The following is a 57118-nucleotide window of genomic DNA, read 5'->3' as shown; positions in this document are numbered from 1 at the left end:
GGTGCGCGGTACAGGCACGGGATCGGCACGGCGCGGGCATGGGCGGCGAAGGGTTCGGGCGAGGGCAGGGCGGTGGTCACTTCGGCCAGGGACGCCGAGTTACCGTGGTAGTTGTAGTCGCTGATGATGATCCCGGTACCGCCGCTGGCGTAACGCGCCAGGCGCAGCGCCAGTTCATTGGCCTCGGTGCCGGTGCAGGTAAACATCGCGGTGTCCAGCGGCTGGGCGAAGGTGGCGGTCAGGCGCTCGGCGTAACGCACCACTTGCTCGTCCAGATAGCGGGTGTGGATGTTCAGGGTGCTCGCCTGGCGATGCATCGCCTCGACCACGCGCGGGTTGCAGTGACCGACGCAAGGCACGTTGTTGTAGACGTCCAGGTAGCGGCGACCGTCGATGTCGTACAGCCAAACGCCTTCGCCACGAACAAGATGCAGCGGTTTGTCGTAGAACAGCGGCGATGCGCTGCCCAGTACGCGGTGGCGGCGTTGCAGGAGAGTGTCAGGCATGGTCTGGAACCTCGATTGCGGTGCTGCGGCGAGTGCGCAGCAGGAAGTTGAAAATGCACAGCACGAAGGTCGCGCCGAGGGCGATCAGCATCTTGAGATCGAGCTGGAAGCAGGCGGCGATCACCACCAGCGTCAGGGCCAGGCCCAGCCAGGCCACCAGCTTGCCGCCGATCAGGCTGAACGGGCGTGGCAGGTCGGGCTGGCTGCTCTTGATGCGCAGGTAGGCGCCGAAAATGAACAGGTAGCAAACATTGAGCAGCAGCACGACCGCGAGCATCACGGTGGCCGGATCGACCTCGGACAAAGGCAGGCCGATGGCGCCGATCAGCAACAGCGCCGGGTAAGGCGTGCCGCGCTTGCCGGTCTTGCCCAGCCACTGCGGGAACAGGCCGTCGCGGGCCATGGCGAACAGCTGCCGGGACGCGGCGTAGACCAGGGAGAAGAAGGTGGCGATCAGGCCGAACACGCCGCCGCAGCCGATGACCTTGGCCAGCCAGGAGTTTTCACCGAAGGCGCTGTTGCTGGACATCGCCGCGTACAGCGGATCGCCCGCCGAACCCACCAGCTCGACGCCACCGGCACCCGGTGCGCAGACCAGTACCACCAACGCCGTAACGAGCAGGGTGCCGACCGCCGCGAGAATGCCGCGGGGCATGGTGCGGCCAGGGTTGTGCGCTTCTTCCGCCGCCGAGCCGGTCTGCTCGACCGTAATGAACAGCCAGATGGCGAACGGCACACAGGCGAAGATCCCGCCCAGGCTGACCGGGGTGCTGACATTGGCCGGCAACACCAGCAGGTTGGCGAGTTCCACGTGGGGTGCCATGGCGACACCGAAGGTCAGCAGCGCGACGACCGCGATGATGCCGGCAATGAACGTCAGGCCCATGGCCTCGCCGACGCCGCGCAGGTGAATCCCGATGATCACCGCGAAAAGGGCGATCTTCACCGGCCAGCCGCCGATGCCGAAGATCGACTCGGTGTAGGCGCAGATGAAGGTCGCGGCGGCGCCGGTGCCGATGGTCAACGCTAGCGCGCAAGCGACACCGACCAGGTAACCCACGAACGGCCCGAAGGCGGTTTGCGCGTAGACGAACACGCCGCCCGCGCTGGGCAGGGCGGTGGACAGCTCCGCCACACACAACGCCAGGCCACCACACAGCAGCGCCATCAACAGCGTGGCAATCAGCATGTTCAACCAGCCACCGGCCGCCAACCCGAAGTTCCAGCCGGAAAACTGCCCGGCCACCACCAACGCAATTCCGAGGCCGGCAATCTTTGGCCAGCCCAGCGCACTTTTCTTGAGCACAGAAGTCTCCCGCGGCCAGAAGGCCGATTTATTGTTTTAGTGAGAAATGGAGGGGGTAGAGCGTTGCTTGCGCTTCGATACTACGCGCGGGGTGTGTGGCGGCATGTTTGCGTGCATGCCATGTGGTTGATTGTGGGTGCCAGATTGGGTGAATTCAGCAAGGACCCTGCGGGAGCGGGCTTGCCCGCGAGGGCGGAGTGTCAGGCGACATCGATGTTGAATCTAATGGCCTCATCGCGGGCAAGCCCGCTCCCACAGGGATCTTCGGTGAACACAGGATTTGTGTACGGCCGAGATCCATTGTGGGAGCTTGCTCGCGATGGCGGCATTTCAGGCGACATCAATCTTAAATGCGAAAACTCCCCACCAACTGATTCAACCGCGCCGCCTGCTGCTCAAGCTCGGTGCATGCGCGCAGGGTCGATTGCAGGTTTTCCACGCCTTGCTGGTTGAGGGTGTTGATCTGGGTGATGTCGACGTTCAGGGCTTCGACCACGGCGGTCTGTTCTTCGGTGGCGGCGGCGACGGACTGGTTGACGTTGTCGATCTCGCCGATGCGCTGGGTCACGCTGCCCAGGCGGGTGCCGGCGAGGTTGGCGATGTTGACGCTTTCCTCGCTGTGCTGCTGGCTTTCGGTCATGGTGGTCACCGAATCCCGGGCGCCGACTTGCAGTTCCTCGATCATTTGCTGGATCTCCAGCGCCGAGGTCTGGGTGCGTCCGGCCAGGCTGCGCACTTCATCGGCGACCACCGCAAAGCCACGCCCGGCTTCGCCGGCCCGCGCCGCTTCGATCGCCGCGTTGAGCGCCAGCAGGTTGGTCTGCTGGGAGATGCCCTTGATCACTTCGAGGATCTGCCCGATGTTCACGGTCTTGTCGTTGAGCACCTCGATGTTGGCGCAGGACTCGCTGATCTTGCCCGACAACTCGTTCATCACCTCGATCGTGCGCTGCACAACTTGACGCCCATCCTCCGCCTGCTGCCGGGCGTTGGACGCCTGGTGCGAAGCGTCGCTGGCGTTGTGCGCGATCTCCTGCGCCGCCGCCCCCAGCTGATTGATCGCCGCCGCCACGCTGTTGGTGCGACTCGATTGATCGTCGAAATTGCTCAGCGACGAATTGGACGCCTCCAGCACCCGACGGGCGCCCTCGTTAACGCCGAGCGCCGCCGACGACACTTCGCGAATCGACTGATGAATGCGCTCGACAAAGCGGTTGAACGCCGTCGCCAGCTGGCCGATTTCATCCCGCGACTGCACTTGCAGGCGCCGCGTCAGGTCGCCTTCGCCGAGGGAAATGTCTTCCATGACCCGCGTCAGCACCTGCAACGGCCGGGTGATGCGTTGCGCCGTGTACCAGATCAGCAGCAGGCCGAGCAGGGCCGAGCCACCGCCGAGCAGCAGGGCCAGCGCGGTGCTTTTCGCGCCCTGGGCATCGAGTTCGTTCTGCAGGGTGGTGACCGGCGCCAGCAGTACCTCTTGCGGCACGCCCACCAGCACACCCCAGGGCGCGGCGCCGGCAATGGGTGCCAGGGGTTCGAGGACCTTGATCTGCTGCGGGTCGACAAACACTTTCGGCTGACCCTGGCGCAGAGCGTCCATCACGTCCGCGTTGTCCATCGGCGAACCCAGGCGACTGACGTCCTGGCTGTTGGCCGAGATCACCCCGCGAGGGCTGACGATGCTGATCTGCCCGTGGCCGTCGAACAGCTCGCGGGCACTGGCTTCACTGTTGTTCTGCAGGACGGCGAGGTTGATGTCGAGGCCTACCACGGCAATGACTTTGCCGTTTTCCAGCAGGGGGAAGGCGACGCTGGTGACCAGCTTGCGGCTGCCGGACGCTTCGTCGAAGTAGGGCTCCAGCACGCAAGCCTGACGGGTGTCGCGGGCGCAGGTGTAGAAGGCGTTGTACGGCGCGCCGCTCGGCCCTGGCTCGGTGTTGGCCAGCAGGCCTTCGTCGCCGATCACCGCTTGCAGTTCACCGGGTTTGCTTTGCACCCAGTACAACGAGAAGCGGCCTTTCTCGTTGCTGCCAAGCTCTGCCTTGTCGGCGAAACTGCTGTCCTGGCCGTCGAGCGCATCAGGTTCAAAAATGACGTAAAGCCCGAGCAGGTCGGGCTTGTCTTTGAGGGCCTGTTGAAGCTGGCTACTCAGCTCCTGGCGCAGTTGTGGGCGGGTCAATGTGCCCTGATGCTGAAGTTGTCGCAGATAGAGCAGGTATCGCGATAACCCCTGGCCGAATTCATGGGTCTGCATGAAGGTGCGCTGCACCTGCATGGCCTGCACCTTGCCCAGCGCCTGCATGTGTTCCTTGGCCGCATCGGCGAGCATTTCACTGCTGGCCTGGTCCACCTGCTGGCTGCTTTGCCGGGTCTGGTACAGCGACAACCCCATCAGCAGGCCCACCACCAGCAACAGGCAGAGGCCGGCGAGCAGGGCGATCTTGCTCTGGATCGTGTGAAATCGTTTGTGCATAGGAAATACCTTTTTCCCTGAAGCCGTAACACCCGGCCCCCTGTAGCAGCTGGCGAAGCTTGCGTGCGACTGCGCAGCAGTCGCAAAACCTGTGCACTGGATCTGCCTGACAGACCGCAGTGCCTGAATTTACGACTGCTTCGCAGCCGGACGCAGGCTGCGCCAGCTGCTACAAAGGGCAGGGCGTGCTCTGTTTGAGGTTAGAAAGTGGACGCGAAAATCACTTGGCTGTAGACGTTCCTGTCGTTGTTGCCCAGCTGGGTGCCGCCCTGTTCGGCGCTCTTGTCCGGCTGGAAAATGCCGATCAGCGGCATGATGCTCAGGTGGTCGTTGACGTGCCATTCGGCATAGATATCGGTTTCATGACCGTCGTTGTTGCCCAGGTTGCGGTCGATGGTGTCGAAGTTGAAGTACATCGCGCCGACAGTCAGGTTCTCCAGTGGCGAGACGGTGAACTTCAGTTGCTGGATGCGCGCGTTGCTGTTGAACGGGCCGGCATAGTTGCCCGCCACTTCGCCCTGGAACCAGGTACCGAAACCACGGCTGAAACCGTAGAACAGGGTGTCGTAGTTTTCCGAGAAGCGGCTGTAGCGATAGCTGGCGTACGGTGTCCAGAGCGCGTCGGAGAAGGTCCAGCCGGCTTCCAGATACCAACCGTCTTCGCTGGAGGTATGAGGTTTGTCCTGCTTGGCGTATTCGCCGGAGAGAAACAGGTCCTTGACCCCGGCGTTGCCGGTGGCGCGCAGGCTCCAGGTCTTCATGCCGTCGCGTTCGAGCTGGATCGGCGAGGCGTATTGTTCGTCGATGTCGGTGGTGTCGATGTAGGTCAGGCCCACGGTGCCGGCCTCGGACACGTGCTCCAGGGTGCCGACATACATTTCGGTCATGGCCTGGGCGCGGTTGTTGGATTTGAGCCACATCAGGTCGCCACGCCAGCCTTCCTTGCCACCGATGCGCAGCACGGCGGTCTCGTCGAACGCCTTGCGCGCGGCCAGCCAGTAGGCACCGCCACGGTTGAACTCGCCATCGGCCAGACCCTTGCCCATGTTCAGCGCGTCACCGTCGATCAGGAAGCCGTCGCCGACCACGATGTTCTGGCGGCCGAAGGACAGGTCGATACCGTCCGCACCCAGTACCGGGAACAGATCGGCCGAGCGCCAGCCCAGATAGGCGTCTTCGAACTTGGTGGTGCGTTCCGAGCCATCGCTGAACCCGGCGGCATCGCCGTCACCCCAGGTGCCGGAGCTCAGCAGGTTGGCGGCGCCATAGGTGGTGCCGGCGCCACTGAAACCCTTGTCGAAGGCCAGGCCGTACTTGATGTAACCCTCGCGCCACGACGACGAACCTTCATCGAGACGACCCGACAGGGCGTAGTTTTCCTGGCTGTGGAAAATGCCGAAAACCGCTTCCAGTGTGGCGTTCAGGTGCGTGTCGCTGTCTGAGTACAGTTCATAGGCTCCGGCCTGCCCGGCACTGATCATCAGCGCGAGCGTGGAAAGGCGGAGCAGGGGAGACTTGAGCATGGCATGACATCCGTTCTTGTTCTAAGGCGCAGGGTTGCGGTCTTTTTAGATACTAAGGGCCGCGTTTTTTTTGGCCTTTTGCCTGTTTGCCAATTAGTTGGTTGTGCATGCCAGATTGCATGGCAGGGTGATGGCACCTCCGCGTTTTCTGCGAATGACGTTTTGTGCAGGCGCTGCCGAAGGCTGCGATCTTTTGATCTTGCTTTTAAAAATCAAAATCAAAAGATCGCAGCCTTCGGCAGCTCCTACAGGGGGGCGGTGGTGTTTGCGGGATTGCCGTTCGTCGGCAGTTTCGTGGGGCAGCGTGCAGGGTTTTGGGGTGGTGAAGGAAAGCTCCTACTGCGTCCTGCAGTGGCCAGATATGTGAAATGGCACGTGTCGTAAATCCGGTTAATTAGAGCTTCCTGTTCTTCTGTGAGAACTCTCCGTTAATGGTGGGCGAAGTTTCCGGAAAGAAGAATCAAGATCACGGGAGTCATCCCTGTTGATGGCAATCAATGAACTGAAAGATCCAACTTTGTCGAAAGAGGAAGTTGACGAGATTTTAGTGTTCTACGGCTTAAAATCAGACGAAGACCTGTAGGAGCGAGCTTGCTCGCTCCTACAGGAATGATGCAAGCGCAACGATCTGGCAGCCCCGCCAACACAACTGGCACGCAGGGCAAACCCTGTGCTTCGCCGAGCGCCGACAATCCCTTCCAACCTGCCGGGGCTCCGTTGCCTTGGCACTTTCAGTGTTGGCGTTCGTCTGCAAGACGGGCGCGTGGATTTTCAAGGTCGTTCCTTATGTTTACCGCCCTGCGTTTTTCCCTTTTTGGTTTGTTGTCCTTCACCCTGGCCCAGGCGGCGGTCGCTGCTGATTGCGCGCCGGTGCAGGCGCGTGGCGAACAGGTATTCGCCAATGAATGCGGCGTCTGCCATTCGGTGTCCAAAGGTGCGGTCGGGATGATGGGGCCGAATCTTTCGGGCGTGGTCGGACGCAAGTCCGGTTCGCTGGAAGGCTTCAACTACTCCCAGGCCATGCGCAGCAAGAACATCGACTGGCAGGCCGAGAACATCGATCAGCTGATCACTCAACCCCAGGCCTTCGTGCCGGGCACCTACATGCCTTACATGGGGCTGGCCTCCGCCGACGATCGTCAGGCGGTCGTGTGCTACCTCAAAGAACAACACTAAGCGGCCGGATATCTGGCTTATCAAACCCTGTAGGAACTGGCTTGCTTGAGCCTTGCATCGCCCTTGAGGGCGCTATCGCGAGCAAGCTCGCTCCCACTTTTGAATGAAGGTGATTTATGAGCAACGTTGAAATTCTGCCGCAGGTGGCTGCCTTCCTCGAACGCCGTCATGGCTGCTTTATCGATGGTCAATGGGTGTTCGCCGAAGGCGAGAGCATTGCCGTGGTCAACCCGGCCACTGGCCAGACCCTGTGCGAAACCATGGACGCGCCACTGGCAATCGTCGAGCAAGCCGTGCAGTCGTCGCACAAGGCTTTCAAGTCCGGTGTCTGGTCTGCGCTGCGTCCGGCCGATCGTGAACGCATCCTGCTCAACTTCACCCGCCTGGTAGAAGAGCACGCCGAAGAACTGGCACAACTGGAAACCCTGAGCCAGGGCAAGTCGATCAACATGGCCCGCGCGCTGGACCTGAACGCCACCGTCGAGTTCATGCGCTACATGTCCGGCTGGGCGACCAAGATCGAAGGCCAGACCTTCGACGTGTCGATCCCGCTGCCGCCAGGCGCCAAATTCACCGCCTTCACCAAGCGTGAACCGGTGGGCGTGGTGGTCGGTATCGTGCCGTGGAACTTCCCGCTGCTGATCGCCGCCTGGAAGCTGATGCCGGCATTGGCCACCGGTTGCACCGTGATCATCAAGCCGGCAATGGAAACCCCGCTGACTGCCATGCGTCTGGCCGAGCTGGCGCTGGAAGCCGGTATTCCGGCGGGTGTGTTCAACGTGGTCACCGGTGGTGGCGCCAACGTGGGCGGCGTGCTGACTTCGCATCCTTTGGTGAGCAAGGTGTCGTTCACCGGCTCCACCGCCGTGGGCAAGAGCGTGGGTGTGGCGTGCATGGAAAACATGACGCGCTTCTCCCTGGAGCTGGGCGGCAAGAACCCGATGATCGTGCTCGCCGATGCCGACATCGAAAAAGCCGTGCAGGGTGCGATCCTCGGCGGTCTGCTGAACAACGGCCAGGTGTGCGCTGCGGCCTCGCGTTTCTACGTGCACCGTTCGATCCACGACAAGTTCGTCGAGGCCCTGGCCGCGGCCGTCTCGGCGATGCCGATCGGCGCGGGCATGAACTGTGACGCGGCGATCAACCCGCTGGTGTCGCGCAAGCAGCAGCAAAGCGTGCTCAAGCACATCGAACTGGCTCGCCGCGAAGGCGCGCGGGTGGTGACCGGTGGCGAGTTGCTCGAAGGCGACGGCTTCTTCGTCCAGCCGACCATCCTGGCCGACATCGACCACGGCATGGCCGTGGCCCGCGAAGAAGTGTTCGGCCCGGTGCTGGGTGTGATGCCGTTCGATGACGAAGACGCCGTGATCGCGCTGGCCAACGACAACCGCTACGGCCTGGCCGCCAGCCTGTGGACTAACGACCTGAGCAAGGCGATGAACCTGGTGCCACGCATCGAAGCCGGCACGGTCTGGGTCAATGCCCACGTCCTGCTCGACCCGGCCATGCCGTTCGGTGGCGTCAAGCAATCGGGCATGGGCCGCGAGTTCGGTCGTGCGGTGATCGAGGCTTACACCGAGTTGAAGTCGGTTTGTATTGCGCATTGATCCAGTGATATCCGCCGAACCTGAGTTCGGCGATTTCCTGTAGCAGCTGCCGAAGGCTGCGTCCGGCTGCGAAGCAGTCGTAGAACCTGAGTGCGAGGTCTTACTGATACACCGCGTGCACAGGTTTCGCGACTGCTTCGCCGCCGGACGCAGGCTGCGCCAGCTGCTACAGGGTTATGTGGTGGCCCGCTAGGACGCAGGCGGTTTCGCCAGCTCTATCCCGGCGGTCCCCAGCCGCTTGAGAATTTCGAACAGCAGCTCGCTCTTGATCGCACCGACCGTGCGCGGGCTGTTGACGTAGCCGGTGACGGTCAAGGTGAGGCCTTCGGGTTTCAGCTGGCTGAAGCGCACGAACGGCGCCGGTTTGTCGAGAATCGATTCGTGTTCGATGTAGGTGTCGTACAGCAGGTTGCGCACTTGTTCCGGGTCGATGTCCAGCGGGAACATCAGCTCCAGTGTCGCCACCCCCTGGGCGCTGCCGCCGAGAGTGACGTTGCGCAGGTTCTGCGAGATCAGCTGCGAGTTGGGCACGATGACGATCGAGCGGTCGGCCAGCTGGATTTCCGTGGCCCGTACGTTGATCCGGCGGATGTCGCCTTCGACCCCGCTGATGCTGATCAGGTCTCCCACTTTCACCGGGCGCTCGGTCAGCAGGATCAGGCCGGAGACGAAGTTCTTGACGATTTCCTGCAGGCCGAAACCGATCCCCACCGACAAGGCGCTGACGATCCAGGCCAGGTTGGTCCATTGCACTCCCAGCGATGACAGGGTGAGCAGAAACACCAACACGTAGCCGATATTGGAAAACAGTGTGCTGAGGGAGGCACACATGCCGGGGTCCATTTCGGTTTTCGGCAGGAATTCGTTATCCAGCCAGCGGCGCAGCGTGCGGGTCAGGTAGATGCCGATGAACAGCGCCAGCACGGCATGCAGCAGGTTGGCCGGGACAATGTTCAGTTTGCGCAGTCCGTCGCCGCCGAGTATCGCCAGGGTATTGGTCGCCAGTTGGCCCAGCGTCGACCCAACCCCGCCCACCACCAATGAGATAAAGGCGATCAGTACCAGCGCGGCCCGTCCGATTCCGGACAGAACGATGGAAATCTGCTCCAGGCGCGGATCGCCGATTCCCAACAACTGTTTAAGAGCCTTGCCGCTGGAGTGCTTGGGTGAGAACAGGTACTCGCAGCCGTCGTTGAACAACTGGAACAGCAAGTAGAAGCCGGAAAAAATGATGAACAGCCAGACCAGTTCGTAAGTGATGAAGCGCGACAGGGAGATGTAGCCGAGCAACAAAGCCAGCAGGGAAACCACCACCGCAATGCTGGCGAAGGCATAAATCACCCCGGCCAGCGTCCGGCCCGCTTCGGGGGTTTCCCCGGCCACGACCAGCGCGCGGCGTGTTCTGTTGATGTGCAACAGCAGGGATCCGATCATCACTGAAATGACCAGTGCCACGAATCCCCGCACCGAGATCACCACTGCGGAGCTCATGTTGGTGACATTGGTCATTTGCGCCATCGCCACCAGAATCAGCAGGGTCCAGGCCAGGCGAATGGGGAAGGGTTTGATCGCCAGCGCCACCGGATTGGAAATGGCCGGCAGTCTCCACGAAGGATGTTTGGTCGACAGCAAGGCGCGGCTCAGGCCGGTGATCAGCACGCAGGTGTAGACGATTTTTTCGAAATCCTGGGAAAACCCTGCCAGTTGTGGCGTCAGCGGCAATAGCCGGGTGAGGGCATAAAACAGCAGTTGCAAGGCAAACCAGGCCGCCAGCACGGTGGCGAATACCGACGATAGCGCCAGGGCGCTGCGCCGCAATCGGCCTTCGGGCATGCGATGAATGCACAGCCATGTCAGTCCCTGGTCGGTCAGCCTGTGGCCGAAAAACCACAGGGCGAGGGCCAGCGCGAGCAGTACGCTGGTGTAGAAACGTTCGCCCGGTTGCCAGGCGGCATCGAGGGTGGCGCTAACCTGTCGCAGGAAATCACTCAGGCGCTGGCGGTCTTCGGCCGGAGGATTGAGCAGCGGTGCCCAGAACCATGGGTTGAGAATGCTATGGGTCTGCTGGGTCACTTCGGTTTCCAGCAGGCCGCGACGGATGGCGGCAATTTGCGTCAGCAGTTCGGTGGCGCTGGCCTTGAGCGCTGCCAACGCATTGAGCTTGCTGTCTACCTGGTTTTTTTGCCCGGTGAGGTCAGCCCTTTGCCGGGTAATGTCGGGCTTCTCAAGCCCGGCTTCATCAATCGGTGGCGGTCCCAGCACGCTCAACTGCGATTGCAATTGGGTCTGCACGGGATGCAGTAGTGCCGACAGCCGGGTGATTTCCTGGATCAACGCCTGAAGCAGATCCTGCGGGGCCTCCAGCTGACTGTAATTGCTGGCCTGGGACACCTGCTGCTTGAGGTTGCCGAGCCGCTGTTGCAGCTCCTGAAGCTCGCTGTCGGAAATGCTCGCGGAAATCGCCGTTGCACTGGCGGCAGGTGCGTCGGAGAGTGCCGCCACCGCCAGCATGGCGCCGCTGGCCCCGAACAGCGCGAAAGCCGCGACGATCATCCACTTCAATGTATGGCGCATAGGCGTGCCCGGCTGGTTGTTTGTCACCCAGCGTATGAGGTTAGGTCATGACGGGCTTTGTTGAGGGATTATTGGTCGATTGGGGGGTAAAAGAGGCAGCTTGCCGTAGGAAAAAGGCACTTCCATTTGACGAAACTTCCTAATCGTTCGGACGGCCCTGCTGGAGTGGTCGCGACGCTGTTAGCGTCCGCCGCATTATTTCCGCGCGCCATTCCCGGAAGAAGGTTTCTCAAATGAATGCACACTTGCCCCCCTCGTATGCCAACGAAATCCCTCCTGAGCCTCTCCACCGTCTTGATGTCTCGCCATCCATCGAGGGGGAGCAGTGCCAATGACCGCAGGCAATCACAATGGCTGCGATTTTTTCATCTATTCCCCCGACCGTCGCGCCGGGAAGAACAGCTCGAAACAGGTCACCCCATCGGCACTGCTGACGCTGTACTGCCCGTTATGCAGCTGCATGATCGTCGCCACGATCGACAGACCCAGGCCGTTGGACTGCGTCGAACGCTCGCGGGACGGGTCGACGCGGTAGAAGCGTTCGAACAGCCGGGGCAGATGCTCGGCGGGGATGGTCTGGCCGTGGTTGCTGACCTGTAGCCGGATGCCGTCGGCCGAGGGGGTGGCGAGAATCTGCAATGGGGTATCGGGCGCTCCGTACTTGATCGCGTTGGCGCACAGATTGGCCATGGCCCGGCGCAACAGCATCGGTTCGGCCCAGATCTGTCCGCTGCCCCGGGCATCGATATGGATGCCGGCTTCCGCCGCGAGCCCCTCGAAATAATCGGCCATGCGCTCCATTTCCTCGGCCGCGTCCAGCTCCTGGCGTTGGCTCAAGGCGCTGACGGGGTCGGTGCGGGCCAGGAACAGCATGTTGTCGAGCATCCTCGCCAGGCGCTCCAGCTCCTCGACGTTGGAGGCGAGCAGCTGTTGATAGGCCTCGATGCTGCGGTTCTGCTGCAAGGCGACCTGGGTTTCGCCCAGCAGGTTGTTGATCGGCGTGCGCAGTTCATGGGCCATGTCGGTCGACACCTGGCCCAATTGCACGAAGCCCTTGCCCAGGCGATCGAGCATGGCATTGAAGGCGTCGATCATCGGCAGCAGCTCTCGGGGTGCGCCTTGGCTGTCGAGGCGTTCGTTGAGATTGCCGACGTCGATGCCTTGCGCATGCCGGGCCAGACGGCGCACGGGCAATAGACCGCGATCGACCAGCACATAACCGGACAACGCCAGCAGGACCGCCGCTACGCTGGCGAACAGGTAAACGTTGAACCGGTAACGGGCGAGCACGGCGGTGCGCTCGGTCATCAGGCGCCCGGTGACCACTTCCAGGCTGCCCTGGTCGTCGGATTCGATAACGGCCGCCAACGCGGAAAAGGGTACACCGTCGACACTGGGCAAGTGCTGCACGTCGCCAAGGCCCAGCGGGTGATCCATGGGCATGGGGGCCAGGGCCGGCATGTGAAGGTTGCCCGGATTGACCACCAACAATGGCGGTTGCCCCGGTACGCCGATACTCAGCAGCGCTTCGCGGTTACCCAGCATGTTCTGGAATAGCGCCGGTTTGCTGCGGATCAGCTCCAGGGTGTTGCTGTCGTTGAGAAAGGTGCGCAGCTGATCGATGCGCGTCACCAGCGCCGCGTCGTCGCGGCGGATCAACTCGTGTTCCAGGTCGTGATAGAGCGCCACGCCGAGTGCCGTCAGCGAGACAAACGCCAGAAACGCGAACACCAGCGCCAGGCGCAGCGTCAGGGAGTGGTGCAACCGCGACAGGGTGCTCATGGTTGCGTATCGAAGCGGTAGCCGATGCCGCGCACGCTGTGGATCAGCTTGAGCGCGAACGGGTCGTCGATCTTCAGCCGCAGGCGGCGCACCGCGACATCCACCACGTTGGTGTCACTGTCGAAATTCATGTCCCAGACCCGTGACGCGATCATCGAACGCGACAGCACCTCGCCTTGATGGTTGGCGAACAGTTGCAGCAGGGCGAACTCCTTGTTGGTCAGGGTGATACGCAAGCCTGCGCGGGTGACGCGGCGTTTGAGCACGTCGATTTGCAGGTCTTCGATTTGTAGTTGCTCTTCTTCGCGGGTGGGACCACGGCGGGTCAGGGTCCGCAGGCGCGCCACCAGTTCGGCGAAGGAAAACGGCTTGATCAGGTAATCGTCTGCACCCAGTTCCAGTCCCTTGACGCGGTCGGCGATGTCATCGCGGGCGGTGAGGAACAGCACCGGGGTATCGGCTTCCTTGCGCAGGCGGCGCAAGACTTCCCAGCCATCCATTTTCGGCATCATCACGTCCAGCACGATCACGTCGAAGTCATGCTCCAGCGCCAGGTGCAGGCCGTCGACCCCGTCGCGAGCCAGGCTCACGGTATAGCCCAGCTCTTGCAAGCCATTGAGCAGGTAGTTGCCGGCCTTGGGTTCGTCTTCGACTACGAGGATGTTCATGGGATTTACCGGGTTCAGGGTCTACACGCTTGATGGATGGGCAGGCGGGCTACGGCGGCCTGCCCGTGCCGCCAGTGTAGCCCGATCACCCGGCGATACACCGGGATGACGATCAATGCTCATTGGTGCAACCGCTGCCTTGCACCAGGTAGTCCAGCTCATGCTGACGACCCTGGTGATCGAGGTAGTTCAACTGGGCGGGAATGATGCCGCATTGCTGGGAAATGTCGGTTTCGCCGACGACTTTGGCCACGTCCAGGTGAACGAAGGCGCCGTCCTTGTCGTGGATGACAGGCGCGCTGCTTTGGGTGTCGGCAAACGCCGAGCCGGTGGCGAGGAGGGCGGCAAAGGCGAGGAGATACAGTTTCATGATGAGTCTCTCTGTTGAGGTGTCGGGCTGTCGGCGAGGTGCCTGGCAGTGAGTTCAGGTTACTCAGGCAATCCGGACAGCCGACCAACAAGTCGATTACAAAGTTGTCATTAATGGACGCCGGTTACGGCTGGCGACCGGCGGCAGCGAGGATCAGGTCAGCAATCTCTTCGGAGTGGGAGACCAGCGACAAGTGGCTCGACGGCAGCTCGATCGTGGTCGCGCCCATGCGCTTGGCGAGGAAGCGTTCGAGGTCCGGGTTGATGGTCTGGTCCAGGCTGGACACGGCGTACCACGAAGGTTTGGTGTGCCAGGCGGCTGCCGTGGTGCGGTCGCTGAACAGGGTCTTGGCGATCGGTTGTTGCTCGGCGAACAATTGCATGGCCTTGTCATGGGGCACGTCGCTGGCGAAATACTTGAGGAAGGCGTCCTGCTTGAGACTGACAAACCCGTCGTGTTCTTCGGTGCCCGCGCGCACCGGCATGGTCGGGTATTTGGCCGAGAGGGCGACGAAGTCTTCCCCGGCATCCGGCGCGCGCGCGGCCACATACACCAGCGAACTGACCTTCGGATCGACCCCGGCTTCACTGACCACGGTACCGGCGTAGGAGTGGCCGACCAGTACCGTCGGGCCGTCTTGCTGATCGAGTACCCGCTTGGTGGCGGCCACATCGTCGGCCACCGAAGTCAGCGGGTTTTGCACGGCCGTGACATGCAGACCGGCTGCCTGCAAGCGAGCGATCACGTCCGACCAGCTGGAGCCATCGGCCCAGGAACCGTGCACCAGCACGACATTGTTGGCCTTGACCGGCGCGGTCGTTGTGGCGGCCATGGCCGAACCTGTGCCAAACATCATCAGGCTGGCGGCGATCAGGCAGAGTTTGCTCAATGGTTTCATGGTGTCGACCCTTGTCTTCATCAGTGGGAGGAGTGTCAGTCCGGGGTGGGTGACTGATGGGCTCACTGTAGGGAGGGAGGGGGTGGGTTTCGCTGACATATCAATGACAAGTTTGTCATTTAGGCGCGGTTGTATTTGGTCTTTCTTTGGGCGGCGCTGTATCGGTTGTCCTTGGTGATGCCTGACGACACACCCGAGAGTGTAGTGAGCGCGGTTGCGACGCTGGGAGGAGCCCACGCCCTGAGTCAAACTCAGCCGGAGGAGGTGGCGACGCGGATTTTGCAGGAAGCTCACGCTGCATTTACAGGAGGCGTGATGATGACCAGCGCAATTGTGACTGGCTTCATTGTGCTGTTTGCGTTCGTTGCATACCGTTATTTGCGAGTACGAGAACCTATCGAGAATCGCTGAAATGCCATCGGCAAGCAGCATCCCTCGCTCAGGTATAAGCCAACAAACGCCCACAAAAGATCACGCTGACCCAAATCACCATGGAAAACACCGCCTGCAATCTGGCCGTGCCCGGCGCCGGGGTGTCGGTGTTCCAGGCGGCCACGGAGCGGTACACACCCACATGAAACAGCAGCGCATTCAACCCTGCCGTGGCGATCAGGCATAGCTTGAGGATGAAGATGTCGTTGGAGGCGAAGTCGTGAGGGTGGGCGGTGAACATCATCAGCCCGGCCGGTACGATCAACAGCAGGGCCGCGATGGCCCAGGTCAGCAGATGGCGGGCGAGGGCGGTGACTTGTATGTTGCGCGATAGCCCCAGCACCCGCAGATCGAACATCAGCACCGCGCCGACCAGTATCGTAAAGCCGACGATGTGCATCACCTCCACCAGCGGGTACAGCCACAGGTCACCGCGCATGGCTTGCCCCAGCGGCGAATCGTTGAGCCAGTCCATCCAGTTCGGCGAGGCCTGCATCAGCGCAGCTCGGTGGTTTTGTCGCCGATGGTGATGCGCTCCGCGCGCATCTCATCGGGCTTGTTGCGGTTTGGGTAACCTGCCACGGTCGCTTGGGTGCCGACCGCCAGCATTTCCTTGGTCAGCCCGCGATTTTCCATGCGCGATGGAGGCGCGAGGACCACGTTCCAGGTCTTGTCTGCGGTTTTCAGGGTCACGGAGCCGTGGGGATGGGAGTAGCCGGAGGCTTCAATGGTGCCGCTCAGGTTCAAGGGTTTGCCTGTGTCGTATTCGCTCCAGCCGTGATGAGCGAATACCGCTGTGGCCACCAGCAGCAATGACACTCCGATGCCTTTGTGCGCAAGGTGCATGGCACGTTCTCCTGTTTAAATCGTTGAAGGAAGTCCAACGACTCGTTTATCGCTGTTTTTCAGCGTAGTCGGCGGGTCTGGCGGCCTTACACCGCCGGACCAAAGGAATGTTTCCATCTGTGACGCAGTATTGAAGGGGCCTGGTGGACGCGGGATTGAAAGAACTTCAATAAACCCGGGCATGTCCTACGCTTATGCGCAGGCCGATGCCTGTCGAGCAGGGTCAGCCGCCGGTCGACGGGATGATGCACCCATAACAACAACGTACCAGGGAGATGCGCCATGTCTGCTTTGCTTAGCCGCTTCAATCGTTACCTCGCTGTAGGCCTCACCGCCGCCGCACTCACCACCCCCGCGCTCGCTCTGGACACCGTCAAGTTCATGGCCCCCGGCTCCGTCGGTGGCGGTTATGACCAGACCGCGCGGGTCCTGGGCAAGGCGCTGATCGAGGCCAATGTGGCCAAGTCCACCACCTTCGAAAACAAGGGCGGCGCAGGCGGAACCCTGGGGCTGGCGCAGTTCGCCAACAGCACCAAGGGCGATCCGAATGCACTGTTGGTGGTCGGCGCGATCATGGTCGCGGGCATCGAACAGAACAAACCGCAAATTACCCTTAAGGACGTGACGCCCATTGCCCGGCTGTTCACTGAATACAACGTGATTGCCGTGCGCAAGGACTCGCCGTACAAGACCCTCGATGACCTGGTCAAGGACTTCAAGGCCAAGCCCACCAGCGTCACCTTTGGCGGAGGCTCCAAGGGCTCGATCGATCACATCGGCATCGCCGAGCTGGCGGGCAAACTGGATGTGCCGGTCAACAAGGTCAATTACATCGCCACCGGTGGCGGCGGCGAAATCGTGGCGCAGACCCTGGGTGGCCAGATCAAGGTGCTCACCGGGGGCTATGCCGAGCTGGGTCAATACATCAAGAACGGCCAGATCCGCGTGTTGGCCATCGGTGCGCCCGAGCGTGTTCCGGGGATCGATGCCCCGACTCTCAAGGAAAGCGGCTACGACGTGATCATCGGCAACTGGCGTGGCGTGTACGGTGCCGCCGGCCTCACCCCCGAGCAGCGCAAGGAGGTGACCGACGCGGTGGTGGCCGCCAGCAACAGCAAGGTCTGGCAGGACAACATTCAAACCAATGCCTGGACGCCGAGCGTGCTGACGGGCGATGACTTCGGCAAATTCGTCGACGAAGAGCATGTGCGCTTGCGGGCGATGCTGGTCAAGGTCGGGCTGCTTTGAGATGAGCGGTGCGCGCGCAATCGTGCCGACGCAACTGGCGATCGGCCTTGGTTTGATTGCCCTCAGCGTGGTGTTGGCCGTGGGTGCCTGGCGCTTTCCACCGGAAATGGGCTTCGTGATTCTGCCGGCGTACGTCTATCCCTACCTCGTCGCCGGGTTTCTTGGCGTGGTGGGGGTATTGCTGGGGTATCAGGCGCTCACCGGTGGTTTTCGCGAACTGGACAGTGGCAACGGCACGCTGCCTGATGGCAAAGCCGGCGCAGCCTGGGTGACGGGCGGGCTGGTGGGCGTGGCGTTGCTGATCAACCTGATCGGTTTTGTACTGGCCGCCGGGCTGCTGTTCGCCTGTTCCGCCCGGGGTTTCGGCAGTCGTCATCCGTTGCGTGACCTGGCCATCGGCATCGCCCTGACCCTGCCGATCTACTGGCTGTTCAACGCCGGGCTGGGGGTTTCCCTGCCGCCGCTGGTCAATGCCTGGATCTGATCCGGGCTCAAGGAGATCGACAGCGTGGACATTCTCTCAAGCCTGCTGATGGGCTTTTCCGCGGCGCTGACACCTATCAACCTGATGTGGGGTTTTATCGGTTGCCTGCTCGGCACCGCCATCGGCGTCCTGCCCGGCATCGGGCCGGCGCTGACGGTGGCCCTGCTGCTGCCGATCACCGCCAAGGTCGACCCCACCGGGGCCTTGATCATGTTCGCCGGGATTTACTACGGCGCGCAGTTCGGCGGCTCTACCACTTCGATTTTGCTCAACACCCCCGGTGAGTCGTCCTCCATGGTCACGGCTCTGGAAGGCAACCGGATGGCCCGCAACGGACGCGCCGGACCTGCGTTGGCAACGGCGGCCATCGGCTCTTTCGTGGCCGGGACCATAGCGACCATTTTGCTGACCCTGTTCGCGCCGGTCGTGGCCAGGCTGGCGCTCAACTTCGGCCCGGCGGAGTACTTCGCGATCCTGGTGCTGTCCTTCACCACGGTGTCGGCGGTGCTGGGGGCGTCCATGCTGCGCGGGTTCGCATCGCTGGGGATCGGCTTGATCATTGGCCTGATCGGCCTGGACTCGACCTCGGGGATTGCCCGCTACACCCTGGGTGTTCCCGAGTTGGTGGACGGCATTGAAGTGGTGCTGGTGGCGGTGGGGCTGTTTGCCGTCGGCGAAGCGCTTTACAGCCTGCTTTATCAACAGGAACAGGCTGAAGGTCGGCATCGCCTGACGTCATTGTGGATGACCCGCGCCGATTGGAAACGCTCGGTTCCGGCCTGGTTGCGCGGCACGCTGATCGGTTTTCCGTTCGGTTCGATTCCGGCCGGTGGCGCGGAAATCCCGACCTTTCTGTCTTATTCCACCGAGCGCAAGCTCAGCAAATACCCGAAAGAGTTTTCCGCCAATAAAGGCGAGGGCGCCATTGAAGGTGTCGCCGGTCCGGAAGCGGCCAATAACGCGAGTGCGACCGGCTCACTGGTGCCCTTGCTGACCCTGGGCATACCGACATCGGCCACCGCGGCGATTCTGTTGGCGGCGTTCCAGAACTACAACCTGCAACCGGGGCCGCTGTTGTTTGAAACCTCCGCCGATCTGGTCTGGACGCTGGTGGCCTCGCTGTACATCGGCAACGTCATCCTGCTGGTGCTGAACCTGCCGCTGGTGGGGTTGTGGGTCAAGCTGCTGCAAATCCCCAGGCCGTACCTCAATGCCGGGATCCTGGTGTTCGCCACCATCGGCGTGTACGGCATGCGTCATTCATCGTTCGACCTGCTATTGATGTTGGCCATTGGCTGGTTCGGCGTGATGATGCGCCGTTTCGATTTCCCGGTCGCGCCGGTGATCGTGGGCATGCTGTTGGGGCCGATGGCCGAGAAACAATTGCGCAATGCCCTGTCCATCAGCGAGGGCGACTGGATGATCTTCCTCACCCAACCGATTTCCGCTTTCTTCATGGCCCTGACGCTGCTGGTGCTGGTGGTGCCGCCGCTGTTGCATGCGCGGGGGATCAAGTTGCATGAAGACGATTGAGCGACACGTCAGGCCAGCATCGACATCAACCCACCCTGGCGATCGAGTTTGGCCAGATCGTCGAAGCCGCCAATGTGCGTGTCGCCAATGAAAATCTGCGGCACGGTGCGTCGCCCGCTGCGTTCGAGCATTTCCTCAAGCTTGCCCGGCGTGCGCTGGACGTTGATTTCCTGCATCGCAATGCCTTTGCTGGCCAGCAGGGATTTGGCGCTGCGGCAGTAGGGGCAGGTGTCGGTGGTGTACAGGGTCACGGTGTTCATATTCAGTCTCCAAACGGAATTTATGCCCTACATCCCCTGTAGGAGCTGCCGCAGGCTGCGATCTTTTGCTTTTGAAAAGCAGGGTCAAAAGATCGCAGCCTGCGGCAGCTCCTACAGAAAGCGGTTAATCAGGCGTCGATGGCCGGGAAATCGATATCGGTCAGCGCCACGTTGTTCAGGTAGTTGGTCAAAGTCTGCGAGGCCACGTGAGCAACCACTTCAACGATTTTCGCGTCATTGATCCCGGCGGCGCGGGCGGCGGCGATCTGGTCGCTGGTCAGGTGGCCGCGGCTTTCGGTGATCTGACGGGCGAGCAGGGCGAAGGCGTCGAGCTTGCCTTCACGGGCACTGAGAATCTCCTGGCCCGACAGCCCGGCCTTGCCGGCGAACAGCGTGTGCGCCGCCAGGCAATAGTCGCAGCCGTTGACCTGGGAGGTGGCGAGGAAGATCGATTCCTTCTCGGTGGCGCTCAGGGACGTCTTGCCCAGTGCCGCAGAGTTTTGCAGGTACGAGGCCAGCACCGCCGGGGCATGGGCCAGTACGCGGAATACGTTGGGCAGGAAGCCGATTTTCTTCTGCACGCCTTCCAGGAATGGGCGGGTGGCGTCGGTAGCTTGTTCAACAGGGACAATGCGAGTCATGGTGATTCTCCGGTCAGAAGCGCGATGTGCGCTGGGTACGGAGGTCATGCTATGGATTCGGGCTGGTCAATTGGATGCAAATCGTCGACGATATGCGACAGATCGTCCAGAACTACTCCGGGGAGCCTCTCCATGGATCGCTTGTCCACCTTGCTTGCGCATTTCGGCGTCAACGCCGGCACCTTTCACAGCGGCGCGTTCTGCGGCGTGACGGCCTTCGATGGCAGCCAGACCGGCGGCCACGTGCACCTGCTGCAGACCGGCGAGGTCAGCCTGAAGCTCGCCGATGAGCGCGAATTGCACCTGACCGAACCGACCCTGATCTTTTTCCCCAGACCTTATCGCCATCGCCTATTCGCCACTGAAGCGTCGGGCACGCAACTGGTGTGCGCCTCGCTGAACTTCGACGGCGGCTCGGGCAATGCCCTGGCCATGGCGCTGCCGGATTACCTGGTGCTCAAGCTCGATGAAATCCCGACCCTGGCCAGCACCCTGGAGTGGTTGTTCAACGAGGCGTTCGACGGCACCTGTGGTCGCGAAGCGGTGATGGATCGCCTGTTCGAACTGCTGGTGATTCTGTTGCTGCGGCACATCCTGATGACGCGTAATCAGCAGCCGGGGATGATGGCCGGGTTGGCGGATGCGCGTCTGGCCCGGCCCCTGAGCCAGATGCACGAAGCACCGGCCAAGGCCTGGAGCGTTGCCGAACTATCGGCCTTGGCGAACATGTCCCGGGCCAGTTTCGCCGAACACTTCAAAAGGGTGGTCGGGCAGGCGCCGGTGGATTATCTGGTGAGCTGGCGCATCAGCCTGGCGCAGAAGCGTTTGCGCGAGGGCAAGCCGATTGCCTTGATCGCCGAAGAGGTGGGCTATGAAAGCCCGTCGGCGCTGGCCCGGGCGTTCCGTCGCAAGACCGGCGTCAGCCCGCGCGAATGGAGGGGCTGAACGATGACCACGGACCTTGTAGCAGCTGCCGAAGGCTGCGTCCGGCTGCGAAGCAGACGCCAATACGGATTTTTCGGTCTGTCAGGCAGATCGCGTGCGCAGGTCCTGCGACTGCTGCGCAGCCGGACGCAGCCTTCGGCAGCTGCTACAAAAGCGACCACAGCAGCGACCACAAAAGCGGCATGGCTACCGGAGGATCTGGAGGAAGAGCGCGAGTACAGCTCGCCGGTGTGTTACCTCGAGCAGTTTCCCGATTACTGATCTGCGAAGTTGATCAATGACTTTCTGGCTGCACAAACGGTAATCTCGCCGGCTCGCATAAAACAATAATCAGGAGTCACCGATGCATCCGATCCGTCTCGGTCTGGTGGGTTACGGCAAGATTGCCCAGGATCAACACGTCCCCGCCATCAGCGCCAACCCGGCATTCCAGTTGGTGGCTGTCGCCACTCAGGGTCAGCCTTGCCCTGGCGTGGAGAACTTCAAGTCTCTGGGCGAATTGCTGGAAAGCGGTCTGCAGGTCGATGCGATTGCGTTTTGCACCCCCCCGCAAGGACGATTTGCGCTGGTGCAACAGGCACTGGCGGCGGGCAAGCATGTGCTGGTGGAAAAGCCGCCTTGCGGCACCCTGGGTGAAGCGATGGCGTTGGCGAGCCAGGCCGGGGAGCAAGGCGTCAGCGGCTTGTTCGCCTGGCATTCACGCTACGCGCCGGGCATCGAAGCCGCCCGCGACTGGCTGGCCGGCCGTACCCTGCAAAGCGTGCAGATCGACTGGAAGGAAGACGTGCGAAAATGGCACCCCGGCCAGGCGTGGATCTGGCAACCCGGTGGCCTGGGCGTGTTCGATCCGGGCATCAATGCCCTGTCGATTGCAACGCATCTGCTGCCGCGAGCATTGTTCGTCGAGTCCGCCGAACTGCGTGTCCCGAGCAACTGCCAGTCGCCGATTGCCGCCTCCATCAAGATGTCCGACGCGAACCAGCTGGATGTGCGCGCGGAGTTCGATTTCGATCACGGTCATGACGAACTCTGGAGCATCGAGATTCGCTGCGCCGAAGGCGTCCTGCGTCTGGACAACGGTGGCGCACTGTTGAGTATCGATGGCGTGCGCCAGAGCGTGTCGCAGGAGGGCGAGTACGCAGCGGTGTACCGGCATTTCCAAGCACTGATCCGGGACAAGGCCAGCGATCTGGACCTGCAGCCGTTGCGGCTGGTGGCGGACAGCTTCTTTGTCGGCAGCCGGGCGTTGGTTGAACCGTTCTACGATTAATGAGCGCGATACAGGAGCGAGTTCGTTTGCGAACTTTGCTCCTGTTTCTTTTTGGTAGGCCAACTTCGAAGCTGTCAGTAATGCGGCAATGTCTGATCGTGAACGGAACTTGTGAGTGACAACCCAACTCTTGCATAAGACCAAATCCGAGTTGGCTGAGGATCTTCTTAGATAAAAATAAACTAATTTGGCCGACAGGCTGCTGAAACTTTTTGCGCAATAGCCATCATAATGGCCGCCCCGTGAATCACGCGAACAGGCCGTGGTCCGGGGAAAAACCCGATCAATGCCACAAGGATAATGTGTGCTATCCGTGAACTAATGGCGCGGCGGACGCTGACGCTCTTTATTTGTCGGTATCAAGCGTGTCAGCAATTTAACTTAATGGCTCGTGTTCCCTTGCGTATTACAACTAAGTCTCTGTGTGTAACTGTAGTGGAACACCCAGGAAGAGATTTATGCAGACCATTCGCAATACTCTGGTGGTCGTGGATTCGCAGCAATCCGGAGATCTGATTCTGGACCGAGCCAGGATGATCGCGAACTCCACACAATCACATCTGCATCTGCTGGCGTGTGAAAAGGGCAATCATCATGCTTCGTGGCTGAGTGAGTTGCAGGACCGTCTGGTGAAGGAAGGTTTCAGCGTCAGTGCCCAGCACGACTGGCAGGGCAGTGCGCACAAGACCATCATCGCCGCGCAACAGGCTGAGGGCTGCGGTCTGGTGATCAAGCAGCACCTGCCCGACAATCCGCTGATCAAGGCCTTTCTCACCCCCGATGACTGGAAGCTGCTGCGGTATTGCCCCAGCCCCGTACTGATGGTGAAAACCGCCCGGCCGTGGATGGGCGGCATCGTTCTGGTGGCCGTGGATGTCGGCAGCAGCGACGTGGAGCATCACGTGTTGCACTCCGGCGTCGTCAGCCATGGCTACGACATCGCCAAACTGGCCGGTGGCACGCTGCACATGATGAGCGCCCATCCCTATCCCATGCTGTCGTCCAGCGATCCGATTTTTCAGCTCAAGGAAAGCATCCATACCTATTACCGCGAGCTGTGCCTGAGGTTTCAGGCCGAGTTCAACATCAGCGACTCGCGCCTGCACATCGAGGAAGGCCCGGCCGAGGTGTTGATTCCCTTTCTGGCGCACAAGCTTGAAGCGGCTGTCACGGTGATTGGCAGTGTGGGACGTACCGGGCTGAGCGGCACGCTGGTCGGCAACACCGCCGAGATGGTGCTGGATGCGCTGGACAGTGATGTGCTGGTGCTCAAGCCGGATGACATCATCCTGCACCTGGAAGAACTGGCCGCTCCACCGTCGAGCCCGGACATCGACACCGGCCTGACCACCTGGCCGTATACCCACCACAACCATCACCCGTTCGTGCAGGCCCATGACCACCTGGCACCCGACGTCGCGACACCTGCCAGCAATGCGGAGAAATTCAAACTGACGGGGCGTTGAAGGCATTGCGGTTATCACAGAGACCTGCGGGCTTGCCCGCGAAGAGGGCGGCACATCCAACATTGATGTTGACTGCCCTGACGCCTTCGCGGGCAAGCCACGCTCCCACAGGGTTTTGTGTGGTTCGCGGGTTTTGTGATCGACCAAAGAACCTGTGGGAGCGGGCTTGCCCGCGAAGAGGGCGGCACATCCAACATTGATGTTGACTGCCCTGACGCCTTCGCGGGCAAGCCACGCTCCTACAGGGTTTTGTGTGGTTCGCGGGTTTTGTGATCGACCAAAGAACCTGTGGGAGCGGGCTTGCCCGCGAAGGGGACGGCACATCCAACATCGATCTGGCTGACCTGAAGAATGTTTTACTTCAGCAACGAAAGCGCCTTGAGCAATTCGTGCAGGCCTTCAGGCACCAGCGGGGAAGTGGGACTGAAGTCCGTGCTGTCGCACCATTTGGCATGGAAGGGTGCGCCGTTGCTTTCATGACCCACAATCTGCCGGATTTCGTAGACACCCTCGTTGTCGAACTTGGCGTCGTAGACCTGGACGATTTCATGCCCCGGCTTTCCCGCGTAGGTGAACAGACTTTCCAGCGTGCCCAGCAAGCGAAGGCCGTGAATCGACTGGCCCAGCTCTTCCTGCACTTCCCTGACAACTGCATCGGCGCTTCGCTCGCCAAACTCGATGCCGCCACCGATGGGGCGGTAGAGGGGCAGCTGTTTGTCTTCATCGTAAAACTCGTTGACCAGGATTTTTCCGCGATGGTGAAAAATGCACAGGGCGAGGGCGCGGATGCGGGGTTCGGACATCGGTAAAACTCCATGGGGAAAGCGGTTTGGGGCAAGTCCATTTTTGGGATCAACGAATGGAAGTCTTCGAGCGAAAAACATGACAGGATCGACGGCTGAAATGGAACCTCTCCACACAAGGAAGCAGCACCAATGGACACTCCCTTTTCGCAAGTCCGCGAACGTTTGAACAACCGCCGATTCACTGTCGCGGGCAACCCTCAGGGGCTGTCCGGGGCAGGCACGGTATTCCATTATCGTGTCGAAGCAAATGCCATTTCGAGTTCATACGAGGCACTCTGGGGCGATGACTCCTACAATTGGGGCGCCGGCATGCACCGGATCAACACCGCTGCGCAATTTATCTTCGAGAACATGCCGCTGGGCAAATCCGTCCAGCTCGAACCGCAGCAGGCCTGGGACGTAGCCGCCTGGATCAACAGCCAGCAGCGTCCACAGGATCCGCGGTTCAACGGCAATCTGGCCAGCACGGCCACTGCGTTTCATCACGGGGAACAGTGCTTCTATGGGCAAACGGTGGATGGCGCGGTCGTGGGCAATTCCAGCCCTGTCAGCGCCCGATAGCGCGCAAACCGCCGGTGCTATGATCGATGCCTCTCCACCTCGCCAAGGGAATGCCATGGATCGCCTGTCCACGTTGCTGTCGCAGTTCGGTGTGCGCGCAAGCCTGTTCTACAACGACAGGCTGTGCGGCAAGGCGTCGTACGGCGGGGCGGACCAGCGTGGGCATATTCATCTGCTGCAGGCCGGTTCCGTCACCTTGCGGGGAGCCGATCGCAAGGAAATTGTGCTGACTCGGCCCAGTCTGATCTTTCTTCCAAGGCCCAGCCGCCATCACCTGTTGGGTGGCAGCCCCGAGGGCGCTCAACTGTTGTGTGCGTCCATGGAATTCGAGGGCGGTGTCGATAACCCGTTGACGGCTTCGCTGCCCGATTGCCTGGTGTTGGCGCTGGACGAGTTGCCGCTGCTGGCCGACGTGTTGAAGTGGATGTTCGCCGAGGCAGCCCAAGCGCACTGCGGCAGGGAGGTCGCGCTCAATCGCCTGTTCGAGCTGTTGATCGTCCTGCTGTTTCGCCATCTGCTCGATCACCACCAGTTGCACACCGGCATGATGGCCGGGCTCGCCGATGCGCGGCTGGCGCGTTCGCTGATGCAGATCCACAACACGCCTGAACATGGCTGGTCGATCGAAGAGCTGGCCCGTGCGTCGAACATGTCGCGCGCGGCCTATGCCGTGCATTTCCGCACGGTGATCGGGCAGACGCCTGCCGATTATCTGTTGAGCTGGCGGATCAGCCTGGCGCAGAAACGCTTGCGTGAAGGACGGCCGATTGCGCTGATCGCCACTGAGGTCGGTTATGAAAGTCCATCGGCGCTTTCTCGTGCGTTCAGGCGAAAGACCGGTTACAGCCCGCGGGACTGGATGAAGGAAAGGGATATGGCCTGAGTGACATCGACTTTGTCAGGCCATATCCACAGCATTGCCTCAACGGTTTTCCAGTGCGGCCAGCGAGTGACCTGCAACAAAGACCGAAGCGGCCAGCAATCCGATGTCCTTGAGCAGGAACTGGCCCGGCGCCACGGAAATCCCCGGGAAACCAAGGCCAGGCTCGATCACCCCGGGCGTCGAGAACATGAAGCTCAAGGTGGTGAAAAACAACCCGGCGGACAGCGCGCCACCGATCAGGGAGAGTTTGGGCGACAGCAGGCGCGCGGCGATCAGCAACCCGATCGAGACTTCCAGAACACCCAGCAGGGCCGAGAAGGTATCGACGCTGAACAGGTCATACACCCAACCCAGCAAAGGACTGTTGCTCACCAGCGGCACCAGGCCCGTGGCTTCGTAGTGGGTAAACTTCATGCCGCCGAACCAGAAGTAGATAACGGCCAGGGCCAGGTAGATACCGTAGGTGCCCAGCGCGGTGATTTGGCTACCGAGGGTCGAGCGGTCGACGAGCTTGTGGGTTGCGTGGTTTTCGAGGTTCAGGGTTTTCATTATCAAGGCTTCCAATGATGTGAGGACAAAGGTTATTGAGCAGCCCCGTTGGTTGTTTGGGGGTGACGTCATTGTTGTCTTTGCCTGCACGGCACTGGCTGCCGAGCGTATTGCGTTTAATGCAGATCGTCTTGACAGAGGAGCAGCCGCGAGACGCTCCATGTAGCAGCTGGCGAAGCCTGCGTTCGGCTGCGCAGCAGTCGTAAAACCTGAGTGCGAGATATTCCTGATACACCGCGTACTCTGATTCCACGACTGCTTCGCAGCCGGACGCAGGCTGCGCCAGCTGCTACAAGGATCCTGTGTTGGCTGAGGGATCTTATTGATCCAACGGCATCAACGCCTTCCCACTCTGTTTCAGCCACAGGCCAAACTCCTGCATGACGCTGACCACAGGCCGGCCGCCGGTTTTTACTCGGCGACACCTTCACGGTGGCTGACGCCTATCTGTTTGCGTTGACGGGATGGGGGCAGGCGGATTGACTGGCGTCCGTCTACAAGGCCGGCATTCATTTCGACGGACTGGAAAATCTCAAGGCCTGGTGTGGCCGGGTGCTCGAGCGCCCTGCGGTGCAACGGGCGCTCAAGGCGCAAGGGCTTCAATCCGTTTGAAGTCGCCCGCCCTCAGTGATGTTTGACCGCCCTGATCCGCATCAGCACCTTCAGCAACACCAATGCCGCGACAGGCGCCATGACCATCACCGCCGTCCTCTGCGACACGTCCACGCCCAGCACATGAATGCCCGAGTACAGCAGCTTGAACAGGCTCAGCACGTAGTAGGTGATGGCGATGATGGAGAGGCCTTCAACCGCCCGCTGGATCTTGATCTGCGCATCGGCCCGGGCATTCAGGCTGTTGAGGATTTCGGCGTTCTGTTCTTCCATCTCCACCTGCACGCGGGCCTGCAGCAGTTCGCCCAGGTTGGCCACGCTCTTGGCCAGCACGTCGAGGCGCTGTTCGGTCACGGCGCAATACCGGACCGTCGGTTTGAAACGGCGCTCGATGAAGATGCCCATGCGCTGGCAATCACCCGCGTGGTTTTCCCGCAGTTCCGCCAGGCGTTCGAAGACCAGCTGCGCGTAGGCCTGGGTGGCGCTGAAGCGATGACGGTGCTTGGCCGAGAGGCTGACGACTTCTGCCGACAAGCCTGCGATTTCCGTCAGCAGCTCCTTTGCATTGCTCGAATCGGGAGCCGCATTACGCTCCGACAGCTCGGCCAGTTTCTTATCGAAAACGTTGAGCTGCGAGCTCAACTGCTTGGCCGCGGGCAGCGAGAGCGAGGCCATCATGCGATAGGTTTCGATCTCGAGCAGCCGACGAATCATGCGTCCCTGGCGGTAGGCGTTCAGGTGATTGTTGATGAACAGAAACCGGCTTTCGCCGTCTTCATGCAACCGGAAATCGCTCCAGACCGCCGCATCGCCACCACCGATGGAAGAACCGCAAGGGTCCTTGAACCCGTACTCGGCGTGATCCCCATCCCAGGATGCCTTGTTGCGCACCACGATTTGCACGCGGTTGATCAGCAGTTGGGTGTAGGGGCTGATCTTCGCCGCCAGAGCCTGGGGCAAGGCAATCCAGTTCGGGTTTTGCGCCGAGGTGGGCACGACATAGGTGAGGGTGAAGAACTCGGCATGTCGCTCCCATTTCAACCAGTGCCCGTCCAGCTTGATGATGCCCTGGGGCAGGTCATCGGCGACCGGCTCGCTGTAGAGACTGTCGAGCAGTGCCTGGCGTTCGCTGTCACTGCCCAGGATGGCCAGGTGAAACACATGGGCCGGCTCGCTGAAGTACAGGGACGGGCGGGCGTGGAGTTCGTTGTGCAGGGTATGTCTTAGCGGGTGCATGGTGGGCGATGCCTTGAGCGCTGAATGCTTGTCGCGCAGGTTTTTGTTCTGTGGGATCCATGTTTTGCCGGAGGGGATGACCGTGGTGCAGGTGATCAGGCCCGTATGGTCAGTGATGGAGTGGCGGGGGAATTCGTCACATTCAGCGTGACTGAGTGGTGGTCTGGCTACCCATCACCCGCAACCACACGATTGCATTTGGGGTGGGGCACCTGTCACTCGGTCACTGCCGGGCCGCTACCTCCCGATAAAGTACAGGCACACCGACAGGGTGATCAGCGAGCCCAGCGTCGAGAACAAAATCGTCCGGGACACCAGCGCCCCGTCACGGCGATAAAACTCGGCGAGCATGAAAGGCCCCGTGCCGGTCGGCAGTGCGCTCAACAGCAGCGCGGCTTGTGCCCACATCAACGGCAGGCGGAACACGTAGGAGGCCAGTACCCAGGTAACCAGCGGGTGGGCGATCAGCTTGATGAACACCAGCCCTGTGCTGCGCTCGCTTTTTCCCTTGTGTCGATGGGCGAGGAACAGCCCGAGCGAGATCAGGGCACACGGCCCGGTGGCGGCGGACAGCATTTTGAGCAGTTGATGCAGCGCAGTTGGCAGGGGTTGCGCGGTCGTCGTCCACAGCGCTCCCAATATCGGTGCGACCACAATCGGATTTTTGACCAGGGCCAGACCGACCTTGCCGATGGCTTTGACCAGGCTCTTCTCGTTCTGCAGGCTGACTTCAATGCAGACCACCGAGATTGAAAACAGCACGCAGACCACGATCAGACAGGCGATCAGCGCCGGTTCCATGCCGGCTTCTCCGAACACCAGCAGGCACAGCGGAATGCCCATGTACCCGGCGTTGGCATAGGACGCGCTCAGTCCCTGGACGCTGGCGTCGGCCAGATTGCCGGATCGGCGCAGGCGCCAGATCAGCGTCAGGCAGAACAGACCGATGGTGGACAGTCCGTACGTGGCGATGAAGCCGGGCTGCCGGATCTGCTCCCACACGACCGTGGCCATGGCTTCGAAGAGCAGGGCGGGCAGGCACAGCCAGACCACCATTCGATTGATTTCCGTCGCTGCATTCGGGCCGAGAAGCCCCAGGCGCCGACAGGCGAAGCCACTGAAAATCAGTGCAAACACGGGGAGAATGATGTTCAGAACAGAGGCCATTGGCCGGATAACTCGCGAGTGTAGGGATAGGGAATCAACGGGAGGGGCGTGCCGGGACGCGTTGAACGCTGTATGTCAGGGGAAGATCGCATGGCACCGCGGGACCTGTAGCAGCCGGACGCAGGCTTCGCCAGCTGCTACAGGGGATCGTGTTTTGCTTGCGGTCACTGGGATTGATCGCTCTGTCCCAGGTACTCATCCAGACGGGAAGCCAGATACTCGCGCGCCTTGGTGGTGTGCAGGTCGGACAGCTCGCCGGCCTTCACCGCATCACCTTCAGCAATGGCCTTGGCGATCGCTTCATGTTCGTCCCAGATCGACTGACGCTGGGAAGCGGAAGACTGCAGCACGGTGCCCATCGCGCGGCGCAGGTGCACCCAATAAACCTGGGCGCTCTCGGCGATCAGCGGGTTTCCGGAAGCGGCGTAGATGTCGTGGTGGAAGGCGACGTCGGCATCGACCATTGCCTTGACGTCCTTGCCGCGGGATACGCGGCGACCCGTTTCAATGATTTTCGGGTCCATCTGATGGCGATTTTCAGCGGCCATTTTCGCCGCCAGGTTATCCAGCGCGCCCCGGATCAGGTAGAGGTTTCTGATGGAGGCCACGGTCAAAGGCGTCACCAGTACGCCTTTGCCGGGCGCGTCCTGGACCAGACCGTCTTTTTTCAGCAAGCGTATGGCCTGCAGGACAGGGGAGCGCGAGACATTCATCTGCTCGGCAATCTCTTCCTGGGTAAAGCGCACACCCGGCGCCATGGTTCCATCACTGATTGCGTCGAGCAGCGCCTTGTAGACCTCGTCCACGTAGTCGGGGCGCGCCTGGATTCTCTGCAGCTTCGTTGTCATAGCGGTCAGTGGTGCCTTCGGTGGCTTGATTGCGACGCTCATTGTCCACGTTCTCCAAAATGATTCCAACGGGGTGTATTGACATTCTCTTGAGCCAGGCCAAGAATGAATTATCTGTATACAGAACACAGAATGTTGAATTCAGAATATAGAAGACAATAGAGGATTACCAATGAAAGTGTTCTACGACAAAGACACCGACCTGGCATTGCTGGAGAGCCGGCGGGTAGCTGTCATCGGTTACGGATCGCAAGGGCACGCCCAGGCATTGAATCTGCGCGACAGTGGCATGGACGTTGTGGTCGGGTTGCGGGCAGGCGGTAGCACCTGGAACAAGGCGGAAAAGGCCGGCCTGCCGGTCATGGAAGTCGGGGAGGCCGTACGCGGTGCGGACCTGGTGGTGATGCTGATCCCGGACGAGTCGATTGCCGAGGTCTACACCCGGGAAGTGCAACCTTTCATTCGCGAAGGCGCAGCACTGGTCTTCGCCCATGGTTTCAACATTCATTACGGGCAAGTGGCGCCGCGCAGCGATCTGGATGTGTTCATGGTGGCGCCCAAGGCGCCCGGCCACACCGTGCGTTCGACCTATGCCGCCGGTGGCGGTGTTCCGGCGCTGATCGCGGTGTCGCAGAACGTTTCCGGCGTGGCGAAGGACCTCGCTCTGGCCTATGCCTCGGCGATCGGGTGCGGCAAGGCCGGCATTATCGAAACCGATTTTCGCGAGGAGACCGAGACCGATCTTTTCGGCGAGCAGGCGGTGTTGTGTGGCGGTGCAGTGGAACTGATCAAGGGTGGTTTCGAGGTGCTGGTGGAGGCGGGCTACTCGCCTGAACTCGCCTATTTCGAATGCCTGCACGAACTGAAGCTGATCGTCGATCTGCTCTATGAAGGCGGCATTTCCAACATGAACTACAGCATTTCCAACAACGCGGAATTCGGTGAATACATCTCCGGGCCGAAGATCGTGACCCCGCAGACCAAGCAGGCCATGCGCGAAGTGCTGGCTTTCATTCAGGACGGTTCCTACGCCAGGCAGTTCATTCTTGAGAGCAAGGCCGGAAACTCGCTGTTGACCGCTCGCAGGAATCAACTCAAGCGCCATCCAATCGAAATCGTCGGCGAGCAGCTGCGCGCCATGATGCCCTGGATCAAGGCGTCCGCCTTGGTTGATCAAACACATAACTGATTGATTGAAGAGGAAATACCTGACGGTAAAGAGCAGTTCGTTTCGCGCCATTGCGTTCAAAATATCTGTATACAGAGTTCCGTAGCCTGAGCTCAAAAGATAAAACAAAAACGGAGACAAGGTCATGACCGAGAAATTCGAGCAGCACGAAGCCAAACAATCGAGCGGTGCAGGTGCACCCATTGCCAAGAAACTCATTGCTTATGGTGGGTATCACACCAACAACGTGCCGGGCCACGATCCCGAGCTGACCGAGACCGGGCCGGGGACGCCAATGGGCGAATACCTGCGTCGCTTCTGGCACCCGGTCTGTATGGCACTTGAACTGACCGACACCCCGCGCTTCCTGAAAATCCTCGGCGAAGAGTTGGTGGCATTCCGTGACGGCAGCGGCCAGATCGGCGTGCTGCATGCGCACTGCGTCCACCGTGGGGCGTCACTGGAGTACGGCTCCATCCAGGAGCGCGGCATCAAATGCTGCTACCACGGCATGGTCTTCGACGTGGATGGCGCGTGTCTGCATGTGCCTTTCCCGGCCGGTGAGGAAAAAGAGGCGGAAAAATACGCCTGCTCAGTGCGGCAGGGCGCTTACAAGGCGTTCGAGCGCCATGGCCTGGTGTTCGCCTACATGGGGCCGCCGGATGAGGAACCGCCGTTCCCCGAGTGGGAGGAAAATTTCACCGTCGCCGAAGGTGACGAACTGGTGCCCTACAGCAACTTCCAGCACTGCAACTGGATGCAGGTGCAGGACAACGCGGCCGACAACTTCCACCCCACCGCCTTGCACGCCGCCAAGAACGTGGTGAACGAGAACTTCCAGGGCACCACCTTCGATGAGGTGGGAGCCGCTTCCATGGAAGTCGCGCCGGACATGCAGTTCATTCCGGTGCATCAAGGCCGCAGCCTGGCTTGCGCCGGCGCACGACGGGTCAACGACGACAAGATGTTCCTGCGCATCCAGCATCAGGTTCTGCCCAACCTGAGTCTGCACGCTTACACCTCGGAAGACGGATCGGCGAAGAAACTCTTCAGCCGCTTCCACATCGTGCGCTGGACGGTGCCGGTGGATGACGAGAACAGCAAAATGATCGGCTGGCGGGTGATGGGACCGGGCATCGATACCCGTGGCGTTGGCGACAAGAGCATGGTCGGTTACGAGACCATCGACTTTCTCGAAGGGCAGGTGGCGATGCGCAGGCCTGAACGCTTCGGCAAGTACAAGCTGGACGAACTGCCACCGATTCCTGCCAATCACCGTGAGCGCCACAACTACAAGGAAGCGCAGTACGCACCGGGCGACTACGAGGCGATCATCTCCCAGCGTCCCATTGCGATACACAAACTGGAGAACCCGACCAAGTTCGATGCTGGCGTCTTTGCCTTCCGCAAAATGCTTCGAGACGCCGTGCGCGGTACCAACCCGGCGGCCGGTGCGCATGGCTTCGCCGAGTGGTTGCGCTCCATGGCCGGCGCGCCGAACAGCTATTGCTCGGGCAACGTTTTCGAAATGCGTATCGCCGACACAGTCGAAGAAGAGGTCGCCAACCGCCGTCGTCTGGCCAGAGAGGCTGTCGCCATTCTGACTGAAGCCGATCAGCTCAAAGGAAATGATCGCAAGACCTTCGTCAAGGAACGGCTCGAGCAACTTGAGCAAAGCTTCAGAAAATAACAACAAGGCCCATATCAGCGCCCGGGATACGTCGTATTCCGGGCGCTGTCAGTGCAATGCCGAGGTGAGGTATGAACGCAGTCGTCGAGAATACTGGCGCAACGCAGTTGGAGCTGGTGGTCAAACAAATCAGGATGGAAGCGAACGGCATCAACTCTTATGAGTTTGTCGCGCCGGACGGTTCCAGCCTGCCTCCTTTCACAGCCGGTGCGCACATCGATGTTTACGCAGGTCCTGGGGTCATTCGTCAGTACTCGCTGTGCAATGCGCCGTCGGAACGTCATCGCTATGTGATCGCGGTGTTGAAAGATCCCAACGGTCGCGGGGGATCCGCGGCCGTGCATGACACCATTAAGGTCGGTGACAGGGTGCGGGTGAGTACGCCCAGGAACAACTTCGAACTGCATCCACGTTCAAGCAAGGTGGTGTTGCTGGCGGGTGGAATCGGGGTGACGCCGATGAAGTCGATGGCTCATCAACTGGAAGCGTTGAACATCGAATATGAGATGTACTACTGCGCCAAAGGGCCGGAGTACGCGGCGTTTCAAGCGGAGCTCGAAGGCCTGGCGAAATCCGGGCGCATCAGTTTCCATTTCGACGGGGGCGACCCTGCCAACAAGCTGGATATCCCTTCGATCCTCAAGAACCCCGAGGGTGCTTGCGAACTTTACTACTGCGGGCCGGGCGGCTTCATGCAGGCTTGCAAGGATGCCTCCGAGCATTGGCCGAGCGGCACGGTGCACTGCGAACACTTCAAGGCGCCGGTCCGGCAGGACACTGCGCAATCTTCCGTGGTCGGAGGGTTCATCGCTGAAATCGCCAGCAGCGGCGAGCAGCTCGAAGTGGCGCCCGGTCAGAGCCTGGCGGATGTGCTGCAGAACGCCGGTTATCCGGTGGAAACCTCCTGCCAGTCCGGGCTGTGCGGCACTTGCAAGGTGCGGTACCTGGCGGGTGAAGTCGACCACCAGGATTTTATTCTGGATGACAGCGAAAGGCCTGAGTTCCTGACCGTGTGCGTGTCCCGGGCCGCCTGTGGCACGTTGTTGCTCGATCTCTAGAACACAACCTCCTTTCCCCAGGCTGGGTGCCCTGATCGGTTCCCGGCCTTTTCTTTGTCTGCCGCATAAGCAGGTGAGGAATCTGCGGGAGCGGGCTTGCTCGCGAAGAGGCCGGTAGATTCAGCATGGATGGTGGCTGACCTGACACCTTCGCGGGCAAGCCATAATGCCAGTCAGTTAAGGTAAAACGCGGTCCATTTAGCAGCTGGCGAAGCCTGCGTTCGGCTGCGCAGCAGTCGTGAAATCAGGCAGTGCGGTGTTTCAGGCAAACCTTGCATTCAGGTTTTGCGACTGCTTCGCAGCCCAACGCAGGCTTCGCCAGCTGCTACATGTCCTGCGGCGGCTTAACTGACTGGCGTTAGAGCAAGCCATGCTCCTACAGGTTTTCGTTTCGTTCGCAGGATTTTTGGTGGGCCGATAAAACTGTAGGAGCGAGCTTGCTCGCGATGAACGCCAGGACAACGCGGGCATTCAGGCAGCCCGCGTTATCGTCGACGTCCATCGCGAGCAAGCTCGCTCCTACAGTGGGTCGGACTTATTTGTAGGTCAGCAACCGTTTCGGCACCAGGAACACCAGCAGGCATCCGCACAACAGAACGCCCGACAGCAGGACGATGCCCATGGTCGTACTGTGCGTCGCCGAGTTGACGCTGCCCATCACGATCGGGCTGATGAAGCCCGAAGCGCTGCCGATCGAGTTGGCCAAGGCGATACCCGTGGCCGCCGCTGCACCCGTCAGAATGGCCGGAGGCAAGGTCCAGTATTGCGAGATCGTCGTCATGACGCCCATGGTCGCCAGGCACAGCGCCGGCAGGCTGATCATCAGATTCGACTGGAAGTACGCACTGAGCAGGAAACCCACCGCCGCCAGAGCCCCTGGAACGGCCAGGTGCCAGCGCCGCTCCCTGAACCGGTCAGAGCTTTTGCCCACCACGATCATGGTCACGGTTGCCAGGGCGTAAGGGATCGAAGTCAGCAAGCCCAACTGCATCGAGTCTTGAACGCCAGATGCCTGAATCAGCGTGGGCAACCAGAAGCTGACGCCATACAGGCCCATGGTGAAGAACAGATAGATGAAGCTCAGCAACCAGATCTTTGGATTGGCCAAGCCATCCATCAGGCGATGCAGGTGTTTTCCGCTCGACTCCTTGTCGATGTTGTGGCGCAACACCTTCTTGTCTTCTTCACTCAGCCATTTGGCATCTTCAATGCGATCGGTCAGGTAGAAATACGCAAAGGCACCCACCAGAACCGTCGGCACACCTTCAATGATGAACAACCACTGCCAGCCGGCCAGGTTCTGCGCGCCGCTCAACGAGTGCATGATCCAGCCGGAGAGCGGGGCGCCGATCACACCGGACATGGGGATCGCGGCCATGAACAATGCGGTGACTTTTGCACCTCGGGAAGAGGGAAACCACTGGGAGATGTACAACAGGATGGCGGGGAAGAAACCGGCCTCGGCCACCCCCAGCAGGAAGCGCATCACATAGAACTGCATCGGTGTGTGCACGAACATCATCCCGGCGGAAATAATGCCCCAGGTCACCATGATCCTGGCGATCCAGCGCCGGGCGCCTACCCGGTACATGATGATGTTGCTCGGAATCTCGAAGGCGAAATAGCCGATGAAAAACATCCCGGCCCCGAGGCCATAGACGGCGTCACTCCAGGCAAGGTCCTGGACCATCTGCAGCTTGGCGAAACTGACGTTGATGCGGTTGAGGTAAGAGCAGACATAACACAGGAACAGAAACGGGATCAGCCGTATCACCACTTTCCTGTAGATCAAGTCTTCGGTGTTTATGGACGGTTCAGCCAGTGGCTGGGCACGGTCGGCAAGGGTGTTCATGAGGACGCCTCCAAGCATTGTTAAATTTATAAGGCTCGCGTCTCACCCCTTGCCGGTCTCGTGAACACTGCAAGGGGTGCAATCGTCAATACGTTGAGTTATCGACGTTTCAATCCAGCATGTCTGGCTGGGTTTCCAGCAGTTGTCCCCAGATGGGTTGGAAGTGCAGCCAGCCAATGTAGTCGCTGCCGACGTTTTCACGGCTGAAGCGCGCACGCTCATCGGTGACCAGTTTCGGCTTGATGCCGGTCGCCGCCACCATCAGTTGTTGCTGGCAGCAGCGCTCCAGCGCGATGAACCAGAACGCGGCACTTTCGATGCTGTGGGTGCTGGCGGTGAGCAGGCCGTGGTTCTGATGGAGGATGGCTTTGTGTTTGCCGAACAGCGAGGCGATGGATTTGCCGGAGTCGGTCTTGACCGCCACGGCACCCGCTTCGGCGGTAATCACCAACTGATCTTCAAAGAAGGCCGCCGCGTCCTGGGTGATCGGCTCCAGCGGCAAACCGGTGCTGGCCCAGGCGCCGCCGTAGACGGTGTGGGCGTGACACATCGCAACGATGTGCGGATGGGCTTCGTGGACATTGGCGTGGAGCACGAAGCCTGCGCGGTTGATGGCGTAATCGCCCTCGACGATCTTGCCGTTGTGGTCGGCGAGGATCAGGTTGGAAACCTTGACCTGCGAGAAGTGCACGCACATCGGGTTGGTCCAGTACAGCTCCGGAAACTCGGGATCGCGCACCGTGAGGTGGCCGGCGAAACCGTAGTCGTAACCCTGCAGGGCAAAGGCGCGGCAAGCGGCGACCAGACGCTCCTTGAGGTGCTTGCGTTGCTCGGCGAAAGTTTCGAATTCAGGCACTTCCGGATAGATCAGGCCTTCCTGTTCCGGCTGATAAATCGAGATGCGGTTTTTGGCCTTGGTCAAAGTGCTGTCTGGTTGTTTGACGCTGATGTTCATGTGGGCAACCCCCAGTGTTGTCGTTGGAGGCTCTACCTTTACAAAGCTTGAAAAGGGCAACAAACGATGCTATTTCACTGCGCTGTGAAATAATTTCACAGGATAAAAATAATGAGTAATCGCCCCAGCCTGGTTGCCCTGAGAGCCTTTGAAGCTGCCGCCCGACACGGCAACTTCAGCGTCGCCGCCGCCGAACTGCACCAGACGCCATCTGCCGTCAGCCATCAAATCAAAAGCCTCGAAAGTTACTTCGGTTTCCCGTTGTTCATCCGTCACAGCAGGCATCTGGAACTCAATAACCAGGGCCGACGTTTGTTCAGCGTCATCAAGCCGGCCTTCGACTCGATCGATCAGATCTGCACCGAACTTCGGCCCTTTGCCGAGACCGAGAAACTGGCCGTCCATTGTTCTCCCAGTTTTGCCAGCAAATGGCTGGGGCCGCGATTGACGGATTTCTTCGCCAGATACCCTCAGTTCACACTCAACCTTTCTTCCAGCGCCACACCGATCGATCTGCACAAACATCCCGAACTGGACATGGTGATCGCCTACGGTGCTGCGCTAAAAAGCTCGGATATCTGCGTACAGAGCCTGGGGCTCGAAGACTGTTGCCCGCTGGGCGCGCCGGGGCTTTTGGGCGGCAGGACGCAGATCGCCTTCGACGAGCTTTCATCCATTCCACTGATCGAGTCGCAACTCAATCCACTCTCCTGGCACGACTACTTCCGACAGCATGGAAAGCCCATACCGGAAATCATGCACCGGCCTTCCTTTGACCGTGGTGCACTGGCGCTGGCGGCAGCAGTGGATGGCTTGGGGTTGGCGCTGGAAAGCGTACGGTTCGCTCAGCAGGAACTGGCCAAGGGCACGCTGGTCAGGTACAGCATCGAGGGTTGCCAGCCGGTCATGCGTGAGGTGCATTTCCTCTGCTATCGGCACACGCAGAGGAACTCGCCGAAGATCGTGGCGTTTCGCGAGTGGCTGATGGAGGCCTGTCGGGGCGAGGGGAGTGTTTGACCCAAGGCTTACTGCAATCCTGCAGGAGAGAGCATGCTCGCGTTGGCTTTGTGTCAGGCACCATTGATGTTGGACGTGCCGGCCTCTTCGCGGGCAAGCCCGCTCCCACAGTGATTGAGGTAGTTCGCGGAAAATCAACCAGCATTGACCACACCGCCTGATCTGTAGGAGCGAGGCTCGCCCGCGAAGGCGCAGTATCTGATGACATCAATGTTGGGTGTGCCGGCCTCTTCGCGGGCAAGCCTCGCTTCTACAGTGGCTGAGGTTGCTCACGAATTTTGTGAACACCCACAACACCTGTCGAAGGCTGGGATCTTTGCTCTATTGATCCGCTGCCGGGTAATCGAAACAGGCAAATTGCTTGCCGCTGTAATCGTTATCTTGCCGGCGACAAGTTCCGGGCTGGGCCTCACAGGCCTTGATCGATTTCGCGTCCTCCGAAGGCACCACCACGCGGACGCTTGGCAGGCCTTGTTCGTAGCCGTGGGCGATCAGCTTTTCGGCGATTCGGGCCAGCAAACCCGGATCGGTCTGGTCTTCGGCAAGGTTGGCACAGGCGTGCCCGACATCGGCCACCTGCGCGGAGTCTGGCTCCAGGACCAGGCTGGCGATGCCGACACGTTCCGGGCCGTCGGTCAGGACGTCATAGAGGTAGACCGGAGCGCCTGTGGGCTTGAACACCTTGACCGCTCGCGGCTGCAAGGTGAATCCGTCACCGTTGAGGATTTGTGGCGGGGCGATGTCTTCGTCCGCAAGTTTTTCTCTTAGATCCGTGCCTCTGACGACAGTCATGTGGGTGCGCTCCGGTTGTGTGCAACGCTTATGAGGTGCAGCAAGCATAGTGGCCGATGGAAGAGTCTGCGTAGCGCATGTTCTGAAATGCGGGGGGGGGGGTACAGAAAAAGATCGCAGCCTGCGGCAGCGCCTGCAGGGATTGCGTTGCGTCCCGCCAACTAAAGAAATCCCCAGTACGAATGGGAGATTTGCTTGCACCGCCGGCTGTTCATCTTGATACCACCCCGGCATCCACTGACTTACCTTACCTGCAGCGATGCGCATCGTCGCTGTGGTCTGCTTCATCCGTACGCCTTGCAGTCAAACCATAACAACAAGAGAACCGACAATGTCCAAGCCCACTGTCCCTCCTGAAATCTGCCCTCCATCCCCCGGCACACAGCGTGCATGACCGGTGGCCCGGTCACGCATCCGAACGGATTCCAAGAGGAGCAAACACCAGTGAATATCCAGGTCGATAACGCGGTCCTGCAGAAGAAGAAAACCTACATCTACGAATGGTATGTGGTGGGCCTGTGCATGGTGGCCTACATCTTTTCATTCGTGGACCGGCAGATCCTCGCGCTGATGATCGAACCGATCAAAGCCGATTTGCAGCTCAGCGACACCCAGTTCAGCCTGCTTCACGGGCTGGCCTTTTCCCTGTTCTACGCCTTCATGGGCATGCCCATCGCCTATCTGGCCGACCGTTTTTCCCGGCCGAAGATCATCGCGGTCGGCGTGGTGTTCTGGAGCCTGACCACGGCCGCCTGCGGCTTGAGCAAGAACTTCCTGCAGATGTTCCTCGCCCGGATCGGCGTGGGCATTGGTGAAGCGGCATTGTCGCCGTCGGCCTATTCGATGTTCAGCGACATGTTCCCCAAGGAAAAGCTCGGTCGCGCCGTGGGCATCTACTCGATCGGCTCGTTCGTCGGGGGTGGCCTGGCGTTTCTGGTGGGCGGTTATGTGATCGCGCTGCTCAAGGACATGAACACCATCGAAGTGGCGGTGCTGGGTGCGATGAAGGCCTGGCAGTTGGCGTTTTTCATTGTCGGTCTGCCGGGCATTCTGGTCGGTATTCTGATCTGGCTGACCGTGCGCGACCCCGCGCGCAAAGGCTTGCAGGTGGATGAGCAGGGTCGGCCGAAGAAGGTTGCGCTGAGCGATGGCTTCCGCTTCCTGGGGCGTCACCGCGCCACCTTCACCTGCCACTACCTGGGCTTTTCGTTCTACGCCATGGTGCTGTTCTGCCTGATGAGCTGGAGCCCGGCGCTGTATATCCGCAAGTTCGGCCTGACGCCGGTCGAAGCGGGCTACATGCTCGGCACGGTGCTGTTGCTCGCCAACACCACCGGCGTGCTGTTCGGTGGCTGGCTCACCGATCTTCTGGCCAAGCGCGGTCATTCGGACGCCGCGATGCGCACCGGAGTGATCGGTGCCCTCGGCATGGCGGTTCCAGCGGTATTGTTCCCGCAGGTCGACCAACTGTGGTTGTCCGTGGCGTTGCTGGTGCCAGCGATGTTCTTCGCCTCGTTCCCGATGCCGGCCTCGACCGCCGCCATGCAGATCCTCGCCCCGAATCAGGTGCGCGCCCAGGTCTCGGCGGTGTTCCTGCTGATCAGCAATCTGCTGGGCCTGGGGCTGGGCACCACGCTGGTGGCGCTGCTGACCGACCGTTACTTCGGCTCGCCAGCCGCCGTGGGTTCGTCGATGTCGCTGGTGATCGTCGGCGCCTCGGCGCTGACCGTGCTCCTGCTGTGGCGCGGCTGCCGCTGCTTCCGTGAAAGCCATGCCCGGGAGTATCCGACCCAGGCCTGATCCACGTTGCCCATGATCCGCGTCTCGGCCTCGCCCTGTCTGAACGGGGCGGGGCCGAGGCGCGCCTGATCAGGAGAACCCTCGATGCTCAATGACGTACACCTGCTGGAACGGCACAGCCTGCTGAGCTCGGCCGATTACCGCGAGATCAAGGACAAGGTCAGCCATTACCTGTGTCCGCACAGCTTCAACGTGCTGCGCGACGAGCCCATCCACACCCGGCTCAACGGTGTGTTCTTCGGCGACGCGGCGCTGCTCGACCTGAGCTACGGCGCGCCGGTGGAAATCACCATCGGCGACATCGCCGACCAGTACCTGTTTCGCATCACCCTACGCGGCAATTGCGAAGTGGCCCACGGGCAGCGCAGCGCGGCGATGCAGACCGGTTGCCTGAGCGTGTCCTCGCCGTTCGCGCAAAGCCGCATCGTCACCGACGGCGAATGCCGCAACCTGATCCTGCGCATCGACCGCGACGCCCTGGAAACCCAGCTGCAACGCCTGCTCGACCGCAGCCTGCAACAGTCGGTGATCTTCGATGTCAGTGTCGATCATCAGGGCGCCGGCGCCGTCAGTCTCTATCACACCCTGGACTACATCTGCCGCCTGTACGGCAGCGGTGTCGACGGCTCGCGCCTGGCCGGCAACCTGTCGGAGTACCTGATGCAATTGCTGCTCACCCAGCTGCCGCACAACTACTCCGCGGACCTGTTGAACGACACCCGCGCACCGCTGCCGCACCACGTCAAGAAGGCTCGTGACTACATCGAGGCGCACCTCGATGAGCCGATCAGCCTGACCACCCTGAGCGAACTGTGCGGCGTTTCGGTACGCACCCTGCAGAACGGCTTCAACCAATTCCTCCAGCAGGCGCCGCTCAACTACATCCGCGACCGCCGCCTGGCCGTGATCCATGAGTCCCTGAAGCAGGGCAGGGCCGGCGAGACCGTCACCGACATTCTGCTGCGTCACGGGATCAACAGTTTCGGGCATTTCTCCAGTGCCTACCGGCAGCGTTATGGCTGCCTGCCGTCGGACACCCTGCGCCGACAGAAGCATTGAGGCATGTGCGCAATCGGTGAGTCGGTTGCGCAATCGGGAGAGTCGCAAGGGGTGGCGCTCGATAGGATCGAGTCACTGACAAGAGGAGCTTTCCCATGAAGATTACCGTGCTGGGTGGTGGTCACGGCTGCTACGCCGCTGCCGCAGAAATGGCTGAAAAGGGGCACGCGACCCGCCTGTGGCGTCGTGACAGTGCAGCGCTCAAGGAACTGCTGGACATCGGCAGCCTGACCATCCGTGACTACCGTGGCACGCGCCAGCTGTCCGTTGGCAAGCCTGGCGATCAGCTGTCACTGACCGACGATCTGGCCGAAGCCCTGGGCGACGCGCAGCTGGTGATCATCCCGCTGCCCTCGACCTCTCACGAAGACCTGGCCAAACAGGTCGCGCCGCACCTGCGCGACGGTCAGGTGGTGTTCCTGCCGCCGGGCACTTTCGGCAGCTACGTGTTTGCCAAGGCCATGGTCGATGCCGGCAACCCGAGCCGCGTCGCCTTCGCCGAAACCGGCACGCTGCCGTATCTGGTGCGCAAGCACGGCGCCAGCGACCTGGTAATCAGCTGCTACGCGACCCGCCTGCCAACCGGCGTGTTCCCAAGTAACCTGTCCGAGCATGCCTTTGCGGTACTGCGCGAGGCCTATCCAAGTGTCGAGCCGATCGAAGACGCCCTGAGCGGCGCGCTGATGAACGCCGGCCCGGTCATTCACCCGCCGCTGATCATGATGAACGCCGGTCCCCTGGAGCACTTCGAGACCTGGGACATTCACAACGAAGGCACCCAGCCGTCGATCCGCCGCGTGACTAACCAGCTCGATGCCGAGCGCATGGCCGTGCGTGAAGCCCTGACCTACGGCGCGCCGCACTTTCCGCTGGCCGATCACTACAACACCACCGAAGGCGAGGAGTGGATGTATGGGCGCGGCGCCCACGGCAAGCTGACCGACAGCGGCGACTGGCGCGAAGACATCGACCTGCAGAAACACCGCTACATGCTGGAAGACACCCGCCTGGGCTTGTCCTTTCTGGTGTCGGTCGGACGCTGGGCCGGCGTGCCGACGCCGGTGGCGCAGGGCTTGCTGAGCATTGCCTCGGCGGTTGCCGCCCGTGACCTCTACGCCGAGGGCCGCACCCTGGAAAACCTTGGTCTGGCCGGGTTGAACCGGGCGCAGATGACCGAGCTGCTGACCCGGGGTTTCAACTGATGAACGCCGCGCTGCCTAACGTCAGCGTGGTCGGTGCCGGGCGGATGGGCGAGGGCATTGCCCTGGCGTTCATCCACGCGGGCCTGCCCGTCACCCTGATCGACATCAAGGAGCGCGCCGAGCAAGAGCGGCGCGATTATTTCGAGCGCGTGCGCGCCAATGTGCGTGGCGAACTGCAGACGCTGGTGCGCCTGGGCATGCTGTTGCCGGAGCAGGCGGACATTGCGTTGTCCCGGCTGACGCTGCAATCCCGATCCGCCGCCACGGCGACCTTGCGCGAGTGCGAACTGGTATTCGAAGCGGTACCGGAAGTCATCGCGGTCAAGCAGGAAACCTTCGCCTGGGTCAGCGAGCACGTTCCGGCATCAAGCATCATCGCCTCGACGACCTCGACCTTCCTGGTCACCGAGCTGGCGGAAATGGTCAGCGAGCCCAAACGCTTCGTGAACGCCCACTGGCTCAATCCCGCCTACCTGATGCCGCTGGTGGAGGTCAGCCGCAGCGAAGCGACCTGCCCGCAAGTGGTCGAGCGCCTGCTGCAACTGCTCAAGCTGATCGGCAAGGTGCCGGTGGTGTGCAATCCGGTGGCCGGCTACATCGTTCCGCGCATCCAGGCGCTGGCGATGAACGAAGCGGCGCGGATGGTCGAGGAAGGTGTGGCCAGTGCCGAGGATATCGACACCGCGGTACGCGTCGGATTCGGCCTGCGGTTCTCGGTGCTGGGCCTGCTCGAGTTCATCGACTGGGGCGGCGGCGACATTCTGTATTACGCCTCGCGTTATCTGAGTGGCGCGCTGGCGCCGCGTTTCGAGTCGCCCCAGGTGATCAGCGACAACATGCAGAACGGCCGCAACGGCTTGCGCGATGGCCAGGGCTTCTACGATTACCGGGGCCAGGACGTGGACGCCTACAAGCAGCAGCGCCTCGGCGACTTCGTGCGCAAGCTCGAGCTGTCCGGCCTGACGCCCGCGTTCGAGGGGGCCTTGAAGCGCCCCTGATCCCGACCTCCTTTTATTGACCTCCTATAAGCACAGTGCCCCGGCACATACAAACGTGGAGATGTGAGATGGTTCATGGAAACCGGCTTTGCCGTGGGCTGGGTATCGCCAGCTTGATGGGTTTGACCTGTTCGACGTTGACGGCACAGGCCGATGTGATCGATGACAGTCACTTCAAGCTCGACACTCGCAACTTCTACCTGCATCGCAACTACACCAACACCAATGCGCCGGTGTCCGAAGTGCACAGCTGGTCCCAGGGTTTCGATGCGCAGTTCACCTCCGGCTACACCGACACGGCCCTGGCCATCGGCCTGGATGTGGATGCGCAATACGCCGTGCGCCTGGACTCGTCGGGCAATGACGGTTCGTTGCCCTACAGCGTCAGCAAGCAGCAGACCGCCGACGACTACAGCCGCGCCGGCGCGACCCTGAAGATGCGCTACAGCAAGACCGAGCTGAAGGTCGGCGACATGCGCCCGCAATTGCCGGTGGCGTTCGATGACACCAGCCGCCAGCTGGACACCATCTACCAGGGCGCGGTGGTCGAGTCCAAGGAGGTCGATGGCCTGACCCTGACCGGTGGGCGCTTCTGGTCCGCCGTCACCCGTGAGTCGTCCAATCACGAAAAACTCTACAAGTGGGGCACCACCGACAATCTCGACAGTGACGGCCTGGACTTTGGCGGCGCCACCTACGACATCACCAGGAACCTGCAGGCCAGCTACTTCTACGGCGTGCTGCACGACATTTACCAGCAGCACTATTTCGGCCTGACGCACATGGCCGATCTGGGCGGCGGGTACAAGCTCAAGAGCGATTTGCGCTACTTCAACAACAACGAAGATGGCAATGCGGTGGCCGGTGAAATCGATAACCGTGCCTATGGCGCGTTGTTCACCCTGCTCAAGGGCGCGCACATGTTCGGTGTCAGTTACCAGCGCATGCTCGGTGACAGCATCTTCCCGACCATGAATGGCTACATCCCGCAGCCTTACCTGGTGAACTGGTCGTCACTGGCGTTCATCCGCCCGGACGAAAAATCCTGGTCGGCGCGTTATGGCTATGACTTTGCGGGGCTGGGCGTGCCGGGGCTGAAGTTCTACAGCCGCTACACCAAGGGCACTAACTGGGATCGCGGGGGCAATTTGAGCGACAACGAGGAGAGCGAACGCAACCTGACGCTGAGCTATGTGGTGCAGAGCGGGGCGCTGCAAGGGCTGGCGTTCGATTTGCGCAATATCGATGTGAAGCAGAAGTATGGGTATGACTACAACGAGTATCGGTTTGCGACGACCTATACCTGGAAGTTCTGGTAAGCCAGAACCCCACCCCTGTAGCAGCCGGACGCAGGCTTCGCCAGCTGCTACAGGTTTGGGGCCTGCCTCCGGATGGAGGCAGGCCTGCACAATCAACGAACCATACACGGCCGCTTGTTGTTGAACTCCCAACCCGGCACCAGATAACGCATCGCCGTTGCATCATCCCGCGCGCCCAGGCCCATGCCCTTGTAAAGCTCATGCGCCTTCATCAACTCATCCCAATCCAGCTCCACCCCCAGCCCCGGTTTATTCGGCACCTCGACCATCCCGCCCTTGATCTGCAGCGGCTCTTTGGTCAGGCGCTGGCCGTCCTGCCAGATCCAGTGGGTGTCGATGGCGGTGATGGTGCCCGGTGCGGCGGCGGCCACGTGGGTGAACATCGCCAGGGAAATGTCGAAGTGGTTGTTGGAGTGCGAGCCCCAGGTCAGGCCCCAGTCGTCGCACATCTGTGCCACGCGCACCGAGCCTTGCATGGTCCAGAAGTGCGGGTCGGCCAGCGGAATGTCGACCGACTGCGACTGGATCGCATGGCCCATCTGCCGCCAGTCGGTGGCGATCATGTTGGTGGCCGTGCGCAGGCCGGTGGCGCGACGGAACTCGGCCATGACTTCGCGACCGGAGTAGCCGTTTTCCGCGCCGCAAGGATCTTCCGCGTAAGCCAGCACGTTGTGCTGATCGCGGCACAGCGCCACGGCTTCCTTCAGCGACCAGGCACCGTTCGGATCGAGGGTGATGCGCGCATCCGGGAAGCGCTCCGACAAGGCGGTGACCGCCTCGATCTCCTGCTCGCCGCGCAGCACGCCGCCCTTGAGTTTGAAGTCCTTGAAACCGTAGCGATCGTAGGCCGCCTCGGCCAGGGCGACCACCGTCTCCGGCGTCAGTGCCTCTTCGTTGCGCAGGCGGAACCAGGCGTTGTCGGCGTCCGGTTCCGAGCGATAGGCCAGGTCGGTTTTCTTGCGGTCACCGACGTAGAACAGGTAGCCGAGCATTTCCACGGCATCGCGCTGCTGGCCCTGGCCGAGCAGGGCTGCCACCGGCACGTCCAGGTGCTGGCCCAACAGGTCGAGCAGGGCCGATTCCACGGCGGTCACCGCGTGAATGGTGATGCGCAGGTCGAAGGTCTGCAGACCACGACCGCCGGCATCGCGATCGGCGAAGGTGCTGCGCACGGTGTTCAGCAGGCTCTGGTAGTTGCCGATGGACTGGCCGATGAGCAGGTCGCGGGCGTCTTCCAGGGTCTTGCGGATGCCTTCGCCGCCCGGCACTTCACCGACCCCGGTGTGACCGGCGCTGTCCTTGAGGATCAGCACGTTGCGGGTGAAAAACGGGCTGTGGGCGCCGCTCAGGTTGAGCAGCATGCTGTCGTGACCGGCAACCGGAACCACTTTCAGTTCGGTGATGACAGGGGCACCAGTGTGGCGTTGGATCAGAGTTTCCATGGATTCATACCTTTCTTGTAGTGGTGTGCATTGCGCCTGCTGGCACCGAAGTGGGGTGGGCGGTGTGGTTCGGTTCCGCGGACACGCCCTTGAGTTCGATACGCTTGATGTCGCCAACGATGAACAGGTAGCTGATCGCGGCCAGAAGGGCGTTGGCGCCCACGAAGACCAGCGCCATCTTGAAAGAGCCGGTGGCGGCGATGATGTAGCCGATCACGATCGGGGTAGAGATCGAGGACAGGTTGCCAAAGGTGTTGAACAGGCCGCCGGAGAGGCCCGCGATCTGTTTCGGCGAGGTGTCCGACACCACGGCCCAGCCCAGTGCGCCAATGCCTTTGCCGAAAAACGCCAGGGCCATGAAGCACACCACCATCCAGTCGGCGTCGACGTAGTTGCAGATGATCATGCTCATCGACAGCATCATGCCGCCCACGATCGGCGTCTTGCGCGCCACGCTCAGGGAGTGGCCGCGACGCAACAACATGTCAGACAACACGCCGCCGAGAACGCCACCGAGGAACCCGCAGATCGCCGGCAAGGAGGCGATCATGCCGGCCTTGAGAATGGTCATGCCGCGTTCCTGCACCAGATAGACCGGGAACCAGGTCAGGAAGAAGTAGGTGAGGGCGTTGATGCAGAACTGGCCCAGGTAGATGCCGGCCATCATGCGGTTGGTCAGCAACTGACGGATGTAATCCCATTTCGGGCCACCGTCCTTCTTCTTGCTCTTGTCATCCAGGTCAACCAGACCGCCGTTTTCAGCGATGTATTGAATCTCCGCGGCGTTGGCGCGTGGATGATCCTTGGGGCTGTAGATGGTCTTCATCCAGATCATCGAGAACACGATGCCCAAAGCGCCCATCACGATGAACACGTGCTGCCAGCCGAAGGTGTAGACGATCCAGCCCATCAGCGGCGCGAACAGCGCGGTGGCGAAATACTGTGCGGAGTTGAAGATCGCCGAGGCCGTGCCGCGTTCCTTGGTCGGGAACCACGAGGCGACGATCCGCGCATTGCCCGGGAACGACGGCGCTTCGGCCAGGCCCACGGTGAAGCGCAGCAGGAACAGCAGCACCACGGCGGTCGAGATGCCGAATTCGCCGATGTAGCCCTGCAAGAGGGTGAAGAACGACCAGGTGAAAATGCTCCCGGCGTAGACCTTCTTCGAGCCGAAGCGGTCCAGCAGCCAGCCACCCGGAATCTGCCCCAGAACGTAGGCCCAACCGAAAGCGGAGAAGATGTAACCGAGGGTCACGGCGTCCAGGCCCAGGTCTTTCTGGATACTGGAGCCGGCGATGGAGATGGTGGCGCGGTCGGCATAGTTGATCGTCGTCACCAGGAACAGCATGAGCAGGATCAAATAGCGGACGCGGGTTTTCTTGGGTTCTTGCATGTTTGACGCTCCCACGAATTATTTTTGTGCGGGTAGACCTGTCAGGACGACGTGAGTCGCCGTGTGTCGTTGTAGGTTGTCGTACAACGATAGCGCTATCATAAACAGATAGCGCTATCATTCAAGCGCCGTTTGGCGACTTTTCGAAAACCGCGATCAGGTGCTGGCGCGTTCGATCAGCTCGAAGCCTGTATCCATCTGGCTTACAGACAAATCGGCAGTGCCGGAAAATCTTTTGAGCAGGGCTTCGGCGATTTCTCGCCCCATGCTCGCGGCATTGACACTGACGGTAGACAGCGCGGGGTGGGCAAATTTCGCATTGGTGATATCGCCGAATCCGAGTACGGCGATGTCCTGGGGAACCCGCAGCCCCTGAAGGGCGGCTTCAGCGAGCACGCCGAAGGCCAGGGTGTCGGAGCTGCAGAAGATCAGCTCCGGCGGTGTTTCCCGTTGCTGGAGGCGTTTCAAACCCTCCCGGCCGACTTCCCAGGTCGCCGGCAACGGCAGGATTTCAACGGGGACCTGATCCAGCCCGTAGGTCTTCAGGCGCGCGATCAGGCTGTCGCAGCGGCGAATGGCACGCGGGTCGTCCACCGAGACCACGGAGAATCGACGATACCCCTTGGCAAAGAAGTGATCGGCGACCACCTCGCCGACTTTCTCGTGGGAAAAGCCCACCTGCATGTCCAGCGCCGTTTCACTCAAATCCCAGGCTTCCACCACCGGAATTCCCGCTGAGGCCAACCGACTGCGACTGGCTTCGGTGTGCAGGGTGCCGGTCAGGACGATGCCGTCCGGACGCCGGCCGAGAATGGCTTCCAGCAGCGCTTCTTCCTTTTCCGGGGAGTAACCGGTGGGACCGAGCAGCGACTGATAACCGGCCTCGGTCAGCCGATCCATGATGGCTTGCACGGCGCCTGCGAAAATCGAGTTGGCAATGGTCGGCAGCAGAATCGCCACCAGCCGGCTTTTGCTGGAAGCCAGGCTGCCGGCCAGGAGGTTGGGCACGTAACCCATCTCGCGCACCACTTCCAGCACGTGCTGGCGTGTTGCATCGCTTACCAGTTCGGGGCGATTCAAGGCGCGGGAAACGGTAATGGGCGAAACGCCTGCCTTCACGGCCACGTCGGCCACCGTGAGGGGAGAGTTTGAACTGCCTGTGGTCAGGGCAATTTCGCGTTTCGACTTTTTGGCCACATGGCACCTGGCGGGACTGAGATAGACAGGCGAAATGTTAACGGTCTTTTCAGTGTGGTTCCATGAGGTAAGTCCAGTCAGTCAACCCACCGCAAAACCTGTAGCAGCTGCCGCCGCCGGACGCAGCCTGCGGCAGCTGCTACAGGATCGCGGCGTTCACACACCCTGTAGCAGCCGACCTTTACAACGGATCGCGCGTGGTCACACCGTCCACCAAGCGTGCGATAGACAGCGGGTTGGCGTTTTTCAACGCTGGCGGCAGCAGCGCATCCGGGTAGTTCTGGTAGCACACCGGGCGCAGGAAGCGATCGATGGCCAGGGTGCCGACCGACGTGCCACGGGCATCGGACGTCGCTGGGTACGGCCCGCCGTGGACCATCGCATCGCTGACTTCCACACCGGTCGGGTAGCCGTTGAGCAACAGGCGACCGGCCTTGCGTTCCAGCAGCGGAACCAGGGCGGCGAAGGCTTGCAGGTCGGCAGGTTCGGCAATCAGGGTCGCGGTGAGCTGACCGTGCAGGCTGGCCAGTACCTGTTGCAGTTCAGCTGCGTCGGCCACCTCGACCACCACGGTGGTTGGGCCAAACACTTCTTCCTGCAGCAGCGGATCGCCAGTCAGCAACAGACGCGCTTGGGCCTTGAACAGCTGCGGCGCGGCCTGGTTGCCTTGCTGTGGCTGGCCGGCCAGATGGCTGATGCCATCGTGGGCATGCAGACGTTCCACGCCTTTGGTGTAGGACTTCAAGGTGCCGGCGTTGAGCATGGTCTGGGATGCCTGATCGGCCATGCGCGCGGCCAGCGAGGTCAGGAAGCCTTCGAACTCGGGCGAACGAATGCCGATCACCAGGCCCGGATTGGTGCAGAACTGGCCGCAACCCTGAACCACCGAGGCGGCCAACTGGCTGGCGATGTCGTCCGAACGGGTCTTGAGTGCTTCGGGCAGCATGACCACCGGGTTGATGCTGCTCATCTCGGCGAAGACCGGGATCGGCTGCGCACGCGCCGCGGCCATGTCGCACAGGGCGCGACCGCCGTGCAGCGAACCGGTGAAGCCCACGGCCTGGATCGCCGGATGCTTGACCAGCGCGGCGCCGACGCCGTTGCCGTGGATCAGGTTGAATACGCCGGCGGGCATGCCGGTCTTCTCGGCGGCGCGCAGGATGGCCGAGGCCACGAAGTCAGCGGTCACCATGTGGCCGCTGTGAGCCTTGAAGACCACCGGGCAACCGGCGGCCAGCGCCGATGCGGTATCGCCGCCGGCGGTGGAGAAGGCCAGCGGGAAGTTGCTGGCGCCGAAGACGGCGACCGGGCCGACGCCGACGCGGTACTGGCGCAGGTCCGGACGCGGCAGCGGGGTGCGCTCCGGCAAAGCAGTGTCAATTCGCGCGCCGAGGAAGTCGCCGCGACGCAGCACTTGGGCGAACAAGCGCAGCTGACCGCTGGTGCGGGCACGCTCACCGATGATGCGGCCTTGCGGCAGGGCGGTCTCGCGGCATACGTTGGCAATGAAATCTTCACCCAGCGCATCGAGCTCGCCGGCAATCGCGTCGAGAAACGCTGCGCGCTGCTCGGGCAGGAAATGGCGATAGGTCACAAAGGCGGATTCGGCGGCCAGTGCGGCGGCGTTCACTTCCGCCTCGGTAGCCTGGTAAAAAGCGTAGGGCAGTGCCTCTGCGGTGGTTGCGTCGAGGCTGTGCAGCAGGACGTCGCCTTCACCGCTGGTGCGGCCGCCAATGTAATTCAAGCGGTGTTCAATCGACATCTTCGTCTCCTGTTTCGTCAGAACGAAGAGGTATAGCCAATTGAAGCGATTACGCCTAATGAGATGTTTTGATTATTCGATAACCATAGGGAATCGGTCCGATCAGCTCTCAGTGGAACTGCTCGTGTCATCAATGGCCTCGGCCGCCAGCTTCAGGCGGTCGGCCTTGCTGATGTACTTGGGCTTGTTCTTCGGTGCCAGCTTGGCGCTGGCCTTCTTGGCGTGGGCTTCGAGCAACTGCTTGATTTTTTTGCGGCGGTTCATGGGGGCTTCTCGGTCTGTAACTTTTTGAATGATATCAGATCGAAAAAATCGGCCAGTCCTCGACTGGCCGAAATCCTGAGCGAATACCAGCCGAATTTAAGGCTGCAGGGTTCCCCTGCAACATAGAATCTCCCACAGGGTTTTGTGCTGATGCGGGATCTATCGAATCCCCGTCCCCGCCATCGCCTCCGGCACCCACTGCGCGGTGGACAGCGGCTGGATATAGCGAATCCCGCCGTGAGGCCCGACCACGCCGTTGATGTTGTAGGTGCCCCGCGACAGGTCGTAGGTCATGAACGGGGTGGCGTCCGGCACCTGCTGGTCGTAGCTCTGGCTGAAGAAGGCGAAGGAGCCGCGGTAGAGTTGGCCGCTGGTGTCGTATTGGTCGGAGGCCAGGGCGGCCCAGGTGTCTTCGTCCAGGTAGAAGCGGCGCTTCTGGTAGATGTGTTTGGCCCCCGGCTTGAGATTGCCTTCCACCACATAGACCCGGTGTTTTTCCCAGCGCACGAAGTCCGGGGAGATGAAGTTGGGCGTGGTCAGCGACTTGGCGTCGTGCACGTAGGTCAGTTTGTAGGTGTTGTAGGGCACGATCATTTCCCGCTTGCCCACCAGGGTCCAGTCGTACAGTTCCAGCGCCCGGGCAGTGCCGGGGTTGGGGGTGTCGTAGGCCAGGATCGAGATCTGTTTGACCCGGCGCTGACCCGGCAGGTATTGCCAGGCGCGGCCCGGGTACTGCACCGGGTTGCTGGCGTTCTTGAGCATGATCGACTCGCCGGCCCGACGCGCGGGGCCGGTGTAGGACAGCTTCAACTGGTGATAGATATCGGAGTTGTTGAAGGGCTTGGACAGGTTCTCGTAGATCGGAAAGGAAACGAACGCCTCGCCGCTCACCGCCAGGCTCGGCACGCCCGCCGCGTCGACGTTCCAGGAATCGTACTTGGAGTGGATGTTCACGCCCTGATAGCGCAACAGGAAATTCCACATCGCCTCGGCGCCGGATTGCGGGATTGGGAAGGGCACGCCGGGCAGCACGTTGTCGATGGCGACGCCACCGTCCAGAGACTTGGCGGCGGTGGCATTGCGGCGGCTGTTGTTCAGCACCGCCTGTGGCAACGATGCCGTGCGGTGGGTCGGATAGACGTCGATGCGGTAACCGGGATAGCGCCTGGCCAACTCCACGGTGGTGGCGGTCAACAGGCCTTTGTACTGATCGACGTTCCTGCCATTGATCACCAGCAGCGGCTTTTCGTTGGCAAACGGGTCGGGACGCATGCTGTCGCCGGTCTTGAAGCCGGCGGGGGCGCTGGTCAGGCCACCGTTATAGGGGGGAATCGAGCCGTCGGCGTTGCCGGCTTGTTCGGCGCCGACCAGGGTCAGGCTGGTGCCCAGTCGGGCGGCTTCCTGACTCGATACGACCGCATGGGCATTACAGCCGAGCACTACCAGGGGCAGGGCTGCCAGCAGACTTTTCACGAATGTCATCTTGTTATTTCTCCTGCCGGGCGTACCTGGCAACTCGTGACTGAAGTGGAGCAGTCGCGTACGGCGATCGAGCGCCGGAGGTTTTTTGTTGCTGACATTAAAAAGCCCCCAGGAAGGGGGCGCTTTTCATTTGACGACAGTCAGTTGGCTTTTGATGACAAGCCCGAGGCGGGGGTGGTGGCGGCCGGAGTCAGACCATGCCGATGAACGACAGGATAAACAGCACGATCACAACGGCACCGACGAGGTAAATGATGTTGTTCATGACTTCACCGCTCCATTCAGTTGGGATGTGAAACAGGCGTGGAAATACAGAGATGTCTAAACAGCTGACATCTCTGTTCACCGTTCCGTTCCCCCGAATGCGGCGTCTATCGGTTGAAGCGCTCCGCCAGGCTGTGCAGGTAATCGGCCATCGCTTCCAGATCCCGACTGATCGCCGCCCCTTGCTCGGCCTGCCCGGCACTGTGTTCACAGAGCTGGGCAATGCGGGTGATCTGCTGATTGATGTCTTCGGTCACGTGGCTTTGTTCTTCCGAGGCCGAGGCCATCTGCTGGCTCATGTCGGTGATCCGGCTGACGGCCTGACTGATGCCCACCAGCGCCGACTGCACCGCCTCCACACGTTGCATGCTTTCCCGGGAAATCTGCTCGCCGCGGCTGGCCGTCGACACGGCGCGGTCGGCTCCCACATGCAATGAGGTGATGATGCCGTGGATCTGCTCGGTGGAGGTGCGGGTGCGTTGGGCCAGGGAGCGCACCTCGTCCGCCACCACGGCAAACCCCCGACCCTGTTCGCCGGCACGCGCCGCTTCGATGGCGGCATTGAGCGCCAGCAGGTTGGTCTGTTCGGCGATGGCGGTGATGACATCCAACACGCTGGCGATCGATTGCGTCTCGCTGGCCAGGGTGTTGACCGCCTGACCGATCTCGTTGACGGCCTCGTTCATGGTTTGCATGGCGTGCAGGCTTTGCTGGGCCAGTTCCTTGCCTTCGCGGGTCAGCTGGTCGGCTTCGGAGGCGGCGTGGGCGGTGCTGAGGACGTTCTGCGTGACCTGTTGATTGGTGGCCGCCATCTGCGAAATGGCGGCGGCGGACTGGTCGGTCTCGCTGCGCTGGCGATCCAGCGATTGCGCTTGCGAGCCGGACAGCTCGGACGATTGCGCCGCCTTGGCCTTCACATTGACCCCGGCATCGAACAGCCGTGACAACGCCGTCTGCAGGCGGGCTTCTTCGCTGAGCATGGCCATGTCCAGCCGGCCCTGAGGGCCGTGGTTGTCGCTGAAGGTGAGCGCCACCAGGGGATCGGAAAAGGCTTTGGGGTGTTCGGCGAGGGTGTGCTCGATGGCCTTGCGATGACGGGCGTTGATCAAGTACCAGGCAATCCCCAGGCTCGCCAGCATCACGCCCTGGGCCGCCGCGTTGGCCAGCCACTGATCGGCGAGCAATGAAGCCGCGCCGGCCAGCAGAATCGGCCAGCCGTGCTGCAACGGCCGAAGGATCCGCGCACTTAGCGAAACGACCGGCTTGCCGGCGCGCATCCTGGCGTAAAGCGCCGAAGCGCGACGGATCTGCTCACGGGTCGGCACCGAGCGCACCGACTCGTAGCCGCTCAGACGGCCGTTTTCATGGATGGGCGTGACGTAGGCACTGACCCAATAGAAATCACCGTTTTTCGCGCGGTTTTTCACGATTCCCATCCAGGGCTTGCCCTGCTTGATGGTGTGCCACATGTGGATGAACACCCCCGGCGGCATGTCGGGGTGGCGAACCAGATTGTGGGGCTGGCCGACGAGTTCGTCGTAGGTGAAACCGCTGATGGCGACGAAGGCGTCGTTGCAGTAGGTGATGCGGCTATCCAGATCGGTCGTGGAGATCAGGCGCTGGTCGGCGGGGAACAGTCTTTCATGCTCGGTTATTGGCAAATTCACACGCATGGGGGCGCGATTCCTCTTCGGATTATTAGTATGAACGCAGCCTGTGAACCGGAATGCGGGGCACGCCGATATGCCCGGTCCGGATTCGGCTGGGGGTTTGTTCTACGTGGAATTTGCCGATATGGACCGCGCATTGGACGACACTGGCTTTTCATTTCATGACAGCAGAGGCGCGGGCGATGAGTGACCTGTAGGCGCTGCCGAAGGCTGCGATCCTTTGATGTTGCCTTTCAAAAGATCGCAGCCTCGTTTCACTCGACAGCTCCTGCACGATTTCCGTGGCGTTCATCGATTTTGCGCCCGACCCCGGATCCTGTGGGCTTGCTCGCGAACCGGCAAATCCATGACCCCGGTCGCATAAATTTGAAATGCACCGCAATGCCCGACAGAATCGCCCCCCGATCCGGCCCTGGGCGCCGGACGTTGGTGGTGGGAAGGGGTTGCAGTTGAACGAACAGACATTGTCCATGCGCCTGGAACGGGTGGCGGCGCATGTGCCGGTGGGGGCACGGTTGGCGGATATCGGCTCGGATCATGGGTATCTGCCGGTGGCGCTGATGCACCGTGGCGTCATCTCGATGGCGATCGCGGGGGAGGTGGCGATGACGCCGTTCCATGCCGCCACGCGCACGGTGCGCGAGAACGGTCTGGAACAGGAAATCACCGTACGTCTGGCCAACGGTCTGGCGGCCATCGAGCCAGGCGATGGCATCACGGCGATCAGCCTGTGCGGCATGGGCGGCGAGACGATTCGCGACATTCTCGACAGTGGCAAGGCGCGTCTGAATGGCCGGGAACGCCTGGTCCTGCAACCCAACGGCGGGGAGCAACCGTTGCGTCAATGGCTGATGGACAACAGTTATCGCATCCTCTGCGAAGAAGTGCTGCGGGAAAACCGCTTCGACTACGAAATCATCGTCGCCGAACGCACCGGCCCGGTCACCTACACCGCACAAGAACTCTACTTCGGCCCGCTGCAGCTGCAGGCCCGCACCCCGGCGTTCCTGGCCAAATGGCAACGCCGACTGCGCCAGAAGCAAAAGACCCTCACCAGCTTCAACAAGGCCCAGGCCGTCCCCGAGGAAACGGTGCAGGACATCGCCCGACAAATTCAGTGGATCAACCACCTGCTGAACACCCCCCCAATCCCTGTAGGAGCTGTCGAGTGAAACGAGGCTGCGATCTTTTGATTGTTTGAAAGCAAGATCAAAAGATCGCAGCCTTCGGCAGCGCCTACAGCTGCATTTCTGGTCGTCAGTGAAGACGCGGCAAGCCTGGTTCCCCGTGGTGTTCGGGGTTCAGCGATCTCCTAGCGGGAGGTTTCAACCTTCAGCACTTCGGTTTGAGTGGCTTCCACCGTCTGGCCGGCGCGCAAGTCCTGCAGGTGCGCCACGACCTTCGGGTCGACGACAGTGACGACTTGCTCGTTTCCGTCCGGATGCAGCAGGACCACCTGCTTGTTCGTCACGTCGACGCGGGTGACCTTCAGGGTGACCTTGATCGTGCGATACATCTCGCCGCCCGGCAGGTTGTCGGGGGAGGCGCGGTTGGTCCAGGTGTCGTTGCTCACCGCAGGCTTGCCACCGATGTCGGTGTCCAGCACGTAATCGATGGAGCGGGTGACGCGAATATCGACCTTGTCGCCGACTTTCAGGTTGTGCAGTGCCTTGGCCTGGTCGGTGAGCTGGAAGGGGACCGGGCGCTTGTCCAGGCCTTCGATGGTGACCTGGTGCTTGGGCGAATCCACCGCCAGTACCCGGGTCTGGAAGTGTTCGGTGGAGGCTTCGCTGTTCAGCGGGATTTCTTCTGCATGGGCTGCAAGGCTGGCAGTGGTCAGCAGGGATGCCAGGGCGAGCAAGTGAAGTCGTTTCATAGGCCAGCGTTCCATGTGATGGGTGACAGAGCGGCGCGCAGGGTATCACTCTGGCGCGCGGTGCCCGTGGGCCGAAGCATAGTCAGTGAATGGCGAATTCGTTGCACGAAGTGTCAAGCCGCCAAACCCGACACCTGTAGCAGCTGGCGAAGCCTGCGTCCGGCTGCGCAGCAGTCGCAAACCCTGAA

Annotated in this window: 49 protein-coding genes and 6 pseudogenes (1 of these 55 cut by a window edge); 22 read left to right on the top strand and 33 right to left on the bottom strand. The window is 61.2% G+C overall.

What is annotated here, in order from left to right; genetic code table 11:
• From HNO86_RS24120 to HNO86_RS24105, 5 genes and pseudogenes are all read right to left on the bottom strand, one after another.
• Positions 1-506, bottom strand: partial view of an aspartate aminotransferase family protein gene (locus HNO86_RS24120; RefSeq protein WP_175379431.1) — the beginning only. The gene continues 772 nt to the left of window position 1, outside the view; 506 of the gene's 1278 nt are visible here — the first part of the coding sequence; its start codon is at positions 504-506; the stop codon falls past the left edge of the window.
• Positions 499-1812, bottom strand: coding sequence for an amino acid permease (locus tag HNO86_RS24115; protein ID WP_175379430.1), 1314 nt, complete (start codon positions 1810-1812; stop codon positions 499-501). The genes HNO86_RS24120 and HNO86_RS24115 overlap by 8 nt, the downstream gene beginning before the upstream one ends.
• Positions 1813-2158: 346 nt before the next feature.
• Positions 2159-2758 (bottom strand): annotated as a pseudogene (locus HNO86_RS30695) (methyl-accepting chemotaxis protein); the annotation flags it as partial.
• A 255-nt stretch (positions 2759-3013) separates the two neighbouring features.
• Positions 3014-4066: pseudogene (locus HNO86_RS30690) on the bottom strand (HAMP domain-containing protein); the annotation flags it as partial.
• 419 nt (positions 4067-4485) lie between these two features.
• Positions 4486-5808, bottom strand: coding sequence for a hypothetical protein (locus HNO86_RS24105; RefSeq protein WP_175379428.1), 1323 nt, complete (start codon positions 5806-5808; stop codon positions 4486-4488).
• 3 nt (positions 5809-5811) lie between these two features.
• Here HNO86_RS24105 and HNO86_RS24100 point away from each other — a divergent pair, with 3 nt between their 5' ends.
• From HNO86_RS24100 to HNO86_RS24090, 3 genes are all read left to right on the top strand, one after another.
• Positions 5812-6192, top strand: a complete 381-nt coding sequence (locus HNO86_RS24100) for a hypothetical protein (RefSeq protein WP_175379427.1) — start codon at positions 5812-5814, stop codon at positions 6190-6192.
• A 402-nt stretch (positions 6193-6594) separates the two neighbouring features.
• Complete coding sequence (locus HNO86_RS24095; protein ID WP_175379426.1) at positions 6595-6984, top strand: cytochrome c family protein; 390 nt, start codon at positions 6595-6597, stop codon at positions 6982-6984.
• 116 nt (positions 6985-7100) lie between these two features.
• Positions 7101-8591, top strand: a complete 1491-nt coding sequence (locus HNO86_RS24090; RefSeq protein ID WP_175379425.1) for an aldehyde dehydrogenase family protein — start codon at positions 7101-7103, stop codon at positions 8589-8591.
• 189 nt (positions 8592-8780) lie between these two features.
• On the opposite strand, the gene HNO86_RS24085 is transcribed toward HNO86_RS24090, so the two are convergent.
• The 7 genes from HNO86_RS24085 to HNO86_RS24055 form a co-directional block, all read right to left on the bottom strand.
• On the bottom strand, positions 8781-11165 hold the full coding sequence (locus HNO86_RS24085) for a DUF3772 domain-containing protein (protein WP_175379424.1): 2385 nt from the start codon (positions 11163-11165) through the stop codon (positions 8781-8783).
• Positions 11166-11534: 369 nt separating this feature from the next.
• On the bottom strand, positions 11535-12947 hold the full coding sequence (locus HNO86_RS24080) for a heavy metal sensor histidine kinase (protein ID WP_372242556.1): 1413 nt from the start codon (positions 12945-12947) through the stop codon (positions 11535-11537).
• Positions 12944-13615 (bottom strand): heavy metal response regulator transcription factor, encoded by a 672-nt coding sequence (locus HNO86_RS24075; protein WP_175379423.1) that lies wholly within the window; start codon positions 13613-13615, stop codon positions 12944-12946. Before HNO86_RS24075 ends, HNO86_RS24080 begins: the two co-directional genes overlap by 4 nt.
• Before the next feature lie 112 nt (positions 13616-13727).
• A complete protein-coding gene (locus HNO86_RS24070) occupies positions 13728-13985 on the bottom strand; it encodes a DUF2790 domain-containing protein (RefSeq protein ID WP_175379422.1) in 258 nt (85 codons plus the stop codon).
• A gap of 124 nt (positions 13986-14109) precedes the next feature.
• Positions 14110-14883: an alpha/beta hydrolase gene (locus tag HNO86_RS24065; protein ID WP_175379421.1), complete on the bottom strand. Its 774-nt coding sequence runs from the start codon at positions 14881-14883 to the stop codon at positions 14110-14112.
• Between the two features lie 439 nt (positions 14884-15322).
• Positions 15323-15811 (bottom strand): DUF6644 family protein, encoded by a 489-nt coding sequence (locus HNO86_RS24060; RefSeq protein ID WP_175379420.1) that lies wholly within the window; start codon positions 15809-15811, stop codon positions 15323-15325.
• Complete coding sequence (locus HNO86_RS24055; RefSeq protein WP_175379419.1) at positions 15811-16161, bottom strand: DUF6152 family protein; 351 nt, start codon at positions 16159-16161, stop codon at positions 15811-15813. Before HNO86_RS24055 ends, HNO86_RS24060 begins: the two co-directional genes overlap by 1 nt.
• Positions 16162-16443: 282 nt before the next feature.
• Here HNO86_RS24055 and HNO86_RS24050 point away from each other — a divergent pair, with 282 nt between their 5' ends.
• Genes HNO86_RS24050 through HNO86_RS24040 form a run of 3 tightly spaced genes read left to right on the top strand, consistent with a single transcriptional unit; the run spans position 16444 to position 19426 of the window.
• Positions 16444-17409: a tripartite tricarboxylate transporter substrate binding protein gene (locus tag HNO86_RS24050; protein ID WP_175379418.1), complete on the top strand. Its 966-nt coding sequence runs from the start codon at positions 16444-16446 to the stop codon at positions 17407-17409.
• A gap of 1 nt (position 17410) precedes the next feature.
• The gene (locus HNO86_RS24045) at positions 17411-17893 is read left to right on the top strand and encodes a tripartite tricarboxylate transporter TctB family protein (protein ID WP_175379417.1); all 483 of its coding nucleotides are present in this window, start codon (positions 17411-17413) and stop codon (positions 17891-17893) included.
• A 24-nt stretch (positions 17894-17917) separates the two neighbouring features.
• On the top strand, positions 17918-19426 hold the full coding sequence (locus tag HNO86_RS24040; protein ID WP_175379416.1) for a tripartite tricarboxylate transporter permease: 1509 nt from the start codon (positions 17918-17920) through the stop codon (positions 19424-19426).
• A gap of 8 nt (positions 19427-19434) precedes the next feature.
• Here the strand turns inward: HNO86_RS24040 and grxC are convergent, their stop codons facing one another.
• Both grxC and HNO86_RS24030 read right to left on the bottom strand, forming a co-directional pair.
• Complete coding sequence (gene grxC, locus HNO86_RS24035) at positions 19435-19686, bottom strand: glutaredoxin 3 (RefSeq protein WP_175379415.1); 252 nt, start codon at positions 19684-19686, stop codon at positions 19435-19437.
• Positions 19687-19814: 128 nt separating this feature from the next.
• Positions 19815-20327: a carboxymuconolactone decarboxylase family protein gene (locus HNO86_RS24030; protein WP_175379414.1), complete on the bottom strand. Its 513-nt coding sequence runs from the start codon at positions 20325-20327 to the stop codon at positions 19815-19817.
• A 132-nt stretch (positions 20328-20459) separates the two neighbouring features.
• Between HNO86_RS24030 and HNO86_RS24025 the strand changes: the two genes are divergently transcribed.
• The 3 genes and pseudogenes from HNO86_RS24025 to HNO86_RS24015 form a co-directional block, all read left to right on the top strand.
• Complete coding sequence (locus HNO86_RS24025) at positions 20460-21272, top strand: AraC family transcriptional regulator (protein WP_175379413.1); 813 nt, start codon at positions 20460-20462, stop codon at positions 21270-21272.
• A 343-nt stretch (positions 21273-21615) separates the two neighbouring features.
• Positions 21616-22542, top strand: a complete 927-nt coding sequence (locus tag HNO86_RS24020) for a Gfo/Idh/MocA family protein (RefSeq protein ID WP_175379412.1) — start codon at positions 21616-21618, stop codon at positions 22540-22542.
• A 458-nt stretch (positions 22543-23000) separates the two neighbouring features.
• Positions 23001-23855 (top strand): annotated as a pseudogene (locus HNO86_RS24015) (universal stress protein); the annotation flags it as partial.
• A gap of 509 nt (positions 23856-24364) precedes the next feature.
• Here the strand turns inward: HNO86_RS24015 and HNO86_RS24010 are convergent.
• Positions 24365-24811: an NUDIX hydrolase gene (locus HNO86_RS24010; protein WP_175379410.1), complete on the bottom strand. Its 447-nt coding sequence runs from the start codon at positions 24809-24811 to the stop codon at positions 24365-24367.
• A gap of 132 nt (positions 24812-24943) precedes the next feature.
• On the opposite strand from HNO86_RS24010, the gene HNO86_RS24005 reads away from it, so the two are divergent.
• Both HNO86_RS24005 and HNO86_RS24000 read left to right on the top strand, forming a co-directional pair.
• Positions 24944-25375 carry a hypothetical protein gene (locus tag HNO86_RS24005; RefSeq protein ID WP_175379384.1) on the top strand — a complete coding sequence of 144 codons (432 nt, stop codon included), beginning with the start codon at positions 24944-24946 and terminating at the stop codon, positions 25373-25375.
• Positions 25376-25430: 55 nt separating this feature from the next.
• A complete protein-coding gene (locus HNO86_RS24000) occupies positions 25431-26258 on the top strand; it encodes an AraC family transcriptional regulator (protein WP_175379409.1) in 828 nt (275 codons plus the stop codon).
• A 39-nt stretch (positions 26259-26297) separates the two neighbouring features.
• Here the strand turns inward: HNO86_RS24000 and HNO86_RS23995 are convergent, their stop codons facing one another.
• On the bottom strand, positions 26298-26807 hold the full coding sequence (locus tag HNO86_RS23995; protein WP_175379408.1) for a YkgB family protein: 510 nt from the start codon (positions 26805-26807) through the stop codon (positions 26298-26300).
• Positions 26808-27215: 408 nt separating this feature from the next.
• On the opposite strand from HNO86_RS23995, the pseudogene HNO86_RS30685 reads away from it, so the two are divergent.
• Positions 27216-27290: pseudogene (locus HNO86_RS30685) on the top strand (glutathione S-transferase); the annotation flags it as partial.
• 141 nt (positions 27291-27431) lie between these two features.
• Here HNO86_RS30685 and HNO86_RS23985 read toward each other — a convergent pair.
• The 3 genes from HNO86_RS23985 to HNO86_RS23975 form a co-directional block, all read right to left on the bottom strand.
• Positions 27432-28655, bottom strand: a complete 1224-nt coding sequence (locus HNO86_RS23985; RefSeq protein WP_175379407.1) for a DUF3422 domain-containing protein — start codon at positions 28653-28655, stop codon at positions 27432-27434.
• A gap of 237 nt (positions 28656-28892) precedes the next feature.
• On the bottom strand, positions 28893-29822 hold the full coding sequence (locus tag HNO86_RS23980) for an AEC family transporter (protein WP_175379406.1): 930 nt from the start codon (positions 29820-29822) through the stop codon (positions 28893-28895).
• A gap of 164 nt (positions 29823-29986) precedes the next feature.
• Positions 29987-30670, bottom strand: a complete 684-nt coding sequence (locus HNO86_RS23975) for a GntR family transcriptional regulator (protein ID WP_175379405.1) — start codon at positions 30668-30670, stop codon at positions 29987-29989.
• 172 nt (positions 30671-30842) lie between these two features.
• Between HNO86_RS23975 and ilvC the strand changes: the two genes are divergently transcribed.
• From ilvC to HNO86_RS23960, 3 genes are all read left to right on the top strand, one after another.
• On the top strand, positions 30843-31859 hold the full coding sequence (gene ilvC / locus HNO86_RS23970; RefSeq protein ID WP_175379404.1) for a ketol-acid reductoisomerase: 1017 nt from the start codon (positions 30843-30845) through the stop codon (positions 31857-31859).
• 124 nt (positions 31860-31983) lie between these two features.
• Positions 31984-33528, top strand: coding sequence for a Rieske 2Fe-2S domain-containing protein (locus HNO86_RS23965; protein ID WP_175379403.1), 1545 nt, complete (start codon positions 31984-31986; stop codon positions 33526-33528).
• Between the two features lie 71 nt (positions 33529-33599).
• Positions 33600-34586, top strand: coding sequence for a PDR/VanB family oxidoreductase (locus tag HNO86_RS23960; RefSeq protein WP_175379402.1), 987 nt, complete (start codon positions 33600-33602; stop codon positions 34584-34586).
• Between the two features lie 535 nt (positions 34587-35121).
• Here HNO86_RS23960 and HNO86_RS23955 read toward each other — a convergent pair.
• The 3 genes from HNO86_RS23955 to HNO86_RS30355 all read right to left on the bottom strand — a co-directional run bounded on the left by HNO86_RS23955 (position 35122) and on the right by HNO86_RS30355 (position 37678).
• Positions 35122-36438 (bottom strand): MFS transporter, encoded by a 1317-nt coding sequence (locus tag HNO86_RS23955; RefSeq protein ID WP_175379401.1) that lies wholly within the window; start codon positions 36436-36438, stop codon positions 35122-35124.
• 109 nt (positions 36439-36547) lie between these two features.
• A complete protein-coding gene (locus HNO86_RS23950) occupies positions 36548-37393 on the bottom strand; it encodes a class II aldolase/adducin family protein (RefSeq protein WP_175379400.1) in 846 nt (281 codons plus the stop codon).
• Positions 37394-37462: 69 nt separating this feature from the next.
• Positions 37463-37678 carry a hypothetical protein gene (locus tag HNO86_RS30355; protein WP_256672743.1) on the bottom strand — a complete coding sequence of 72 codons (216 nt, stop codon included), beginning with the start codon at positions 37676-37678 and terminating at the stop codon, positions 37463-37465.
• Here HNO86_RS30355 and HNO86_RS23945 point away from each other — a divergent pair.
• Positions 37589-38410, top strand: a complete 822-nt coding sequence (locus HNO86_RS23945; RefSeq protein ID WP_372242557.1) for a LysR substrate-binding domain-containing protein — start codon at positions 37589-37591, stop codon at positions 38408-38410. The genes HNO86_RS30355 and HNO86_RS23945 overlap by 90 nt on opposite strands.
• 321 nt (positions 38411-38731) lie before the next feature.
• Here HNO86_RS23945 and HNO86_RS23940 read toward each other — a convergent pair whose 3' ends face one another.
• A complete protein-coding gene (locus tag HNO86_RS23940; protein ID WP_175379398.1) occupies positions 38732-39202 on the bottom strand; it encodes a hypothetical protein in 471 nt (156 codons plus the stop codon).
• Positions 39203-39646: 444 nt separating this feature from the next.
• Here HNO86_RS23940 and HNO86_RS23935 point away from each other — a divergent pair, with 444 nt between their 5' ends.
• The 5 genes from HNO86_RS23935 (at position 39647) to HNO86_RS23915 (ending at position 45580) form a co-directional block, all read left to right on the top strand.
• Entirely contained in the window at positions 39647-41002 is a 1356-nt protein-coding gene (locus HNO86_RS23935; protein WP_175379397.1) for an MFS transporter, read from the top strand.
• 84 nt (positions 41003-41086) lie between these two features.
• The gene (locus HNO86_RS23930; protein WP_175379396.1) at positions 41087-42061 is read left to right on the top strand and encodes an AraC family transcriptional regulator; all 975 of its coding nucleotides are present in this window, start codon (positions 41087-41089) and stop codon (positions 42059-42061) included.
• A gap of 95 nt (positions 42062-42156) precedes the next feature.
• Positions 42157-43263 (top strand): NAD/NADP-dependent octopine/nopaline dehydrogenase family protein, encoded by a 1107-nt coding sequence (locus HNO86_RS23925; RefSeq protein WP_175379395.1) that lies wholly within the window; start codon positions 42157-42159, stop codon positions 43261-43263.
• Positions 43263-44261 (top strand): 3-hydroxybutyryl-CoA dehydrogenase, encoded by a 999-nt coding sequence (locus tag HNO86_RS23920; RefSeq protein ID WP_175379394.1) that lies wholly within the window; start codon positions 43263-43265, stop codon positions 44259-44261. Before HNO86_RS23925 ends, HNO86_RS23920 begins: the two co-directional genes overlap by 1 nt.
• Before the next feature lie 68 nt (positions 44262-44329).
• On the top strand, positions 44330-45580 hold the full coding sequence (locus HNO86_RS23915; RefSeq protein ID WP_175379393.1) for an OprD family outer membrane porin: 1251 nt from the start codon (positions 44330-44332) through the stop codon (positions 45578-45580).
• Positions 45581-45672: 92 nt separating this feature from the next.
• Here the strand turns inward: HNO86_RS23915 and gudD are convergent, their stop codons facing one another.
• The 9 genes and pseudogenes from gudD to HNO86_RS30675 form a co-directional block, all read right to left on the bottom strand.
• A complete protein-coding gene (gene gudD, locus HNO86_RS23910) occupies positions 45673-47022 on the bottom strand; it encodes a glucarate dehydratase (protein WP_175379392.1) in 1350 nt (449 codons plus the stop codon).
• 4 nt (positions 47023-47026) lie between these two features.
• Positions 47027-48415 (bottom strand): MFS transporter, encoded by a 1389-nt coding sequence (locus tag HNO86_RS23905; protein WP_256672741.1) that lies wholly within the window; start codon positions 48413-48415, stop codon positions 47027-47029.
• A 156-nt stretch (positions 48416-48571) separates the two neighbouring features.
• A complete protein-coding gene (locus HNO86_RS23900) occupies positions 48572-49612 on the bottom strand; it encodes a substrate-binding domain-containing protein (protein ID WP_175379391.1) in 1041 nt (346 codons plus the stop codon).
• A 181-nt stretch (positions 49613-49793) separates the two neighbouring features.
• Positions 49794-51374, bottom strand: coding sequence for an aldehyde dehydrogenase (NADP(+)) (locus HNO86_RS23895; RefSeq protein ID WP_175379390.1), 1581 nt, complete (start codon positions 51372-51374; stop codon positions 49794-49796).
• A gap of 102 nt (positions 51375-51476) precedes the next feature.
• Positions 51477-51638, bottom strand: a complete 162-nt coding sequence (locus HNO86_RS23890) for a DUF2986 domain-containing protein (RefSeq protein ID WP_175379389.1) — start codon at positions 51636-51638, stop codon at positions 51477-51479.
• A gap of 159 nt (positions 51639-51797) precedes the next feature.
• Positions 51798-53120: a DUF1329 domain-containing protein gene (locus HNO86_RS23885; protein WP_175379388.1), complete on the bottom strand. Its 1323-nt coding sequence runs from the start codon at positions 53118-53120 to the stop codon at positions 51798-51800.
• Between the two features lie 190 nt (positions 53121-53310).
• A complete protein-coding gene (locus HNO86_RS23880) occupies positions 53311-53466 on the bottom strand; it encodes a hypothetical protein (RefSeq protein WP_175379383.1) in 156 nt (51 codons plus the stop codon).
• A gap of 25 nt (positions 53467-53491) precedes the next feature.
• Positions 53492-54466: pseudogene (locus tag HNO86_RS30680) on the bottom strand (methyl-accepting chemotaxis protein); the annotation flags it as partial.
• 276 nt (positions 54467-54742) lie between these two features.
• Positions 54743-55057, bottom strand: a pseudogene (locus HNO86_RS30675) (PAS domain-containing protein); the annotation flags it as partial.
• A gap of 446 nt (positions 55058-55503) precedes the next feature.
• Between HNO86_RS30675 and HNO86_RS23870 the strand changes: the two are divergent.
• A complete protein-coding gene (locus HNO86_RS23870) occupies positions 55504-56226 on the top strand; it encodes a tRNA (adenine(22)-N(1))-methyltransferase TrmK (protein WP_306167736.1) in 723 nt (240 codons plus the stop codon).
• A gap of 140 nt (positions 56227-56366) precedes the next feature.
• Here HNO86_RS23870 and HNO86_RS23865 read toward each other — a convergent pair whose 3' ends face one another.
• A complete protein-coding gene (locus HNO86_RS23865; protein ID WP_175379385.1) occupies positions 56367-56930 on the bottom strand; it encodes a hypothetical protein in 564 nt (187 codons plus the stop codon).
• Positions 56931-57118: the final 188 nt, after the last annotated feature.

Source organism: Pseudomonas sp. C1C7 (genome assembly GCF_013359595.1).
Classification (GTDB): domain Bacteria; phylum Pseudomonadota; class Gammaproteobacteria; order Pseudomonadales; family Pseudomonadaceae; genus Aquipseudomonas.
The sequence above is the reverse complement of the archived record's forward strand: the minus strand, read 5'-3'. Positions and strand labels throughout refer to the sequence as shown.

Coding starts and splice junctions, on each gene's coding strand:
- HNO86_RS30355 (WP_256672743.1), bottom strand. CDS start 37,678: ATGCCTGCTGTGACGGATGAACAACGGGAAACCGAAGTAACTTTCGAG.
- ilvC (WP_175379404.1), top strand. CDS start 30,843: ATGAAAGTGTTCTACGACAAAGACACCGACCTGGCATTGCTGGAGAGC.
- HNO86_RS23885 (WP_175379388.1), bottom strand. CDS start 53,120: ATGACATTCGTGAAAAGTCTGCTGGCAGCCCTGCCCCTGGTAGTGCTC.
- HNO86_RS24105 (WP_175379428.1), bottom strand. CDS start 5,808: ATGCTCAAGTCTCCCCTGCTCCGCCTTTCCACGCTCGCGCTGATGATC.
- HNO86_RS24050 (WP_175379418.1), top strand. CDS start 16,444: ATGTCTGCTTTGCTTAGCCGCTTCAATCGTTACCTCGCTGTAGGCCTC.
- HNO86_RS23960 (WP_175379402.1), top strand. CDS start 33,600: ATGAACGCAGTCGTCGAGAATACTGGCGCAACGCAGTTGGAGCTGGTG.
- HNO86_RS24010 (WP_175379410.1), bottom strand. CDS start 24,811: ATGTCCGAACCCCGCATCCGCGCCCTCGCCCTGTGCATTTTTCACCAT.
- HNO86_RS23905 (WP_256672741.1), bottom strand. CDS start 48,415: ATGCAAGAACCCAAGAAAACCCGCGTCCGCTATTTGATCCTGCTCATG.
- HNO86_RS23865 (WP_175379385.1), bottom strand. CDS start 56,930: ATGAAACGACTTCACTTGCTCGCCCTGGCATCCCTGCTGACCACTGCC.
- HNO86_RS23915 (WP_175379393.1), top strand. CDS start 44,330: ATGGTTCATGGAAACCGGCTTTGCCGTGGGCTGGGTATCGCCAGCTTG.
- HNO86_RS24095 (WP_175379426.1), top strand. CDS start 6,595: ATGTTTACCGCCCTGCGTTTTTCCCTTTTTGGTTTGTTGTCCTTCACC.
- HNO86_RS24030 (WP_175379414.1), bottom strand. CDS start 20,327: ATGACTCGCATTGTCCCTGTTGAACAAGCTACCGACGCCACCCGCCCA.
- HNO86_RS24005 (WP_175379384.1), top strand. CDS start 24,944: ATGGACACTCCCTTTTCGCAAGTCCGCGAACGTTTGAACAACCGCCGA.
- HNO86_RS23965 (WP_175379403.1), top strand. CDS start 31,984: ATGACCGAGAAATTCGAGCAGCACGAAGCCAAACAATCGAGCGGTGCA.
- HNO86_RS24075 (WP_175379423.1), bottom strand. CDS start 13,615: ATGAACATCCTCGTAGTCGAAGACGAACCCAAGGCCGGCAACTACCTG.
- HNO86_RS23950 (WP_175379400.1), bottom strand. CDS start 37,393: ATGAACATCAGCGTCAAACAACCAGACAGCACTTTGACCAAGGCCAAA.
- HNO86_RS24020 (WP_175379412.1), top strand. CDS start 21,616: ATGCATCCGATCCGTCTCGGTCTGGTGGGTTACGGCAAGATTGCCCAG.
- HNO86_RS24055 (WP_175379419.1), bottom strand. CDS start 16,161: ATGCACCTTGCGCACAAAGGCATCGGAGTGTCATTGCTGCTGGTGGCC.
- HNO86_RS24085 (WP_175379424.1), bottom strand. CDS start 11,165: ATGCGCCATACATTGAAGTGGATGATCGTCGCGGCTTTCGCGCTGTTC.
- HNO86_RS24045 (WP_175379417.1), top strand. CDS start 17,411: ATGAGCGGTGCGCGCGCAATCGTGCCGACGCAACTGGCGATCGGCCTT.
- HNO86_RS23930 (WP_175379396.1), top strand. CDS start 41,087: ATGCTCAATGACGTACACCTGCTGGAACGGCACAGCCTGCTGAGCTCG.
- HNO86_RS23940 (WP_175379398.1), bottom strand. CDS start 39,202: ATGACTGTCGTCAGAGGCACGGATCTAAGAGAAAAACTTGCGGACGAA.
- HNO86_RS23995 (WP_175379408.1), bottom strand. CDS start 26,807: ATGAAAACCCTGAACCTCGAAAACCACGCAACCCACAAGCTCGTCGAC.
- HNO86_RS23920 (WP_175379394.1), top strand. CDS start 43,263: ATGAACGCCGCGCTGCCTAACGTCAGCGTGGTCGGTGCCGGGCGGATG.
- HNO86_RS24080 (WP_372242556.1), bottom strand. CDS start 12,947: ATGAGCACCCTGTCGCGGTTGCACCACTCCCTGACGCTGCGCCTGGCG.
- gudD (WP_175379392.1), bottom strand. CDS start 47,022: ATGGAAACTCTGATCCAACGCCACACTGGTGCCCCTGTCATCACCGAA.
- HNO86_RS23955 (WP_175379401.1), bottom strand. CDS start 36,438: ATGAACACCCTTGCCGACCGTGCCCAGCCACTGGCTGAACCGTCCATA.
- grxC (WP_175379415.1), bottom strand. CDS start 19,686: ATGAACACCGTGACCCTGTACACCACCGACACCTGCCCCTACTGCCGC.
- HNO86_RS23980 (WP_175379406.1), bottom strand. CDS start 29,822: ATGGCCTCTGTTCTGAACATCATTCTCCCCGTGTTTGCACTGATTTTC.
- HNO86_RS24065 (WP_175379421.1), bottom strand. CDS start 14,883: ATGAAACCATTGAGCAAACTCTGCCTGATCGCCGCCAGCCTGATGATG.
- HNO86_RS23975 (WP_175379405.1), bottom strand. CDS start 30,670: ATGACAACGAAGCTGCAGAGAATCCAGGCGCGCCCCGACTACGTGGAC.
- HNO86_RS24100 (WP_175379427.1), top strand. CDS start 5,812: ATGACATCCGTTCTTGTTCTAAGGCGCAGGGTTGCGGTCTTTTTAGAT.
- HNO86_RS24060 (WP_175379420.1), bottom strand. CDS start 15,811: ATGCAGGCCTCGCCGAACTGGATGGACTGGCTCAACGATTCGCCGCTG.
- HNO86_RS23890 (WP_175379389.1), bottom strand. CDS start 51,638: ATGAACCGCCGCAAAAAAATCAAGCAGTTGCTCGAAGCCCACGCCAAG.
- HNO86_RS23985 (WP_175379407.1), bottom strand. CDS start 28,655: ATGCACCCGCTAAGACATACCCTGCACAACGAACTCCACGCCCGCCCG.
- HNO86_RS24070 (WP_175379422.1), bottom strand. CDS start 13,985: ATGAAACTGTATCTCCTCGCCTTTGCCGCCCTCCTCGCCACCGGCTCG.
- HNO86_RS23895 (WP_175379390.1), bottom strand. CDS start 51,374: ATGTCGATTGAACACCGCTTGAATTACATTGGCGGCCGCACCAGCGGT.
- HNO86_RS23925 (WP_175379395.1), top strand. CDS start 42,157: ATGAAGATTACCGTGCTGGGTGGTGGTCACGGCTGCTACGCCGCTGCC.
- HNO86_RS24000 (WP_175379409.1), top strand. CDS start 25,431: ATGGATCGCCTGTCCACGTTGCTGTCGCAGTTCGGTGTGCGCGCAAGC.
- HNO86_RS24025 (WP_175379413.1), top strand. CDS start 20,460: ATGGATCGCTTGTCCACCTTGCTTGCGCATTTCGGCGTCAACGCCGGC.
- HNO86_RS24090 (WP_175379425.1), top strand. CDS start 7,101: ATGAGCAACGTTGAAATTCTGCCGCAGGTGGCTGCCTTCCTCGAACGC.